A 55,608-nucleotide genomic window follows, 5' to 3' on the forward strand; every position below is an offset into this window, starting at 1 on the left:
CTTGTCGAGCATGCGTTCGAAGGTGAACAGCACGTCGTCGGCATTGAATTCGCGGGTCGGCTTGAAGTAGTCGGTGCTGTGGAACTTCACGCCCTTGCGCAGGTGGAAGGTATAGGTCTTGCCGTCGTCGCTGACGTCCCAGCTTTCCGCAAGGCCGGGAAGGACCTTGGTGCCGCCGCGCTCGAACTGGGTCAGGCGGTTGAAGACGGTTTCCGCCGCGGCGTCGAAATCGGTACCGGTGGTGTACTGGGCGGGATCGAAGCCGGCCGGGCTGCCTTCCGAGCAGAAGATCAGGTTGCTGGCGAAGGCCTGGGGAACGGCGGCGACCAGCGCTGCGCCGAGCAGCGAGGGCATGATCGCGGAGCGGATGACGGCGTTTCTACGCATGGAGTGACCTCTGGTTATTTTGATTGTCTGCGAGGGACAGCCTCGTGAGCTGTCTTGCGCGAAGCTATGCAGGGCGTGTGCCGGCCGCAAGCGTCGAGGTCGCTTCAGTGTAGATGTTGTTATCCGATTGAAAGGGAATGTCGCATTTTCGAATTTGCGCAAACGCGACGCAGGCCGCGTTTGCTGCGCGAGAGACAGTGGAAACGCAAGAGGCAGCCCGGAGGCTGCCTCTTGTGGTGCGCGCCGACCGGATCAGGGCATCTGCACCTCGATCACGCCGTCGGCGTTGACCGTGACCTGGCTGGTCCCGGCCTCGATCTCCGGCGCCTGGGCGCCGCCGAAGCTGGCGTCGGCCTTCATCGCCGCCATCCGCATCACCGGGTACGGGCGCGGCGCGCCGGCGCTGTTCACGCTCAGGCTGACCAGCTTGTAGCCCTTGCCGCCGAGCGCCTCGGTGAGCAACTGGGCGCGCTCCTTGAACGCGTCCACGGCGCCTTTCATCAATTGGTCCTCGTTCTTCTTGCGGGTCGCATCGGCGATGCTGAAGTCCATGCCGCCCATTTTCAGCTTGCCCAGCAGGTCGGCGGAAAGCTGGCCGAGGGCGGCGAAGTCGGAGCTTTCCAGGCGCAGCTCGGCGCGCTCGCGCCAGCCGGTGATCTTCTGGCCCTTGTCGTCGTAGACCGGATAGCTGTTGCGACTGCCCAGGCTGATGGTCACGCCCTTGACCTTGCGCGCGTCGGCGACGGCGGCGTTGAGGACGCTGGTGGTCTCGGCGGCGAGCTTGGCCGGATCGCTGCCCTGGTTTTCGCTGTAGAGGGTGACCTGCATCAGGTCGTGGGCCACCTGCTGGCTGACTTCGGCGTGCAGCGAGACCTGGTTGTAGCGCGGCGCTTCCTCGGCGACGGCCGAGAGGCTGGCGGCGCAGAGGGTGACGGCGGCGGCCAGGCGGGAAATCGCAGACATTGGGCAACTCCTTGTACTAAGGCTGAATTCACACTGTAGAGCATCGTTCCGGCAGGCGCGGCAAACACGCCTATACGCCAGTCTTGGACCATGAGACGAAGGCTTTTCCCGGAACGGGTTAGGCGATTTCGGAAAAAACGTGAAATTTACTGATCTGAGCCCTGACAGCGCTCGGCGAAACAGGGCAGGATGGCGACCTGCGAGGTTTCTGAGTCACTTTGCCGCAGAGTTGCCGACAGCGTCTTGGCTATACTCGCGCTTATTCCGGAAGAAAACATGCGCGCACCGGTTTTCCTGCTCTCCGCCAGTCGCCAGAACCTTGGCCGTCTGCTCCTCATCCGTATTCTCGTGCTGGCCGCGCAGGCCGGCTCGGTGGGTTTTGCCTGGCTCTCCGACCTGTTGCCGCTGCCGTGGCTGGCGCTCGGCCTGACCCTTGGCCTGTCCGCCTGCCTGATCCTGTTCACCGCGCTGCGCCTGCGCGCGCCGTGGCCGGTGACCGACCAGGAGTACGCGGTACAACTGGCCTGCGACCTGATCATCCACAGCACCTTGCTGTATTACTCGGGCGGCTCGACCAACCCCTTCGTTTCCTATTACCTGGTACCGCTGACCATCGCCGCTGCGACCCTGCCCTGGATCTACTCCATGGTGCTCTCCGGCCTGGCCCTGACCGGCTACACCCTGCTGCTGATCTGGTACCACCCGCTGCACCTGCAGGCGGTTCAGCACGAGGCGATGCTGATCAACCTGCACCTGTTCGGCATGTGGCTGAACTTCGCCCTGTCGGCGGCCTTCATCACCTTCTTCGTGGTGAAGATGTCCGAGGCGCTGCGCTGGCAGGCGCACATGCAGGCCGAGCGGCGCGAGGAAAGCATGCGCGACCAGCAGTTGCTCGCGGTGGCCACCCAGGCGGCCGGTGCCGCGCACGAACTGGGTACGCCGCTGGCGACCATGAGCGTGCTGCTCAACGAGCTGCGCCAGGAGCGCCCGCAGGACCCGACCCTGCAGGAAGACCTGGCATTGCTCCAGGAACAAGTCAAGCAGTGCAAGCACACCCTCCAGCAACTGGTACGGGCGGCCGAGGCCGACCGTCGCCAGGCGATCGAAGAGCAAAGCGCCGCGGAATGGCTGGAATCGGTGCTGCGCCGCTGGCACCTGATGCGTCCGGAGGCTTCCTACCGCTACCAGTGCCTGGGCCTCGGCTCCGCGCCGCGCCTGACCCCGCCGACCGACCTCAGCCAGGCTCTGCTGAACCTGCTGAACAATGCGGCGGACGCCTGTCCCGACGATCTCGACATCCGCCTGGACTGGGACAGCAGCAGTATCTGCCTGAGTATCCGCGACCACGGCGTCGGGGTGCCCCTGGCGATCGCCGAACAGATCGGCAAACCGTTCTTCACCACCAAGGGCAAGGGCTTCGGCCTCGGCCTGTTTCTCAGTCAGGCCAGCGTGACCCGCGCTGGTGGAACGGTGAAGTTGTATAACCACGAAGATGGCGGCACTCTGACCGAACTGCGCTTGCCGCGCAGCTACGGAATGGCTTGAGTGATCCGTCTGAGAGGCCCTGCCTATGTCTGAAGAGCTGCTCTTCGAAGGGGAAGAACATCCCCACCTCCTGCTGGTGGACGACGATCCCACCTTTACCCGGGTCCTGGCCCGGGCCATGAGCCGTCGCGGCCTGCGGGTCAGCACCGCCGGCTCCGCCGAGGAAGGCCTGGCGCTGGCCCAGCAGGATACGCCGGACTATGCCGTGCTCGACCTGAAGATGGAAGGCGACTCCGGCCTGGTGCTGCTGCCGAAGCTGCTGGAGCTGCACGCGGACATGCGGGTGGTGATCCTCACCGGCTATTCCAGCATCGCCACCGCGGTGGAGGCGATCAAGCGCGGCGCCTGCAACTACCTGTGCAAGCCGGCGGATGCCGATGACGTGCTGGCCGCGCTGCTCTCCGAGCACGCCGACCTGGACACCCTGGTGCCGGAAAACCCGATGTCGGTGGATCGCCTGCAATGGGAGCACATCCAGCGCGTGCTCGCCGAGCACGAGGGCAACATCTCCGCCACCGCCCGTGCCCTGGGCATGCATCGACGGACCTTGCAGCGCAAGCTGCAGAAGCGGCCGGTACGGCGCTGAAGCGTAAATGACAACGGGGCGCCGCATGGCGCCCCCTGTGCTTTCCGTTTTCCGTCGAATCGCGGTGGATTTCGCAGATTCCGCCGGTCGCCGGGGATATCCAGCGGACAGCGCAATCGTTAAGATGCAGCTTTCATGAATCGCACGACCAGGGATTGATCATGCGTATCTTCGGTTCGAGTGCCGGCTGCCTGTCGGTGCTGTTCGGACTGGCCTTCGGGCTGCCTGCACTAGCCGAGCCTTCGGTGGACCTGGATGGTCCGACGGCAGGCTGGCGCTATTCCGGCCTGCTCGAACAGCCCGATGCCCCGCGTGTCGCCTATCCGACTCCGCCCATCGATCGCGGCGGCCAGCGCGGCCGCAGCCTGATCGAAGGACACCTGCGCGAACTGGTCGGCACCGAGCGCGCCCAGCGCCTGGTGGTCAACGGCAATCCTCTCCCTCTCTATACCGACGGCGCCGGGCGCTTCGTCCGCCCCTATGCGTTCGGCCACGGCTCCAACGGCGTCCAGGTCGGCAGCGCCGACGGCAAGATCCTCAAGCGCGTACAGTTCTACGAGGCCAATCGCTCCCAACTGCCGCCGCGCGTGCGCGTGGTGCTGGGTTGGGACGATCCGAAGGCCGAGCTCGACCTGCATATCGTCACCCCCGATGGCCAGCACGCCTACTGGGCGCATCCGCGCCTGAGCAACAGCGGCGGCCTCGATCCGGACGGCGTCGACGGGCCCGGCCCGGAGATGTTCACCATGGGCGCGCCGCTGCACGGCACCTACCTGATCTACGTGAACTACTGGGGCAACCTCAACAACCAGGGCTACAACTTCCAGGCCGGCAGCAACGTACAGGACGTGATCACCGCGCAGGTCAACCTGGTGTTCAACGAAAACAGCGTCGACGAGAAGCACGAGACCTTCGTCGTGCCCCTGCGCACCATCGGCGACCTGGTGCTGGTCAAGACCTTTACCTACTGAAGCATCCCCTCGTACGGATGACACGGGATTAGCGAACCATGAGCGAGAACAACACCCCCAGCCCTGCCAACGGAACCCCTGCGCCCGCCGCTGCGCGCCCCCGAAGCGCCCTGTGGCCGGTGCTGGGGATCGTCGCCGCGCTGGCCGCCGGCGGTGTGCTGGCCTGGCAGATGGGCTGGCTGGAGCGGCTCGGCGGAGGGCGCCCGGCCGAAGAGGACCTCGGCCAGCCGATCGGCGCCCAGGCACCCGCGGACGCCGACGCGCCGCGTGCCTACCGTGACCTGCGCAAGCCCGACGCGCTGATCGAGAGCGTGTCGCTGAGCCGCCTGCCGAAGGAAATCCTCGAGGTGCCGTTGCTGCGCGATACCCTGACCGAGGACTTCGTTTTCTATTACGAGAACAATGGCGACCGCCTTGGCCTGACCGGTACGTTGCGGCGGATCATCTACGAGCACGACCTGACCCTGAAGGACAGCCTGGTCGAGGAACTGCTCGACCAACCGGCCCAGGTCGCCCTCTGGCGCGGCGCCGACGGCCGCCTGCGCGACTTCGTGGTGGTGCTCAAGCGCGGCGGCCTGGCGCGGGTGCTCGAGCCGCTGGCCCATATCGCCGCCGACGACCAGCAGTTGCGCAAGGTCGGCGAGCTGGCGGGAACCTCGGTATATCGCCTGCGCTACGGCAACGACAAGGCGATGCTGTTCCTGTCCAAGGGCGACCGGCTGTTGTTGCTGTCGAACCCACGGATGCTCTTCGACGATGGTGGCGAAAGCGACGACAGCCCGCTGAACGCTCCGGCCAGCGAAGACCTGGAGGCACTGCTCGACGGCGACGAACTGTTCCCCGAGCGCTTCGGCCTGCCGGGCCGCGGCGAGCTGCGCCAGCGCATCACCCTCAATGCCAGCGTCCTGGCCATGGGCTACCAGCGCTTCATCCCGAGCTTCGCCGGGGTGCGCTTCGAGAAGGGCGAGCAGGGCTGGAGCAGCTACCTGGCGCTGAACGAGGTGGAACGTCAGCCGCCGCTGGACTTCGCCCCGGTCTGGCAGGCCATGCCGATGGGCGCCAGCGCCTGCGTGGCGCTGCCGGTCACCCCCGGCCTGTACGGGGTGATGCTGGAGCGCCTGGGGGCCGAGCAGAAGATGGCCCAGGCCTTCTCCGAGCATCTCAGCGGCGCCGCCGGTCTCTGCTGGTACGCCAGTTCGCGGCTGCATTCGCCGCTGCTGGTGGGCCAGTTGAGCGCGCCGGCCAGTGCCGAACTCGACGACGAGCTGGGCAAGCTGTTCGGCCGTGTGATCGGCGCGAAGGAAGCCAAGGTTGAGGGTGGCAGCTTCCCGGTGGAAGACCGGGTGGATGGCCAGACCCGCCGCTGGACCCGCCAGGTCAGCTCGAACTTCGGCGCCTATCCGGCCAGCCAGGCGGACAACCCGGACAGCATCAGCGGCCGCGCGTTCTTCCGCATCGGCATGGCGCGCCATGGCCAGACCCTGCTGTTCTCCCTCGACGACCAGTTGCTCGGCAAGGCCCTGGACACCCTCGACAAGCGCTATCCGCCGCTCGCCGAGGTGTTGCCGAAGGATGCGCTGGTACCGGCCTACCTGGCGCCGCAGCCGCTCTCCGAACTGCTGCAACGGGAAACCCTCGACAGCCTGCCGCAGGACATGGAGCCGGTATTCCGCAATGCCGCCGACACCTACTTGATGCCGCGCCTGAAAACCCTCGCCGGCAAGGGCAGCTACGCCCTTGGCCTGCCTGCCGGAAGCCAGGCCAACGCACCGTGGCAATGGCTGCCGCTGGAATGGCGGTCGCTGTGAGACGCCTGACTGCCTTCGGCCTGGCGCTGCTCCTGCTGGCCAGCGGCGTTGCCCGCGGCGAGCCCCCGGTAGCGCTCGACCCGCAGCAATCGCAGGTATTCCGCGCCTGGTTCGTGCGCATCGCCCAGGAACAGTTGCGCCAAGGGCCGAGTCCGCGCTGGCACCAGCAGGACTGCGCCGGCCTGGTGCGCTTCGCCGCCAACGAGGCGCTGAAAGTCCACGATGGCAAGTGGCTGCGCGCCAACGGCCTGTCCAACCGCTACCTGCCCCCGGAGCTGGCGCTCAGTCCCGAGCAACGGCGCCTGGCGCAGAACTGGCAGCAGGGTGGCGGCCAGGTCGGGCCCTACGTGAATGCGATCAAGCTGGTGCAGTTCAACAGTCGGCTGGTCGGCCGCGACCTCAACCAGGCGCGCCCCGGCGACCTGATGTTCTACGACCAGGGCGACGACCAGCACCTGATGATCTGGATGGGCCGCTCCATCGCCTATCACACCGGCAGCAGCACCCCGACCGATAACGGCATGCGCTCGGTCAGCCTGCAACAACTCATGACATGGAAGGACACCCGATGGATCCCCGACGAATCCAATCCCAACTTTATCGGCATCTATCGGCTGGCTTTCCTCTCTCAATGAATCGCGTCCCAGTGAAGACCACAGCAATGAGCAACCTGCGCCGTTTCAGCCGTAGCCTGGCGGTCGCCGCCCTGGTCCTGCTGCCGTTCGCCGCCGTCCAGGCGGAAGACACGGTGGAACCGAGCGGCTACACGCCGATGGCCGGCGAATCCTTCTTCCTGCTCGCCGACAGCAGCTTCGCCACCGACGAGGAAGCGCGGGTCCGTCTCGAAGCGCCCGGCCGCGACTACCGGCGCTACCGCATGGAGCCCTATGGCGGGGTCGACGTGCGCCTGTACCGGATCGAACAGCCGCTGGAGTTCCTCAAGCGGCAGAAGAACCTGCACCGGGTCCTGGCCGAGGGACAGTTCAAGGGCGAAGGCCTGTCGAACACCCTGGCCTATCTCTGGGACAACTGGTATCGCAAGTCGCGCCGGGTGATGCAGCGCGCCTTCTCCTACGAGTCGCGGCAACAGGTCACCGAGGCGGTGCCCGAGCTGAAGATGGGCAACGCCATGACCGCGCCGACGCCCTACGACGCGCAGCCGCAATACGCGCCGATTCCCGGCCTGCCGCTGGTCAGCCAGTTCCGCTATCCGCTGTGGGACGCCAAGCCCATCGAGCCGCCGCAGGACGTCAAGCTGGCCGGTTCCTCCAGCGAGTTCATCAACGTCGTGCCGGGCAATGTCTACATCCCGCTGGGCAAGCTGAAGCCGGGCCTCTACCTGGTCGAGGCGCTGGTCGGCAAGTACCGCGCCACCACCGTGGTGTTCGTCTCCAACAGCGTGGCGGTGAGCAAGGTCGCCGGCGACGAGCTGCTGGTCTGGACCGCACGCAAGCACGAAGGCACCCCGGTGCCCGACACCAAGGTGCTGTGGACCGACGGCCTGGGCGTGATGAGCAGCGGCAATACCGACGCCGACGGCCTGCTGCGGCTCAAGCACGCCAGTCCGGAGCGTTCCTACGTGATCGGCGAGGACCGCGAGGGTGGGGTCTTCGTCTCCGAGAACTTCTATTACGACAGCGAGATCTACGACACCAAGATCTACGCCTTCACCGACCGCCCGCTGTACCGGCCGGGCGACTGGGTCTCGTTGAAGATGGTCGGCCGCGAGTTCAAGGACGCCCGGCAATCCCAGGCCGCCGCCAGCGCGCCGGTACGCCTGAGCGTGATCGACGCCAGCGGCACGGTATTGCAAAGCCTGGACCTCCGCTTCGACGCGAAGAGCGGCGCCAATGGCCGCTTCCAACTGCCGGAGAACGCCGTCGCCGGCGGCTACGAGTTGCGCTTCGACTACCGCGGGCAGACCTACAGCAGCGCCTTCCGCGTCGCCGAATACATCAAGCCGCACTTCGAAGTCTCCCTCGACCTGGCCAAGCCGGACTTCAAGACCGCCGAGCCGGTGAAGGGCGAGATCGTCCTGCTCTATCCGGACGGCAAGCCGGTGGCCAACGCGCGCCTGCAACTGAGCCTGCGCGCCCAGCAGTTGTCGATGGTGGACAACGAACTGCAGTATCTCGGCCAGTTCCCGGTGGAACTGAGCAGCACCGAACTGACCACCGACGGCAAGGGCCGCGCCGCCATCGAATTGCCGCCGGCCGAGAAACCCAGTCGCTACATGCTGACCATCTTCGCCAGCGACGGCGCCGCCTACCGGGTCAAGACCAGCAAGGAGATCCTCATCGAGCGCGGTGCCGCGCGCTACCGCCTGAGCGCGCCGCAGCGCTTCAGCGCCGCCGGCGAGAAGGTCGAGTTCAGCTATGCCAGCGAACAGCCGACCCCGCTCAAGCCGAGCAGCTACCAGTGGATCCGCCTGGAGGACCGCGCCACCGACAGCGGTCCGGTCGCCGACGGCCGCTTCGCGCTGGCCTTCGAGCGCCCCGGTACCTATTCCGTGGAGCTGCGCGACGACAAGGGCCAGCTCCTTGGCGCCACCGGCCACTCGGTGAGCGGCGAGGGCGTGAAGTCGGTGCCGGGCACCGTCGAGGTGGTGTTCGACAAGCCCGAGTACCGCACCGGCGAGGAAGCCTCCGCACTGATCACCTTCCCCGAGCCGGTGGAGGATGCACTGTTGTCCCTGGAGCGCGACAAGGTCGAGGCCACCGCCCTGCTGTCCAAGGGCGCCGACTGGCTGCGCCTGGAAAAGCTCAATCCGACCCAGTACCGCGTGCGGATCCCGGTGCGCGAGGAGTTCTCGCCGAACCTGACCTTCTCGGTGCTCTACACCAAGGGCGGCGACTACAGCTTCCAGAACGCCGGGATCAAGGTCGGCATGCCCCAGGTGGAGATCGACATCGCCACCGACAAGGAGCGCTACGAACCCGGCGAGACGGTGACCGTGACCCTGGCCACGCGCTTCGCCGGCAAACCGGCTTCCAGTCACCTGACCGTCAGCGTGGTGGATGAGATGGTCTATGCCCTGCAGGCGGAGATCGCCCCCGGCATCGACCAGTTCTTCTACCATCCGCGGCGCAACAACGTGCGCACCAGCGCCAGCCTGGCCTTCATCAGCTACGACGTGGCGTTGCCCGGCAGCACCAGTGCACCCGGACGGGCGAACCGCAGCGAGCGCGGCGTCAAGGTACTGGAGCGGCCGCGCCGCGAGGACGTCGACACCGCCGCCTGGCAGCCGGAGCTGGTCACCGACGCCCAGGGCAAGGCCAGCTTCAGCTTCCGCATGCCCGACTCGCTGACCCGCTGGCGGATCACCGCACGGGCCATCGACGACAACGGCCAGGTCGGCCAGAAGAAGCAGTTCCTTCGCTCGGAGAAGCCGCTGTACCTGAAATGGAGCGGGCCGACCCGCTTCCGCCAGGGTGACCAGCCCGACCTCGGCCTGTTCGTCTTCAACCAGGGCGAACAGCCGGTCAAGGCCGAGCTGCTCAGCGGGCCGCCTGGCAGCCAGCGCAGCCAGCCCCTGGAGCTGGCCAAGGGAGTCAACTACATTCCGCTGGCGCAACAGCCGCTCAGCGATGGCGACTGGAGCGCCGAGCTGCGCCAGGACGGGCAGGTCCGCGACCGCCTGGCGGTGCGCTTCAACCTGCTGGCCGACGGCTGGCAGGTGGAGCAGGCGCAGAACCTCAGCCTGGCGGCGGCGAGCAACCCGTTGCAACTGCCGGCGGACGCCCGCGACGTACGCCTGCGCCTGGCCGATGGCCCGGCCGCGGCCTACCTGGGCAATCTCGATGATCTGCTGGAGTATCCCTACGGCGGCGTCGAGCAGACCGCCAGCCAACTGCTGCCGCTGAGCATCGCCTATCCGGCGCTGGCCGGCGGCGAGCCGCGGATTCGCGACCGCCTGCGCCTGATCATGCAGAACAGTCGCCTGCGCCTGGTGCAGATGGCTGGCCCGGACGCCTGGTTCGCCTGGTGGGGTGGCGACGTCGATGGCGACGCTTTCCTCACCGCCTACGCCTACTACGCCGACTGGTACGCCAGCCGCGCACTGGAGATCCAACTGCCGGCCGAACACTGGCAGCGCATCCTCGAGCCCTACGCCAAGCAGGCGACGCAGACCCCGCTGCTGCAGCGCGCGCTGATCCTGGCTTTCGCCCGCGATATGCAGTTGCCGGTGAACACCCTGCTCGGCGGCCTGCTCAACGATCTGGCCAACGCCGGCGAAGGGCAGGCGCGCGCGGAGCCGCTGGAGGCCGACGACGGCCTGGTGCTGGGCGACCCGGACTCGGCCGTCGGCCTGGCCGCGGCGCGAGTGCTGGCGGTGGACCTGGCACGGCAACTGCGGGTTGCGGTGCCCGCGCCGCTGGCCGCCCAGGCCGAGACGGCGACGCAGCGCCTGCGTGAGGCCGGCTTGCCGTTCACCGATGCCTTGCTGGCCTCTCGCTCGGCCGTGGATGGCCAGCAGGCCAGCGCTCTGCTGCAACGCCTGGCGCCGGCGCAATCGACCCTGGAACGCGCCCTGGCCCTGACCTGGCTGCAGGGCGCCCTGGCCCAGGCGCCGCAGGGCAAGCTGCCGCAGCCGCCGAAGGACTGGCAGGCGCAGCGCGGCGCCACCGGCGAAACCTACTGGCAATGGCGCGGCCGCGGCATTCCGAGCTGGGTCGACCTGGACGAGGCGCCGGCCCGGCCGTTGCCGGTTGCGCTCAGCTACCGCAGCGCCCAGGCGCCGAGCGGGCAACTGCCGGTGCAGATCAGCCGTCGCCTGCTGCGCCTGGTGCCCGGCGAGGGGGCGTTCGAGTTCAAGGTCGAGGAGGTCGGCGACAAGCCGCTTTCCAGCGACGAACTGTATCTCGACGAAGTGACCCTGACCGTTCCGGAAGACACCGCTCTACGCTACGGCATGCTGGAACTGCCGCTGCCGCCCGGTGCGGATGTCGAGCGCACCACCTGGGGCATCAAGATCAGCGGTCTGGCCGGCGACGAGGCGACCACCCTGGAGCGCGCGCGCAACGAACCGGGCGAGCTGTTCTACGGAGTGCCGGTGGACAGCCTGAGTGGCGAGCAGCGTTTCCGTCACCTGGTGCGTTTCTCCCAGAAAGGCAGCTTCAACCTGCCACCGGCCCGCTACCTGCGTCTCTACGCGCCGGAACAGCAGGCCCTGGAAGCCAAGCCGGCGCTGGCCAAGGTCAAGGTCGAGTGATTGCGTTGCGCGCCTGGCTGGTCCTGCTGTGCGCCGTGCCGTTGCTGCTTCGCGCAGCGGAGGCGCCGGTCCAGCTGGCCTGGCGCACGACCCAGGGCTACGAACTGGTGAGCCTGGATCGCCAGCGGGTGCTCGAGCGCCGGCCGTTGCCGGCCGATTTGCAGGCTCCGCTGGGCAGCCTGTGGAAACTGTTCGTCTTCGCCTGGCTGAGCGACACCGGCCAGGCCGAGCCGCCCTATGCCTGCCAGGGGCGCAGCCGCGAGGAGGTCTACTGCTGCGAGAATGGCCAGACGATCGGTCGTGACCGCGCCCTGGTGCGCTCCTGCGGGCTGTATTTCGAGCCGCAGCGCCTCGCCTTGCGGCCGGAGGCCTGGCGCGACTACTGGCAGGCGCGCCAGGCACCGGCCTGGTTGCTCGATCTGGAACGGCTGCAACCGCAGACGCGGGTGCCGGTTAAGGAGCTTCTGGAACAGTTGCAGCAACTGCCGGCCCAGGGCGAGGCGCGGCGGGTACTGCTCGACGTGGCGTTGCAGGCCGGCGACGGCCATGCCGTGGCCAGCCTTGGCGGCCGCCTGCGGGTGAAGACCTGGAGCTGGCTCGACGACCATGACCCGCAGGCGCGCCAGGGCGGTTTCGCCGGCTGGCTGGTCGATGGAACGCCGCTCTGGCTCGGCGGCCCGGGAACCAGCAAGGTGATCCTGGACCGCTACGCCGAGGTGCTCGGGCGCTTCCTGCCGAGTCCGTGGCCGGCCGATCCGGGCCGTTGCGTGGAAGTGAACCTGTTCAGCCGCTATCCGCTGCGTTCGGTCAGCGATCCTGCCGGCCACCCGGCCTCCGAAGGCCTGCTGCATGGTCCGCAGCAAGTGCTGTTCGCCAACGGCAATCGTCTGGACATCGCCAGCGCCGGCGACCTGTTCCTGCAGCGGGTGGATGGCGTGCCGCGGCTGGTCGCGCGGGTTTCGCGCGAAGAGTACGTGGCGCGGGTGCTGGAGCGCGAAGCCGCGGCGCAGCCGAAGGAAGCCGCTCGCGCGCTGGCGGTGACCATTCGCACCTATCTGTTGCAAAACGCCGCGCCGCGCGGCGAATGCCTGGCCATCGATGACAGCAGCCAGCGCCAGCGCGTGGCGCCGCGCCCGGCCAGCGCGCCGACGCGGCGGATCGCTGCCTGGAGCGCCGACCTGGTGCTGGCCGGGGCGACCGTCAACTATCACTCCGACCAGCCTGGCCCGGCGCGTCTGTCCTGGAAGCACGCGGTGGAGCAAGCCGGGCAGGGACTGGGCTACGACAGCATCCTCGCCCAGGCTTTCCCGCGCAGCAGCCTGAGCCGCTGGGACAACCCGGTGGCCGCCTGCCAGCCGTTGCCGGCCGCCGAAGACTGGCTGCGCAAGCAGCGCCGGCAGTGGCGCGAGCGCCTCGACCGAGAGCCCGGCTACGAGGAGATTCCGAGTTTTTCCGTGTGCCGCCTGGCTTCCGGGCGACCCTATGTCGATCGCGAGCGCGAACGCATCTTCGTCCGCGGCCTGTATTCCCTACAGGAACGCCTGGACCTCACCCATGAATACCTGCACCTGGCCTTCCGCGCCCATCCCAGCGGCCAGGACGAAAACTATGTCGAAAGCCTGGCCCGGCGCCTGCTACTGGAATGACTCCATGAACCGAATCTCCCTTGCCGCCCTGCTCAGTTGCCTTCCCCTCGTCGCCTGGGCGGACAACCCCGTGAAACTGGATACGCCGGTCTCCGGCTGGCGTGCCGGCGACGGTTCCGCCGCCAATTACCGGCAGGTGGTGAACTACCCGGCGTCCTCGGTCAACGTCGCCGCCGACCAGGCGACCACCGCGCGCATTCGCGGCGCGATCGAGAGCCAGCCCAAGGAGCGTCCGGCGACGCTGGTGGTGAACGGTGTGAGCATGCCGCTGAAGGTGGACGCCGATGGCAGCTTCGACCGCCCGTTCGCCTTCCCGTCCGGCAGCAACAGCGTCGAGGTGCGCAACGCCGCCGGGCAGTCGCGACGGGTCCAGTTCTATCACGGTGGCGGCGGCGGGGAAGTGCCGGCCAAGCTGCGCGTGCTGCTGTCCTGGGACAGCGACAACACCGACCTCGACCTGCACCTGGTGACCCCGGACGGCGACCATGTCTGGTATGGCAATCGTTCGCTGGCCAACGGCGCGACCCTGGATGTCGACGTCACCACCGGCTACGGCCCGGAAATCATCGCCACGCCGACGCCACAGAAGGGGCCCTACCTGGTCTACGTCAACTACTTTGGCGGTGGCTACGGCAGCAGCGAGGATGGCGCCGAACAGGCCGCCCAGGACCTGACCACGGCGCGCATCACCCTGGTCACCGAAGAGGGCACGCCGAACGAGAAACAGGAAACCTTCCTGGTGCCGATGCGCAAGCCTGGCGAGCTGACGCTGGTGAAGCGCTTCAGTTATCCGTAGGCGCCTGCGCTGGCGGATAACGCCTCTGGCGTTATTCGCCGTCGTTCAGGCATCGGCGTTACCAACCGCGTGGCCTGACGGCGGCGCTCATGCCGCTGCGAATGGCTCCTGGGCTCAGGCGGGCTGTTCGCCCTGCCAGGTATCAATCGCTTCCTGGGCCGCACGGAACGCATCGATCGCCGCCGGCACCCCGGCATAGACCGCGCAGTGCAGCAGTGCCTCGCGGATTTCCTCCACCGTGCAGCCGTTGTTCAGCGCGCCGCGCACGTGCCCCTTGAGTTCCTGCGGGCATTTCAGGGCGGTCAGGGCGGCCAGGGTGATCAGGCTGCGGGTCTTGCGCGGCAGCGCCTCGCGGGCCCAGACCGAGCCCCAGGCATGCTCGTTGACGAAGTCCTGCAATGGCTGGGTGAAGGCGGTGGCGTTGCCCATGGCGCGCTCGACGAAGGCGTCGCCCATGACTTCACGTCGGATCTCCAGGCCGGTCTTGCCTTGTTCGCTCATCGGAAGGTTCCTGTCGTGGGTAGAAGGTGGCTCAATCCAGCGACTCTATCCGAACCGGCGCCACGCCGCTGCGGATCATACCCAGGCCTTCGGCGGCCTTGCGCGATACATCGATGATCCGCCCGCGGCGGAACGGCCCGCGATCGTTGATCCGCACCACCACGCTGCGGCGGTTGTCGAGGTTGGTTACCCGCACGCGGGTACCGAACGGCAACGTGCGGTGGGCAGCGGTCATTGCGTTGGGGTTGTAGCGCTCGCCGCTGGCGGTACGCAGGCCTGCGTGGCGGCTGCCATAGTAGGAGGCTTCGCCGGTATCCGCGGAACCGCTGCCGGCGAGGCTGGAGCAGCCGGCGAGGAACAGGGGCAGGACGGCGAGGGCGAGGCGTGCGGCGGCGGATGGGTTGGGCATGGACAACAGGCTCCTGGCGGACAAGAAGACGCCGGGCGAACCCGGCGTCTGGCTTTGACTCACGCTTCGAGCTTTTTCTTCAGCAACTCGTTCACCTGCTGCGGGTTGGCCTTGCCTTTCGAGGCCTTCATCGCCTGGCCGACGAAGAAGCCGAACATCTTGCCGCGCTTGGCCTCGTCGGCGGCGCGGTACTGCTCGACCTGCTCGGCGTTGGCCGCCAGCACCTCGTCGAGCATCTTCTCGATGGCGCCACTGTCGGTGACCTGCTTCAGGCCCTTGGCCTCGATGATCTGGTCGGCGGAACCCTCGCCGTTGGCCATGGCTTCGAAGACCATCTTGGCGATCTTGCCGGAGATGGTGTTGTCCTTGATGCGCAGGATCATGCCGCCCAGTTGCTCGGCGGACACCGGAGACTGCTCGATCTCCAGGCCGTCCTTGTTGAGCAGGCTGCCCAGCTCGACCATCACCCAGTTGGCCGCCAGCTTGGCGTCGCCGCAGATACCCTGGACCTTCTCGAAGTAGTCGGCCATCTCGCGGCTGGCGGACAGCACGCTGGCATCGTAGGCGGACAGGCCGTACTGGCTCTCGAAGCGTTCGCGCTTCTGCACCGGCAGTTCCGGCAGTTGCTCGCGCAGCTTCGCCAGGTACTCGGGCTCGATGACCACCGGCAGCAGGTCGGGACAGGGGAAGTAACGGTAGTCGTTGGCTTCTTCCTTGCCGCGCATGGAGCGGGTCTCGTCCTTGTTCGGGTCGTACAGGCGGGTTTCCTGGACCACCTTGCCGCCGTCCTCGATCAGCTCGATCTGGCGCTGGATCTCGTGGTTGATCGCCTTCTCGATGAAGCGGAAGGAGTTGACGTTCTTGATCTCGGCGCGGGTGCCGAATTCGGCCTGGCCCTTCGGTCGCACCGAGACGTTGCAGTCGCAGCGCAGCGAGCCCTCGGCCATGTTGCCGTCGCAGATGCCCAGGTAGCGCACCAGGGCGTGGATCGCCTTGACGTAGGCCACGGCTTCCTTGGCGCTGCGGATGTCCGGCTCGGAAACGATCTCCAGCAACGGCGTGCCGGCGCGGTTCAGGTCGATGCCGCTCATGCCCTGGAAGTCTTCGTGCAGGCTCTTGCCGGCGTCCTCCTCCAGGTGCGCGCGGGTGATGCCGATGCGCTTGGTGGTGCCGTCTTCCAGGGTGATGTCGAGGTGGCCCTTGCCGACGATGGGATGGTCCATCTGGCTGGTCTGGTAGCCCTTCGGCAGGTCAGGGTAGAAGTAGTTCTTGCGGGCGAACACGTTCTGCCGGTCGATCCGTGCGTCGATCGCCAGGCCGAACAGGCAGGCCATGCGTACGGCCTCCTCGTTGAGCACCGGCAGGGTGCCCGGCATGGCCAGGTCGACCAGGCTGGCTTGGGTATTCGGCGCGGCGCCGAAGGCGGTCGAGCTGCCGGAGAAGATCTTCGATTGGGTGGCGAGCTGTGCGTGGATTTCCAGCCCGATCACGGTTTCCCATTGCATGTGGTGTTCCTCAATCCTTCTGTGCCTGCGCAGTCCCGCTGCCGACCCTGCGGGTCGCCCTCTCCGCGCCGGGAGAGGGGAGGGGACTGCGTGGCGTTGCCATGGCTTAGAAGCCGGCCGGGGTGCGGGTGTGCCAGTCGCTGACCTGCTGGTACTGGTGCGCGACGTTGAGCAGGCGACCCTCCTGGAAGTAGGGCGCGAGCAACTGGACACCCACCGGCAGGCCGTCGACGAAGCCGGCGGGCATGGACAGCCCCGGCAGGCCGGCGAGGTTGGCGGTGATGGTGTAGATGTCTTCCAGGTACTGGGAAACCGGGTCGTCGTTCTTCTCGCCGATCTTCCAGGCCGGGTTCGGCGTGGTCGGGCCGAGGATCACGTCCACTTCGGCAAAGGCGCTGACGAAGTCGTTCTTGATCAGCCGGCGAATCTTCTGAGCCTGCAGGTAATAGGCATCGTAGTAGCCGGCCGACAGTGCGTAGGTGCCGACCATGATGCGGTTCTTCACTTCGCTGCCGAAGCCTTCCGCGCGCGAGCGCTTGTACAGGTCTTCCAGGTTCTGCGGGGCGTCGCAACGATAGCCATAGCGCACGCCGTCGAAGCGCGACAGGTTGGAGGACGCCTCGGCCGGCGCGATCACGTAGTAGGCCGGGATGGCGTGCTGCATGTTCGGCAGGGAAATGTCCTTCACCGTGGCGCCGAGCGTCTTCAGCTCCTCGACCACGGCCAGCACCGCGTCGGCGATGCGGCTGTCGAGGCCGGCGCCGAAGTATTCCCGCGGCAGGCCGATGCGCAGGCCGCTCAGCGGCTTCTGCAGGGCGGCCAGGTAGTCGTCCACCGGCTGTTCGACGCTGGTCGAGTCCTTCGGATCGAATCCGGCCATCACCCCCAGCATCAGCGCGCAGTCCTCGGCGGTGCGCGCCAGCGGGCCGCCCTGGTCGAGGCTGGAGGCGTAGGCGATCATGCCCCAGCGGGAAACCCGGCCGTAGGTCGGCTTGATCCCGGTGAGGTTGGTCAGCGCCGCCGGCTGGCGGATCGAGCCGCCGGTATCGGTGCCGGTGGCGGCCGGCAGCAGGCGCGCGGCGACTGCCGCGGCGGAGCCGCCGGAGGAGCCGCCAGGCACGCGGTCGAGGCTCCAGGGGTTGTTCACCGCGCCGTAGTGGCTGGACTGGTTCGACGAGCCCATGGCGAATTCGTCCATGTTCAGCTTGCCGAGGGTAACGGCGCCGGCGGCGGCGAGCTTCTCGACCACGGTGGCGTCGTAGGGCGAGACGAAGTTGTCGAGCATCTTCGAACCGCAGCTGGTGCGTACGCCCTGGGTGCAGAACAGGTCCTTGTGGGCGATCGGCGCGCCGAGCAGGGCGCCGTTCTCGCCGTTGGCGCGCCGTTCGTCGGCTGCCTTGGCCTGGGCGATGGCCAGGTCGTCGGTGATGCTGATGAAGCTGTTGAGCTGGGGATCCAGCTGCCGGATGCGACCGAGCAGGGTGCGGGTCAGCTCTTCGGCGGAAAATTGCTTGTCGGCGAGGGCGCGGGCGATCTCGGCGAGGGTCAATTGATGCAGCATGTGTCCGCGTCCTTATTACTCGATGACTTTCGGAACCAGGTACAGACCTTCTTCCACGGCGGGGGCGATGGTCTGGTAGGCGTCGCGGTGATCGGTCTCGGTGACCGCGTCCGGACGCAGGCGCTGGGTGGCTTCCAGCGGGTGGGCAAGCGGTTCGACGCCGCTGGTGTCGACCGCCTGCATCTGGTCGATCAGGCCGAGGATGTTGTTCAGGGTCTCGGTGGTGCGCGGAAGATCGGCCTCGCTCAGGCCCAGGCGGGCGAGATGGGCGATTTTTTCCACGTCGGAGCGTTCAAGCGCCATCGGGAGTCTCCAGCAAAAGCGGCCTTGGAAGGGCGGCGGGGCGCCATGCGTTATATAAGGCAGGGAACGGATGCCGCGGTCGGCGGTCTAATTCCGCCTGGACGGGCCTTGTGGGGCCGGGAAAAGCCTGCAATTTAGCATATTGCCCGCCTTGCCCAAAATCCCCGTCGTTGTTAGAGTTTGCCGCACTTTTTTACCCGCGTATTTTTCACCCACGCTTCGCCTAGGGTTTCTTTCCCATGTTCAAAAAATTGCGTGGCATGTTTTCCAGCGATCTGTCGATCGACCTGGGTACTGCCAATACCCTTATTTATGTGCGCGAGCGCGGCATCGTCCTGAACGAACCGTCCGTGGTCGCCATTCGCAGCCATGGCAGCCAGAAGAGCGTCGTCGCCGTGGGCACCGAGGCCAAGCGCATGCTCGGCCGTACCCCGGGCAACATCGCCGCCATCCGTCCGATGAAAGACGGCGTGATCGCGGATTTCAGCGTCTGCGAGAAGATGCTGCAGTACTTCATCAACAAGGTCCACGAGAACAGCTTCCTGCAGCCCAGCCCACGCGTGCTGATCTGCGTGCCGTGCAAGTCCACCCAGGTCGAGCGCCGGGCCATCCGCGAATCCGCCCTGGGCGCCGGCGCCCGCGAGGTGTTCCTGATCGAAGAGCCGATGGCTGCTGCCATCGGCGCCGGCCTACCGGTCGAGGAGGCCCGCGGCTCGATGGTCGTAGACATCGGCGGCGGCACTACCGAGATCGCCCTGATTTCCCTCAACGGCGTGGTCTACGCCGAATCCGTCCGCGTCGGCGGCGACCGCTTCGACGAAGCCATCGTCACCTACGTGCGCCGCAACTACGGCAGCCTGATCGGCGAATCCACCGCCGAGCGCATCAAGCAGGAGATCGGCACCGCCTTCCCGGGCGGCGACGTTCGCGAAGTCGACGTCCGCGGCCGTAACCTGGCCGAAGGCGTACCGCGCAGCTTCACCCTGAACTCCAACGAGGTCCTCGAGGCCCTGCAGGAGTCCCTGGCGACCATCGTCCAGGCGGTCAAGAGCGCCCTCGAGCAATCGCCGCCGGAGCTGGCCTCGGATATCGCCGAGCGCGGCCTGGTGCTGACCGGCGGTGGTGCGCTGCTGCGCGACCTGGACAAGCTGCTGGCACAGGAAACCGGCCTGCCGGTGATCGTCGCCGAGGAGCCGCTGACCTGCGTGGCTCGCGGCGGTGGCCGCGCGCTGGAGATGATGGACCGCCACTCCATGGACCTGCTCTCCACCGAGTAAGGTGGCGAGCATCGTCGCCTAGGAGCGGATCATCAAACCGCTATTCTCCAAAGGCCCGTCGCTGGGCGTTCGCCTGTTGGTGCTGGCCGTGCTGTCGGTCAGCCTGATGGTGGTGGACGCCCGGTTCGACTATCTGGAGCCCGTCCGCAGCAAGCTGGGGATGGTGCTCACGCCTTTCTACGGCCTGGCGGAAATGCCGGTGCGCGCCTGGGAAGGCGTGCGCGACCAGTTCAGCAGCCGTAGCGAGCTGATCGCCGAGAACGAACGCCTCAAGGCCGAGTCCCTGCTGATGCAGCGCCGGGTGCAGAAACTCGCCGCGCTCACCGAGCAGAACGTGCGCCTGCGCGAGCTGCTCAATTCCGCCGCGCTGGTCGACGACAAGGTACTGGTCAGCGAGCTGATCGGCGTCGATCCGAACCCCTTCACCCAACGCATCATGATCGACAAGGGCGAGAACGACGGCGTCTTCGTCGGCCAGCCGGTGCTCGATGCCAGCGGCCTGATGGGCCAGGTGGTCGAGGTGATGCCCTATACCGCGCGGGTCCTGCTGCTCACCGACACCACCCACAGTATCCCGGTGCAGGTCAATCGCAACGGCCTGCGCGCCATCGCCGTCGGCACCGGCAATCCCGAGCGCCTGGAATTGCGCTACGTCGCCGACACCGCCGACATCAAGGAAGGCGACCTACTGGTCAGCTCCGGCCTGGGGCAACGCTTCCCCGCCGGCTATCCGGTGGCCACGGTCAAGGAAGTGATCCACGATTCCGGCCAGCCGTTCGCCGTGGTGCGCGCGGTGCCGACCGCGAAGATGAACCGTAGCCGCTACGTGCTGCTGGTGTTCAGCGACAGCCGCACCCCGGAACAGCGCGCCAACGACGCCGCCGAGGCCCAGGAAGAGGCGGACAAGAAAGCCGCCGCCGGCGCCCAGGCGCCCCAGCCTGCCGCGCAACCGGCCGCCGCGCCGTCGCCGGCCACCCCGGCAGCCCAGGGCGCTGCGCAGCAGCCCGCCGCCGCGCCCGCGCCAGCTCCCACGCAGCCTGCCGCTCCGGCGGCCAACGGGGGGCGCCGCTGATGGCTCGCGCGACTCAAGGTTCGAACAATGTCTGGGTGATCTGGCTGAGCCTGCTGGTCGGGCTGGTGCTGGCCGTAGCGCCGATGCCTACCTTCACCGAGATCGGCCGCCCGCTGTGGCTGGCGATGCTGCTGACCTACTGGGTGTTGCTGCTGCCCGAGCGCGTCGGGATGGTCACCGCCTGGCTGCTCGGCCTGGCCCAGGACGTGCTCTACGGCAACCTGCTCGGGCAGAACGCGCTGATCCTCGGCCTGATCACCTTCCTCGTGCTGTCCCTGCACCAGCGCCTGCGCATGTTCCCGGCCTGGCAGCAGTGCCTGGTGCTGGTGGTGGTCTACGGCCTGGCGCAGCTGCTCCAGCTCTGGCTCAACGCCCTGACCGGCAATCGTCCGCCGACCCTGACCTTCCTGCTCCCGGCCCTGGTCAGCGCGCTGCTCTGGCCCTGGGTGTACGCCCTGCTGCAGTTCGTCCGCCTGCGTCTCAACGTGAGGTAGGTCCGCTTCGCAGCTATGCTGCGGCGGATATCGTCATTCTTCGAAACGGGTGATCGGCGCATCGCCCGACGCGTTTCCCGGGAGCCTCCATGCCGTCGCTGTATCTCGCCTCCGCCTCGCCCCGTCGCCGTGAATTGCTGACCCAGATCGGCGTGCCGCTGTCCGTGCTCGCCACCGCTATCGACGAGTCCCCCTTGCCGAACGAAGCGCCCGCCGCCTACGTCGAGCGCCTGGCGCGCTGCAAGGCGGCCGCCGGGCTGGCTATGCTGGAAGGGCGCGGCGAGGACGGTTGTGTCCTGGGCGCGGATACCTCGGTGGTGATCGACGGGCGAATTCTCGGCAAGCCCGTGGACCAGGCCGACGGGCTGGCCATGCTGGCTGCGCTGTCCGGGCGCGAACACCAGGTTCTCACCGCCGTGGCCCTGGCCGCCGCTGGCGGCGTCGAGGCGCGGGTGGTGGAGTGCCGGGTGCGCTTCCGCCAGGTCGCTCCGGAAGAAGCGCTGCGCTACTGGCAGAGCGGCGAGCCGGCGGACAAGGCAGGCGGATATGCGATCCAGGGCCTCGGGGCGATATTCGTCAGTCGCATCGAAGGCAGTTACAGTGCGGTGGTCGGGCTGCCTTTGTGTGAAACTGCGGAACTGTTGAGGGAATTCGGCATCCCTTGCTGGCAGCCCGTGGGTGGCAACCCGCCGTAACGCCTAACGCGCCGAAATAAGGACAGTGGACGCATGAGCGAAGAGATCCTGATCAATATCACGCCGATGGAGTCGCGCGTGGCGGTGGTGGAAAACGGCGTCCTGCAGGAAGTGCATGTCGAACGCACCCAGCGGCGCGGCATCGTCGGCAATATCTACAAGGGGCGGGTGGTACGGGTACTGCCGGGGATGCAGGCGGCGTTCGTCGACATCGGCCTGGAACGTGCGGCGTTCATCCATGCCGCCGAGATATCCAATCGCGAAGGCAGCGCCGTGGAAAGCATCAGTGCCCTGGTCCATGAGGGGCAGGCGCTGGTGGTGCAGGTGACCAAGGATCCGATCGGCACCAAGGGCGCACGGCTGACCACCCACCTGTCGATTCCTTCGCGCTATCTGGTGTACATGCCGCGCACCAGCCATGTCGGGATATCCCTGCGGATCGAGGACGAAGTCGAGCGCGAGCGCCTGAAGAAGGTGGTGGCCGACTGCGTGGCGGCGGAAGGCATCGAGGGGCAGGGCGGCTTCATTCTGCGCACCGCTGCGGAAGGTGCGGGCGAGGACGAGATTCTCGCCGACATCCGCTACCTTCGCCGGCTATGGGACCAGATTGCCGCGCAGATCCAGACCGTCGGCGCGCCTTCGGTGATCTACGAAGACCTGTCCCTGGCGATCCGTACCCTGCGCGACCTGGTGAACCCGCGGATCGAGAAGATCCGCATCGACTCGCGAGAGAACTTCCAGAAGATCACTTCCTTCGTCGAAGAATTGATGCCGGAGATTTCCGATCGCCTCGAACATTACCCGGGCGAGCGACCGATCTTCGATCTCTACGGCGTCGAGGACGAAATCCAGAAAGCCCTGGAGCGCAAGGTACTGCTGAAGTCCGGCGGCTACCTGATCGTCGATCCGACCGAGGCGATGACCACCATCGACGTGAACACCGGCGCCTTCGTCGGCCATCGCAACCTCGAGGAAACCATCTTCAAGACCAACCTCGAGGCGGCCACCGCGATCGCCCGCCAACTGCGCCTGCGCAACCTGGGCGGGATCATCATCATCGACTTCATCGACATGGAGGACGAGGAGCATCGCCGGCAGGTCCTGCGCACCCTGGAGAAGCAACTGGAGCGCGACCACGCGAAGACCAACATCATCGGCATCACCGAGTTGGGCCTGGTGCAGATGACCCGCAAGCGCACCCGCGAAAGCCTGGTGCAGATCCTCTGCGAGCCGTGCCCCTGCTGCCAGGGACGCGGCATGCTGAAGACTGCGGAAACCACCTGCTACGAGATTTTCCGCGAGATTCTCCGCGAGGCGCGTGCCTACCAGGCCGACTCCTACCTGGTGCTGGCCAACCAGAAGGTGGTGGACCGGCTGCTCGACGAGGAGTCGGGTAACGTCGCCGATCTCGAGGCGTTCATCGGCCGCACCATCAAGTTCCAGGTCGAGGCGATGTACTCGCAGGAGCAATATGACGTGGTCCTGCTCTGAGGCGTATGGCTGAAATGGCGGATGTGGGAAGCCTCGGAACGCGACTGCTACGGATCGTCCTGGGTCTGTGCGCCCTGGTACTGGTGCTGCTGGCGCTGTACGTCAGCCTTGGCCGGCAACTGGTGCCGCTGGTGGCCGAATACCGCCAGCAGCTGGAGGGCGAAGCTGGCAAGCAACTCGGCATGCCGGTGCGGATTGCCGAGCTGACGGGCTCCTGGCGCGGCTTCGAGCCTCTGGTGGTAGCGCGCGACATCCAGGTCGGCGACGGCGAACAGAGTCTGCGCCTGGCGCGGGTGCGGCTGGCGCCGGACCTGCTCGGCAGCCTGCTGGCGCGCCAGGTGCGGATCGGCAGCCTGGAGCTGGAGGGACTCAAGCTGACCCTGCGCGAAGGCGAGGATGGCCAGTGGAGCCTGGATGGCCTGCCGCACAGTGACAAGCCCAGCGATCCCCGGAAGCTCCTGCAATTCCTGCTGCAGACCCAACGCATCTCGCTGCTGGACAGTCAACTGGAGGTGGCGCCGCGGGGAAGCGCAGCGTTGTCGCTCAGCGCGGTCGGCGCGACCCTGCGCAGTTCATCGGTCGGTGGGCAGAGTCTCGATGCCCGCCTGCAACTGCCGGATGGCCAACCTCTGGCGCTGCACGCCGAAGGGCGGATCGACAGCGGGGACTGGCCGCGCAGCAGCGCCAGGTTCTATCTCAGCCTGCCGCAGAGCGACTGGGCGCAATGGTTGCCGGCCGGTCTGACCCAGGAATGGAAGATCGTCCGGGCCAAGGCCGGCGGAGACTTCTGGTTCGACTGGCGCGACGGCAAGGCGCAACGGCTGGTGGCACGGCTGCTGGCGCCGCAGTTGAAGGCCTCGTATGCCGCGCGCAAGCCGGTGGAAATCAACGACCTGGGCATGAACCTGTTTTTCGATCGCGAAGCGCAGGGCTGGAAGGTTCGGGTCGGCGACCTGGCGGCGAATTTCGGCGAGCAGCGCTGGGGCGAGGTGGAGTTGCTGTTGCGTCGCGACCAGCAGAACAACGAGCCACACTGGAAGCTGCAGGCCGACCGCGTCGACCTGACGCCCCTGGTGCCGGCGATAGAAGCGCTGGCGCCGCTGCCGGACGCGGCGGCGGAGTGGGTGGCGGGCCTGAAGCCGAAGGGCATCCTGCACAACCTGAACGCCGATTTCTGGCCGCAGCGGGAGGTGCCCGAGCGGGTCAGCTACGCGACCAACCTGGAAAAGGTCGGTATCTCGGCGTTCCATGAGGTCCCGGCGGTGGAAAACGTCAGCGGCACCTTGACCGGCACCCTGGCCGGAGGCCAGCTCGACGCGTCGGCGCAGGATTTCATGCTGCACCTGGCCAAGGTGTTTCCCGAGCCGTGGCGCTACCGCGAGGCCCGCACGCGGATGTTCTGGAGCCTGGACGACCGTGCCTTCACCCTCGGCAGCCATCTGATGCGGGTCGAGGGCGAGGAGGGCCGCCTGGCCGGCGACATGCTGATCCGCCTGATGCGCGATCCCGGCGCTGAAGACTACATGGACCTCCAGGTCGGCCTCAGCGACGGCGACGCGCGCTTCACCGCCAAGTACCTGCCGACCCAGTTGCCGGGAATGAACAAAAGCCTGGCGAACTGGTTGAAGACGGCGATCCGCAGTGGCCATGTCGAGCAGGGCTACTTCCAGTGGCAGGGCTCGCTGAACCGTGGCGCGGCGGCCGAAGCCCACGTCATGAACCTGTACTTCAAGGTTCGCGACGGCGAGCTGGCCTACCAGCCCGGCTGGCCCGCCCTGAGCAAAACGGTCGGCGAGGTGTTCGTCGAGGATTCCGGAGTCCGCGTGCTGGCCACCAGCGGGAATCTGCTGAATTCCCGGGTCAGCGACGTCAAGGTCGACATACCTCTCGGCCGGCCGGGACAGACGCCGCACCTGTATGTGGATGGCGCCGTCGACAGTAACCTGAAGGACGGCATCAAGCTGCTCCAGGAAGCGCCGATCCCGACCCGCAAGATTTTCGCCGGCTGGGAGGGCGACGGGCCCTTGCAGGGCCACCTGAAGCTGGATATTCCACTGGACCACGACGAGGCCGGCAAGACCGGGGTGGTCGTGGATTTCTCCACCGTGGGCGCGACCCTGAAGATGCCCAGTCCGAAGCTGGATATGAGCGAAGTGAAGGGCGACTTCCGTTTCGACCTGGCCAAGGGCCTGAGCGCCCCGGCGGTGCAGGCCCGGGTGCTGGGCAGCGAGGTACGCGGGCGGATCGTCGCCGAGGGGCGCGGCGATGCGCGCACGCGCTTGCTGCTCAACGGCCAGGTGGCGGTCAAGTCGCTGAGCGACTGGCTCGGCGCTGGCCAGCGTCCGTTGCCGGTCTCGGGACGCCTGCCGTTCCAGCTCAACCTGCTGCTGGATGGCAAGGACAGCCAGTTGCAGATCGATTCGGATCTCAAGGGCGCCGTCGTCGACCTGCCGGCGCCGTTCGGCAAGACGGCCGCCCAGGCGCGGCCGACCCAGTGGCGGATGACCCTGGATGGCGCCGAACGGCGTTACTGGGCGCGTTACGACGGCCTCGCCAGCCTGGCCTATGCGGCCCCGGCGGACAAGCCGCTGAACGGACGCGGCGCCCTGCGCCTGGGTGGTGACCCGGCGCTGCTGCCCTCGGCACAGGGGCTGCGGGTGCGCGGGCGTCTGGCGGAACTGGACTGGGACGCCTGGCAGGCCACCCTGAAGCGCTACGGCAATGGCGACCAGGCTGCCAGTAGCGCTGCGGGCCTGCTGCGCGGCGCCGACCTGCGCATCGACAGCTTCAAGGGCTTCGGCCAGGAGCTGAAGAACCTGACCGTCGACCTGGCCCGCCAGGAGCGGGCCTGGCAACTGGTGCTGGTCAGCGACCTCGCATCGGGGCGTCTGGTCCTGCCGGATGCCAGGGGCGCGCCGATCGTGGTCGATCTGGACCGCCTGAACCTGCCGAAGTCGACCCTTCCCGACGAGAACAAGGTGGAGGACTCGGACCCGCTGGCCGCCGTCGATCCGCGCAGCCTGCCGGCGGTAGACGTGAAGATCGGCCAGGTCGCCCTTGGCGGCCAGCCGCTGGGCGCCTGGAGCCTGAAGGTACGGCCGGGCAGCAACGGCGTGGCGTTCAACGACCTGGACCTCGACCTGCGTGGCCTGCACGTCAATGGCAGCCTGCGCTGGGACGGCAGTCCGGGCAATACCCGCAGCACCTACCAGGGACGGATCGAGGGCAAGAACCTGGCGGATGTGCTCAAGGCCTGGAATTTCGCGCCGAGCGCCACCAGCGAACGTTTCCGCATGGATATCAACGGCCAGTGGCCGGGATCGCCGGCCTACATGGCCCTGAAGCGCTTCAGCGGCAGCATGGATGCATCGCTGCGCAAGGGGCAGTTCGTCGAGGTCGAAGGCAGCGCCCAGGCGCTGCGAGTGTTCGGCCTGCTCAATTTCAACGCGATCAACCGCCGGCTGCGCCTGGACTTCTCGGACATCCTCGGCAAGGGACTGAGCTATGACCGGGTGAAGGGGGGTCTCTCCGCCACCGACGGCGTCTACATCACCCGCGAGCCGCTGAAGCTGGAAGGGCCGTCGAGCAACCTGGAGTTGAACGGTACCCTGGACCTGGCTCACGATCGGATCGACGCCAAGCTGCTGGTGACCTTGCCATTGACCAACAACCTGACCCTGGCGGCACTGATAGTCGGCGGTCCGGCGGTCGGCGGCGCGGTCTTCGTCGTCGACAAGCTGCTCGGCGACCGGGTCTCGCGCTTCGCCAGCGTGCAATACAGCGTCAAGGGCCCCTGGCAGGATCCGAAGATCAGCTTCGACAAGCCATTCGAGAAGCCCCGCTGAGCGGCGCCCGGGCCGCGACGCGGCGCTTTCGTCCGCGAGGAGGAAACCATGTCCATTGCCGTGATCCAGATGGTCAGCCAGGACGACGTGACGGCCAACCTGGCCGCCGCCCGTCGCCTGCTGGAACAGGCCGCCGAGGGCGGGGCGCGGCTCGCCGTGCTGCCGGAAAACTTCGCCGCCATGGGCCGGCGCGACCTGGCCGAGCTGGGGCGCGCCGAGGCGCGGGGGAACGGGCCTATCCTGCCGTGGTTGAATTCCGCCGCTCGCGACCTCAGGTTGTGGATAGTCGCCGGAACGCTGCCGCTGCCGCCGGAGGGGCAACCCGAGGCGAAGGCGAATGCCTGTTCGCTGCTGATCGACGAGCACGGAGAGCGGGTCGCCCGCTACGACAAGCTGCACCTGTTCGATGTGGACGTAGCCGATGCGCGGGGCCGCTATCGTGAATCCGACGACTATGCTTTCGGTCAGAAGATCGTGGTGGCGGATACGCCGGTCGGTCGCCTTGGCCTGACGGTCTGCTACGACCTGCGTTTTCCGGAACTCTATACCGCGCTGCGCGAGGCCGGCGCAGAGCTGATCACAGCGCCGTCGGCGTTCACCGCGGTGACCGGAGCGGCGCACTGGCAGGTGCTGGTCCGCGCCCGCGCCATCGAGACCCAGTGCTACCTGCTGGCGGCCGGACAGGGTGGCGTCCACCCACGGGGCCGGGAGACGTTCGGCCATTCGGCCATCGTCGATCCCTGGGGCCGGGTCCTGGCCGAGCGGCCGCAGGGCGAAGCGGTGCTGCTGGCGGCGCGCGACGCCGCAGAACAGGCGGATATCCGCCGGCGCATGCCGGTGGTGGCGCACAGACGATTTTTCCCGCCTGCCGAACCGCGGCCGGCGCGTACGGAGTGAATATGAGCGAGTTGTTGTCATCCGTCAGCCAGCAATTGCTGGCCCCCGGTGGTCTGGAACTGGACAGCCTGCCCGGCATTCTTCATGAACTGAACGGCCCGGGCATCGATGCCGCCGACCTGTATTTCCAGAGCCAGGTCTCCGAGTCGTGGATGCTCGAGGACGGCATCGTCAAGGAAGGCAGCTTCAATCTCGACCAGGGTGTCGGGGTACGCGCGCAGTCGGGCGAGAAGACCGGCTTCGCCTATAGCAATGCGATCACCGCCGAGGCGTTGAAACAGGCTGCGGTGGCGGCCCGTTCGATTTCCCGTGCGGGACAGAACGGCAGCGTGCAGGCGTTCAAGGCCGTGGCGCCGGCTCGCCTGTACGCCGGCGAGAACCCGCTGGACGTGCTCAGCCGCGCCGAGAAGGTCGAGTTGCTGAAGCAGATCGACGCCGCTACCCGTGCGCTCGATCCCCGCATCCAGCAGGTCACGGTGAGCATGGCCGGCGTCTGGGAGCAGATCCTGGTAGCGGCCAGCGACGGTTCGCTGGCCGCCGACATTCGTCCGCTGGTGCGTTTCAACGTCAGCGTGATCGTCGAACAGAATGGCCGACGCGAACGCGGCGGCCACGGCGGCGGCGGTCGCACCGACTATCGCTATTTCCTCCAGGAGGATCGCGCCATGGGCTACGCCCGCGAGGCCCTGCGCCAGGCACTGGTCAACCTCGAGGCGATTCCCGCGCCGGCCGGCACCCTGCCGGTGGTGATGGGCGCGGGTTGGTCCGGGGTCCTGCTCCACGAAGCGGTCGGCCACGGCCTGGAGGGCGACTTCAACCGCAAGGGCAGCTCCGCCTACAGCGGCCGGATCGGCGAAAAGGTCGCCTCGAGCCTGTGCACCATCGTCGACGACGGCACCCTGGCCGGGCGTCGCGGCTCGCTGAGCGTGGATGACGAAGGCACGCCGAGCAACTGCAACGTGCTGATCGAGAACGGCGTGCTCAAGGGCTACATGCAGGACAAGCTCAACGCCCGCCTGATGGGCGTGGCGCGCACCGGTAACGGCCGCCGCGAGTCCTACGCGCACCTGCCGATGCCACGCATGACCAACACCTACATGCTGGCCGGCGAGAGCGATCCGCAGGAAATCATCGCCTCGGTGGAGAAGGGTATCTACTGTGCCAACCTCGGCGGTGGCCAGGTCGATATCACCAGCGGCAAGTTCGTGTTCTCCACCAGCGAGGCCTACCTGATCGAGAACGGCAGGATCACCACCCCGGTGAAAGGCGCCACCCTGATCGGCAACGGTCCGGAAGCGATGAGCCGGGTATCCATGGTCGGCAACGACCTGGCCCTGGACAGTGGCGTGGGAACCTGCGGGAAGGACGGTCAGTCGGTGCCGGTCGGCGTCGGCCAGCCGACCCTGAAGATCGATGCGATCACCGTCGGCGGCACCGGCGCCTGAGGCATGGCCCGGGCGCCGGCGCGACGAAACCTAGCGCAGGCCGCGCTTGGTTTCGTCCAGTTCGCGGATGTACTTGAACACTTTGCGTGCGGCGGCCGGCGGTTTGTTGTGCGCGGCCTCGTGCTGGGCGTGGCGGACCAGGCCGCGCAGGTGCTGGCGATCGCACTCGGGGAACTCCCCGACGAAGGCGTCGAGCGCTGCGTCGCCGCCGGCGATCAACTGGTCGCGCCAACGTTCGAGGGCATGGAAACGTTCGTTGTACTGGCGGGTGGAGGAGTCCACCTGGTCGATGAGGGCGACGATGGCGTCCACGTCCTGGTCGCGCATCAGTTTGCCGATGTACTGGATATGCCGTTTGCGGGCGATGTGCGCCTTGTGCTTCGGCGCCTCGAGCAGCGCCTTGCGTAGCGGGTCGGTGAGCGGCAGGCGCTCCAGCAACTGCGGTTGCAGGGTGGTCAGGCGCTCGCCGAGGTCCTGCAGGGCATGCAGCTCGCGTTTGATCTGCGACTTGCTCTTCTCTTCGAATTGCGAGTCGTCGTCGTGAAATTCAGCCATGGTGGTGGTCCAGTGGAAAACGCCGTCATGATAACGAGTCAGGGGCCGCTTGTCCGGCCCGGCCGCGTGGGCGGCCACGTCAACAGGAGAGTCAACAGATGAGTCTACATGCCGCGGCAGTCGGTCCCTCCGTGCTTCCGGACCTTCGCGAGCAGGTCGAGCAGATCATCGCCGAGGCCCGCCGCCAGGGCGCCAGTGCCTGCGAAGTGGCGGTGTCGCTGGAGCAGGGCCTGTCCACCAGCGTGCGCCAGGGCGAGGTGGAAACCGTCGAGTTCAACCGTGACCAAGGTTTCGGCATCACCCTCTACGCAGGCCAGCGCAAGGGCTCGGCGAGCACCTCGGCGACCGGCGAGGCGGCCATCCGCGAGACGGTGGCGGCGGCGCTGGCGATCGCCCGCCATACCTCCGAGGACGAATGCGCCGGTCTCGCCGATGCCGCGTTGATGGCCCGCGAGTTGCCCGAGCTGGACCTCTATCATCCATGGAGCCTGAGTCCCGAGCAGGCCGTGGAACGAGCCCTGGCTTGCGAGGCAGCGGCGTTCGCCGCCGACAAGCGGGTGACCAAGGCCGACGGCACCACCCTGAATACCCACCAGGGCTGCCGGGTATACGGTAACAGCCACGGTTTCATCGGTGGTTACGCCAGCACCCGGCACAGCCTCAGCTGCGTGATGATCGCCGAGGGCGAAGGACAGATGCAGCGTGACTATTGGTATGACGTCAACCGCCGTGGCGAGGCCTTGGCCAGCGCCGAGTCGATCGGTCGGCGCGCCGCCGAGCGCGCCGCCAGCCGACTGGGCGCGCGGCCGGTGCAGACCGCCGAAGTGCCGGTGCTGTTCGCTCCGGAAATCGCTGTTGGCCTGTTCGGCCATTTCCTCGGGGCGATCTCAGGCGGCAGCCTGTATCGCAAGTCATCCTTCCTCGAAGGCGCGCTGGGCCAGCGCCTGTTTCCCGAATGGTTGAGCATCGACGAGCGGCCGCACCTGGTCGGCGCGCTCGGCAGCGCCAGCTTCGATAGCGACGGCCTGGCGACCTATGCCAAGCCATTCGTCGAGAACGGCGAGCTGGTGTCCTATGTCCTGGGCACCTATTCCGGGCGCAAGCTCGGCTTGCCGAGCACGGCCAACGCCGGCGGAGTGCATAACCTGTTCGTCAGCCATGGCGACGAGGACCAGGCCGCTCTGATACGCCGGATGGGGCGTGGCCTGCTGGTCACCGAGTTGATGGGGCAGGGCGTCAACCTGGTGACCGGCGATTATTCCCGCGGCGCCGCCGGCTACTGGGTCGAGAACGGCGAGATCCAGTTCCCGGTCCAGGAAGTCACCATCGCCGCCAACCTGCGCGACCTGTTCCGCCGTATCGTCGCGGTCGGCAAGGACATCGAACGGCGCGGCAACCTGCATACCGGTTCTGTACTGGTCGAGTCGATGATGGTAGCCGGGCGCTGAGGCCGGGTTTCCCTCTGTAGAACGCCAGCGCTCGTCGCTGGCGTTTTCGTTTCCGCCTGTTCGATTGTCCGCCTCTATGGGGACCATGCTTGTCTTTTGCCAAGAAGAAAACAATAATCAATCTCATTATCGTCTGGTGAGGTTGCCATGTCCTTCGAGGCGCACGACCCGCAAGCATTGGATCACTGGTACTGGCTGGGCACGCAGATCCGCTGCGCGCTCGATCCCGACGAACCGCGCCTGCTCGACCAGTACCTCGGCGAGGCGCGCTATCTCGCCGGTTGGGAAGGTGTGGCCGCCTGGCCGCTGTTCGAGAAAGCCTACAACCTCCTGCTCGATACCGGTCGCGATCCGATATTGCCCTGGCACTGGCGCAGCCTCTGCCTCGACTACGCCTACCGGCCCCTCTGCGAACTTCAGCGATTGACCACCAACGGCAGCCAGCGGCGACGGCTGCGCCAGCTCTCCGTACGAATGGCCAGGCAGGACCTGGTGCCGTCGATGAGCTTCGATCACCCGCAACAAGGAAACCAAGATGACTGACACCCGCATCGAACGCGACAGCATGGGCGAACTGGCGGTCCCGGCGACCGCCCTCTATGGCGCCCAGACCCAGCGCGCGGTGAACAACTTCCCGGTCAGCGGCCAGCGCATGCCCCAGGCCTTCGTCCGCGCCCTGCTGCTGGCCAAGGCCGCGGCGGCGCGGGCGAACGTCTCCCTGCAGCAACTGGATGCACCGATGGGCGAGGTGATCGCCGAGACCTGCCTGCAGTTGCTGCAAGAGGATTTCATGCAGCATTTCCCGGTGGATGTGTTCCAGACCGGCTCCGGCACCAGTTCCAACATGAACGCCAACGAAGTGGTGGCGACCCTGGCCAGTCGCCGCCTGGGCGGCAAGGTCAATCCGAACGACCATGTGAACTGCGGGCAGAGCAGCAACGACATCATCCCCTCGACCATCCACATCAGTGCCGCCCTCGAGATCAGCGAACGCCTGCTGCCGGCGCTGCGCCACCTGGAGCAGACTATCCAGAGCAAGGCCGGAGAAGTGCATGCCTATGTGAAGACCGGCCGCACCCACCTGATGGATGCGATGCCGGTACGCATGAGCCAGGTGCTCGGTGGCTGGGCACAGCAGGTGCGACAGGCCGGCGTGCACATCGAGAGCGTACTTCCTGCCTTGCAGCAGTTGGCACAGGGCGGCACCGCGGTGGGCACCGGGATCAACGCCCATCCGCGGTTCGCCGAACGTTTCAGCCAGGAGCTGAACGACCTGACCGGGCTGGCGTTCCGCCCCGGCGACGACTTCTTCGCCCTGATCGGTTCGCAGGACACGGCGGTCGCTGCGTCCGGCCAGTTGAAGACCCTGGCCGTGACCCTGATGAAGCTGGCCAACGACCTGCGCTGGATGAACTCCGGGCCGCTTGCCGGGCTCGGCGAGATCGAGCTGGAAGCGCTGCAACCAGGCTCCTCGATCATGCCCGGCAAGGTCAACCCGGTGATCCCGGAGGCCACCGCGATGGTCGCCGCCCAGGTGATCGGCAATGACGCCGCCATTGCCGTCGCCGGCCAATCGGGCAACTTCGAACTGAACGTGATGCTGCCGCTGGTGGCCGACAACCTGTTGCACAGCATCCAGTTGCTGGCCAACGTCAGCCGGCTGCTGGCGGACAAGGCCATCGCCAGCTTCAAGGTCAACCAGGGCAAGCTCAGCGAGGCGTTGGCGCGCAACCCGATCCTGGTCACTGCGCTGAACCCGATCATCGGCTACCAGAAGGCTGCGGAAATCGCCAAGCAGGCCTATCGCGAGGGACGGCCGATCATCGATGTGGCGCTGGAAAACACCGATCTGGACCGTGCGCGCCTGGAGGTGTTGCTGGATCCGGAAAAACTCACGGCTGGCGGCCTCTGAGGCCGCCCCACCACTGGAGGTACCGCCATGCGTCATTGGCAACGAACGATCGAACAGGGCAACCGCTGTTTCGTCACCGGCGCATTGATCGATGCGCGTGAGCACTACCTCCATGCCCTGGCCCTGGCCCAGGTGCTGCTGGAACGCTGGGGCGACGCCGACGAGGCGGTGATGGCGTTCGTCATTTCCCATCACAACCTGGCCGACTTGCACCTGCAACTGGAGCAACCGGAGGAAACCGCCGAATACCTCTGCGCCTGCCACGAGCGGCTGTTGCGGGTCAGCGCCGACCAGAAGCTGCCGTTGGCCCTGCGCCAGGCGGCCCAGCATCACAGCCGGCGCACCTATGTCGAACTGCTGTCGTTCATCGGCGAACACGGTGCCTATCCGCGCACCGAGCGCCTGCTCAAGGGACCGCCGAACGCGGAGGTCCGACCCGAGTTCCTCGCTCCGCCCCCCTCACTTCGCTATCACTGACGGAGAGTTTCCATGCCCCACGCCTTGCCGCCCTTGCCCTACGCCTACGATGCCCTGGAACCGCACATCGATGCGCTGACCATGGAGATCCACCACAGCAAGCACCACCAGACCTATGTGAACAACCTGAACGCCGCGCTGGAAGGCACGCCCTATGCCGAGCAGCCGGTGGAAAGCCTGCTGCGGCAACTGGCTGGTCTGCCGGAGAAGCTGCGCACCCCGGTTGTCAACAATGGCGGTGGGCATGCCAACCACTCGCTGTTCTGGACCGTGATGTCGCCCCAGGGCGGTGGCCGTCCCGATGGCGACCTGGGGCGGGCCATCGATGAGCAGCTCGGGGGCTTCGAGGCGTTCAAGGATGCGTTCACCAAGGCTGCGCTGACCCGCTTCGGCAGCGGCTGGGCCTGGCTCAGCGTGACTCCCCAGGGCAGCTTGCTGGTGGAGAGCAGCGGCAACCAGGACAGCCCGCTGATGAACGGCAATACGCCGATCCTCGGCCTGGACGTATGGGAGCACGCCTATTACCTGAAGTACCAGAACCGCCGCCCGGAATACATCGGCGCTTTCTACAACGTGATCGACTGGCGGGAGGTCGCGCGTCGCTATGCGCAAGCCCTGGCCTAATACTACCCGTGATGCGAGATGGCTGGCCGGCAGCCTGGCGGTGCAGCGATGAAGGCGTTGCTCCATGGCATCGCCGAAGGTAACGGGCGGACGCTGCGCAACCTGCTGGGCCTGCTGATCTTCATCGGCGGCGGCTACCTGCTCGGCCGCCACGCCCTGTTGCTGGCCGAGCTCAACCTGCCGGCGCCCATCGTGCTGGCGTTGAAAGGCGGCCTGCTCTGCGCCTTCGGTACCGCTCTCGGGGCGATGCCGGTGCTGGTGGTGAAGAGCATGCCGGCGCGCCTGTCGGATGGGCTGCTGGGCTTCGGTGCCGGCGTGATGCTCTCGGCGACGGCCTTCTCGCTGATCATGCCGGCGCTATCCGCGGCCGGCGACCTCGGCTACTCGAAGTTCGGCGCGGGGTTCCTGGTCAGTTTCGGCCTGGCGGTCGGCGTGATGGGGCTGTTCATCCTCGGCCGGCTGATGCCGGACGTCCATCCCGGTTGCGAGGGCGCGCCACTGTCCGGTGGCATTCCCCCGCGCATCCTGCTGTTCGTCACGGCCATCGTCCTGCACAACATCCCCGAAGGCATGGCGGTTGGCGTGTCGGCCGGTGCCGGCCTGGACGAGGCCAACGGCCTCGCCCTGGGCATCGCTCTGCAGGATGTGCCGGAAGGGCTGGTGGTGGCGCTGGTGCTGGCCGGAGTCGGTATGTCGCGTTTCAAGGCGATGCTGGTCGGTGCCGCGTCGGGCCTGGTCGAGCCGCTGTTCGCGGTGCTCTGCGCCTGGCTGGTCGGCCTCTCCGCGCTGCTCCTGCCCTGGGGGCTGGCCGCCGCGGCGGGAGCGATGCTCTTCGTGGTCACCCACGAGATCATTCCCGAGTCCCACCGCCAGGGACATGCCGCCGAGGCTACGCTGGGCCTGGTGTTCGGCTTCTGCCTGATGATGGTGCTGGATACCGCGCTGGGCTAGGGGACTCATCCGACCCGCGCTGAATTGACGCCGGCCGTAATCGCCGGAAAGGAAAAGCCGCCAGTTGGCGGCTTTTTCGTTGTCTCTGGGAAGAGGCTACTCGCCTTCGTCGAAACGGTTGTTGATCAGTTCGACCAGCGCGTTCAACGCCTCGTCTTCCTGTTCGCCTTCGGTATGCAGGTGCAGGTTGGTGCCCTTGCCGGCAGCCAGCATCATCACGGCCATGATGCTCTTGCCGTCGACGCAGCTTTCAGGATTGCGGCCGACCCGGACCTGGCAAGGGTAGCGCCCCGCGACGCCGACGAACTTGGCGGCCGCGCGGGCGTGCAGACCGAGCTTGTTGATGATGGTGATCTCGAGGGCGGGCATCTTGGGGAGTCTGTCCTTCTTGTTATGGGCTAGCTGCTGAGATCGCGGTGGCGAATCTGCACGTTCTTCAGGGAATCCCTGAGTGCAGCGCCAATCCGCTCGGCGAGGTAGACCGAACGATGGTGCCCGCCGGTACAGCCTATCGCAACTGTTACATATGAGCGGTTACTGGCGGCGAAGCGCGGCAACCATTTGTTCAGGTAGCCGACGATGTCCTGGTACATTTCCTCGACGTCCGGCTGGGCGGCCAGATACTCGCGGACTTCCGGCTCCAGCCCCGAATGATCGCGCAACTCGGGCTTCCAGTAGGGGTTCGGCAGGCAGCGCACATCGAACACCAGGTCGGCGTCGACTGGCATGCCGCGCTTGAAGCCAAAGGATTCGACGAGGAACGCGGTGCCGGGTTCCGGCTTGTTCAACAGGCGCAGTTTGATGGTGTCGCGCAACTGATAGAGGTTGAGGCTGGTGGTGTCCAGCTTCAGGTCGGCGAGGTCGGCGATCGGTCCGAGCAATTGGCTCTCGTCGCCAATCGCCTCCGCCAGCGAACGGGTGTCGGTGGTCAGCGGGTGGCGCCGGCGGGTTTCCGAGAATCGTTTGAGCAGCGTCTCGTCGTCGGCGTCGAGATACAGCACATCGCAGTTGATGTGGTTGTCCCGCACTTCCTGCAACAGTTCGGGGAAGCGCTGCAACTGGCTGGGCAGGTTGCGGGCGTCGATCGACACCGCCACCTGTGGCTGCAGTAGCTCCGTGTGCAACAGGGCGCGCTGCGCCAGGTCGGGAAGCAGGCTGGCGGGAAGGTTGTCGATGCAATAGAAGCCGTTGTCTTCGAGGACGTTCAGGGCGGTGCTCTTGCCCGAGCCCGAGCGGCCGCTGACGATGATCAGGCGCATGTCATTGCCCGTTCTGTACGTCTACCACGATCTGATAAAGCGCTTCGGCAGTGGGAGCGCTGCGCAGGCGGTCGCGTACGTCGGCACGGTCGAGCATGGCGGCGATCTGCCGGAGCAGTTCGAGATGTTCTTCGGTCGCGGCCTCCGGTACCAGCAAGACGAAGAGCAGGTCGACCGGCGCGCCGTCCAGCGCGTCGAAGTCCACGGGAGCATCCAGGTGCAGCACGGCGCTGATGGGGCTCTGGCAGCCAGACAGGCGGCAGTGCGGAATGGCGATGCCATTGCCGAAGCCGGTGGAGCCGAGTTTTTCCCGGGCCACCAGGTTTTCGAAGATGGTCTGGGCGTCGAACTCCGGCAGCTCCCTGGCTACCAGGTTGGCGATTTGTTCGAGTACGCGTTTCTTGCTGCCGCCCGGCACGTTCACGAGGGAACGGCCGGGGGTCAGGATTTGCTCAAGTCGGATCATAGGGGAGGGGAGATCAGCGGGCGCCTACGCCTTGCTGCCGTTCGAGATACTTCTCTTTGTGTTTGATCAGTTGACGGTCGAGTTTGTCGATCAGCAGGTCGATGGCCGCGTACATGTCCTCATGTTCCGCATTGGCTACGATCTCGCCACCGGCGATGCGCAGAGTGGCTTCGATCTTCTGCTTCAGTTTCTCGACCTCCATGATCACCTGAACATTGGTGATCTTGTCGAAATGGCGCTCCAGACGGCTCAGTTTCTCGCCGACATAGTCGCGCAGGGCGTCGGTCACATCCAGTTGATGGCCACTGATGTTGACTTGCATACCGCGTTCTCCTTGTTGCCCGTGTGTAAGTGGCAGGTTAGCAACCTGCCTCCGGAACACCTTGGCGTGGATCAACGTCACACCAGTCGCTTGCGCTCGCTCGAAGGGGCTATGCCCAGGGATTCGCGGTATTTGGCGACGGTGCGGCGAGCCACTTGAATGCCCTGTGCCTCCAGTAAACCAGCGATCTTGCTGTCGCTCAATGGCTTTTTCGCATTTTCCGCGGCCACCAGTTTCTTGATGATCGCGCGGATCGCGGTGGACGAGCATTCCCCGCCTTCAGCGGTACTGACGTGACTTGAAAAGAAATATTTCAGCTCGAAAATGCCGCGCGGCGTATGCATGTATTTCTGCGTGGTGACCCGCGAAATGGTCGATTCGTGCATGCCCACCGCTTCGGCGATGTCATGCAGGACCAGCGGCTTCATGGCTTCTTCGCCGTAGTCGAGGAAACCGCGCTGGTGCTCGACGATCTGGGTGGCGACCTTCATCAGCGTTTCGTTGCGGCTCTGCAGGCTCTTGATGAACCAGCGGGCTTCCTGCAACTGGTTGCGCATGAAGGTATTGTCGGCGCTGCTGTCGGCGCGGCGGACCATGCCGGCGTAGGTGGCGTTGACGCGCAGGCGCGGCATCGCCTCCTGGTTCAGCTCGACCAGCCAGCGCTCGTTGTCCTTGCGCACGATGACGTCGGGGACGATGTATTCGGCTTCGCTCGATTCGATCTGCGAACCGGGCCGGGGATGCAGGCACTGGATCAGCTCGATGACCTGGCGCAGTTCGTCTTCCTTGAGCTTCATGCGCCGCATCAATTGGCTGTAGTCGCGGCCGCCGAGCAGGTCGAGGTAGTCGGATACCAGGCGCAGCGCTTCGTTCAGCCAGGGCGTGGTGGACGGCAACTGGCGCAGTTGCAGCAGCAGGCACTCGCGCAGGTTGCGAGCGCCGATCCCGGCGGGTTCCAGTTGCTGGATGCGGCGCAGCACGACTTCCACTTCGTCGAGCTCGACGTCCAGTTCCGGATCGATGGCGGCGAGGATTTCTTCGAGGGACTCTTCGAGATAGCCATCGTTGTTGATGCTATCGATGATGGTCACCGCGATCATCCGATCGGTGTCCGACATCGGTGCCAGGTTGACCTGCCAGAGCAGGTGGCTGTGCAGGCTCTCGCCGCTGCTGGTGCGCGCGGTGAAGTCCCATTCGTCATCGTCGTTGCTGGGCAGGCTGCTGGCGCTGGTCTGGTAGATGTCTTCCCAGGCGGTATCCACCGGCAACTCGCTGGGTATGCGTTCGCTCCACTGGTCGTCGTCGAGGCTTTCGACGCTGGGCGTGGCGCTTTCCTGGAGGGGGCTCTCCTGGGGCGCGCTGGCCGCCTGTTCGGCGCCATCGGCGAGGGGGTCGCTGTTGTCGAAATCGTCGCCGTCTTCCTGGCGTTCGAGCATGGGATTGGATTCCAGCGCTTCCTGGATTTCCTGCTGGAGGTCCAGGGTGGATAGCTGGAGGAGGCGTATGGCCTGTTGCAGCTGCGGCGTCATCGTCAGCTGCTGGCCCATCTTGAGGACTAGCGATGGTTTCATGGCTGAGGGCTTAGTACCTTATTCGCTGGTACCGGATGGCACCATCCACTACTACGGGTGCCGAGGTGGCGGCACCGCCAGGAAGCAAATTATATGCCTGAATTTTCGTACTTTGCCTAGGGTTGCTCTGAATAAATCATCCGCTCCAGGCGGCACTCGTGGTTGCGAAACCGCGGGCGAGCGGAACCGCTCCGGCGAGGCCGGAGGGCGCGCTAGGAGATTTCTTCAGAGGCGGAACTCGTGCCCCAGGTAGACTTCCTTGACCAGGTCGTTGGCGAGGATGCTCTCGGCATCCCCCTCCGCGATCAACTGCCCATCATTGACGATATACGCCGTTTCACAGATGTCCAGGGTCTCGCGGACGTTGTGGTCGGTGATGAGGATGCCGATACCCTTCGCCTTGAGGTGATGGATGATCTGCTTGATGTCGCCGACCGAGATCGGGTCCACGCCGGCGAAGGGCTCGTCGAGGAGGATGAATTTCGGCGCGCTGGCCAGGGCGCGGGCGATTTCCACCCGGCGTCGTTCGCCGCCGGACAGGCTCATGCCGAGGTTGTCGCGGATGTGGTGGATGTGGAATTCCTGCAGCAGGCCTTCCAGGGCTTCCTTGCGACCGTTGCGATCGAGGTCGCTGCGGGTCTCGAGGATCGCCATGATGTTGTCGGATACCGACAGCTTGCGGAAGATCGAGGCTTCCTGCGGCAGGTAGCCGATGCCGGCCCGGGCGCGCCCGTGCATCGGCAGGTGGGTGACGTTCTGCTCGTCGATGCGGACCACGCCCTGGTCGGCCTGGACCAGGCCGACGATCATGTAGAAGCAGGTGGTCTTGCCGGCACCGTTCGGACCGAGCAGGCCGACGATCTGCCCGCTATCGATGGACATGCTGACGTCGCGGACGACTTGCCGGCCTTTATAGCTTTTGGCCAGGTGCTGGGCTTTGAGCGTTGCCATTACTGGGCCTTTTTCTTCGGCTGGATGACCATGTCGATGCGCGGGCGCGGGCTGGTCACCTGGGAGCCGGTGGCACGACCCGCGTTGACGATCTGGCGCTGGGTGTCGTAGACGATCTTCTCGCCTTCGAAGGTGTTGCCTTCCTGGATCACCTTGGCCTGGTCGATCAGCACGACCCGGTTCTGCGTGACGAAGTACTGGATGGTCAGGCCATAGGCCTTGGTCACGTCCTTGTCCGGAGCGGGTTTCTGCTCGTAGTAGGCAGGCTTGCCGACCGAGGTCACGACCTCGATGTCGCCGTTCTTGTCCTGCTTCAGGGTCACGGTGTTGCCGGTCAGCTTGGTGCTGCCCTGGGTCACCACGACGTCGCCGCGGTAGACCGCGACGCCCTGCTTGTCGTCCAGTTCGGCGCTGTCGGCCTGGACGCGGATCGGTTGTTCGCGGTCCGAAGGCAGGGCCAAGGCCATGGAGCTGCCGAGGGCGGCAGTCAGACCGAAAATAAGGGGGAGGGTATTAACGAACCTCATGCTGACCTCTTACGTTGGACAGCAGGTGCATCCGGCTGTCTTTCAGATACGCTTTCATTCCAACAGCCGTCGTCACTCCATTGGCCGCGTCGATTTTAACGGCTTGCTCGGTCTGTGCATAATTCTTGTCGGGGAATACGGTCAGCCGAGTGGTGGTCAGGATGCTTGGTTGGCCCTTGGCATCGGTACGTGCGACGCGCACGTCGTCGATGAGTTCGACCTCCTTGCCTTTCGGTCCGACTTCGGCGCGGGCGCTCTGGATGTGCCAGGGTTGCACGTTGCCACGGAAGAGCAGCAGGTCGGGGGTGGTGACGAAAGTGATGTCCGTGGCTTTCTGGTGCTCCAGCTTCACCGCGGTCATCTCGTAGTCGAGGCTGCCGTCCTCCTGGTACTGGAGGCTATGGGCATTCTCGGCATAGTAGTCGATGGTGTTGTCCTGGCCGGGGCGGGTCGGCTGTTCGTTGAACAGCTCGAGCCCGACGTTCCAGTAGTAGCCCGCGACGATCAGCAACAGGGCGATCAGGGCGAGCAGCAGTTTCTGGCGTAGTGTCTTCGGCATGGTCGGCTCTACAGATAGGCGCCCTGGGCGGCTTCGAGCGTACCCTGGGCGCGCATGATCAGTTCGCAGAACTCGCGGGCGGCGCCTTCGCCGCCGCGGGCCGCGGTGACGCCATGGGCATGCTGGCGCACGAACGGGTCGGCACTGGCTACCGCCATGCCCAGGCCGACGCGGCGGATCACCGGCAGATCGGGCAGGTCGTCGCCAAGGTAGGCGACTTGCTCATAGCCTAGTCCGAGTTCGCCGAGAAGTTCGTCGAGGACGGCGAGCTTGTCTTCCCGGCCCTGATAGAGGTGCTGGATGCCCAGGTTGCGCGCGCGCCGTTCGACCACCGGAGTGTCGCGGCCGGTGATGATGGCGGTGCGCACGCCGGAGGCGATGAGCATCTTGATGCCATGTCCGTCCAGGGTGTTGAAGGTCTTGAACTCGCTGCCGTCGACGAGGAAATACAGCTTGCCGTCGGTCAGCACGCCGTCGACGTCGAAGATCGCCAGGCGTATCCGGCGGGCCCGGACCGGGAGTTCCGCGGCCGAATGGGTATCGCTCATTACATCACTCCTGCGCGCAACAGGTCGTGCATGTTCAGGGCGCCGACCGGACGGTCGTCCGCGTCGACCACCACCAGTGCGCCGATCTTGTTGTCTTCCATGATCTTCAGGGCTTCCGCGGCGAGAATCTCGGCGCGGACGGTCTTGCCGTGGACGGTCATCACCTGGTCGATGGTGACCTGGCGGACGTCGATGCCCCGATCCAGGGCGCGACGCAGGTCGCCATCGGTGAAAATGCCGGCAAGCTTGCCATGTTCGTCGAGCACTACGGTCATGCCCAGGCCCTTGCGGGTCATTTCCATCAGCGCGCCGGTCAGCGAGGTGCCGAGCAGCACCTGCGGCAGCCCTTCGCCGACGTGCATGACGTCTTCCACCTTCAGCAGCAGTCGGCGGCCCAGCGCACCGCCCGGGTGCGAGAAGGCGAAGTCTTCCGCGGTAAAGCCGCGAGCTTCGAGCAGGGCGATCGCCAGGGCGTCGCCGAGGACCAGGGTTACGGTGGTGGAGGAGGTCGGGGCCAGGTTCAGTGGACAGGCTTCCTGGCCGACACTGGCGTCCAGGTTCACTTCCGCAGCCTTGGCCAGGGGCGACTCGGGGTTACCGGTCATGCTGATCAGGGTGATGCCCAGGCGCTTGATCAGAGGCAACAGGGTGACGATTTCGGCAGTCGAGCCGGAGTTGGACAGGGCGAGGACCACGTCGTCCTTGGTGATCATGCCCATGTCGCCGTGGCTGGCCTCGGCCGGATGCACGAAGAAGGAGGGGGTGCCGGTGCTGGCCAGGGTAGCGGCGATCTTCTTGCCGATGTGACCGGACTTGCCCATGCCGACGACGACGACCCGGCCCTTGCCGGCCAGCAGCAGCTCGCAGGCCTTGACGAAATCGTCGCCAATCCGCGCCAGCAGGCTGTCTACCGCGTCGCGCTCGAGGCCGATGGTGCGCTGGGCGGAATGGATGAAATCGAGGTTCTGGCTCATGTTCAACGAATGTGGCGCCTGGATTAAAGGCGGGATTATAACGGGAAAGCGTGTCCCGCTTACACCAGCCATGCTGTGAAGTCGGTCCGCATCCCCCGCGGCGCAATGTTGTATGGACTGCAATGCTCTGTTACGCCGCCGTTATCTGCACTCCGCGCTATGACTGCATAAATGTCGATATATTCGACGTCGACGCGATTTTTTTCTGTCCGTAGTGAACCTGAAGTGTGCGATATGTCCTAAAGGGCTGAGAGAACGCTCCGAACAAGCTGAATCCAAGCTGAACGGCACGGTGCCAGGCCTTGGGCCAGAACCCGCCGCAGTGCTATAGTCCGCGCCCATTCGACCCCTCCCGGATGCGTGCCTTTGCAACGGGCAAGGCGTCCAGCATGGACGGGTCGCATCGCAAGGAGTCCTGATGAGCACCGATAGTGCCTACGCGGTCGAGTTGAAGGGCCTGACCTTCAAGCGCGGATCGCGGGCGATTTTCGACAACATCGATGTGCGTATCCCGCGCGGAAAGGTGACCGGCATCATGGGCCCGTCCGGTTGCGGCAAGACCACGTTGCTGCGGCTGATCGCCTCCCAGTTGCGTCCTTCGAAGGGGGAGGTCTGGGTCAACGGGCAGAACCTGCCGCAGCTTTCGCGCGGCGACCTGTTCGACATGCGCAAGCAGTTCGGCGTGCTGTTCCAGAGCGGGGCGCTGTTCACCGATCTCGACGTATTCGAGAACGTCGCGTTTCCGCTGCGCGTGCATACCCAACTGCCGGAAGAGATGATCCGCGACATCGTCCTGATGAAGCTTCAGGCCGTCGGCCTGCGCGGCGCCGTGGAACTGATGCCGGACGAGCTTTCCGGCGGCATGAAGCGCCGCGTCGCCCTGGCCCGGGCGATCGCCCTGGACCCGCAGATCCTGCTCTACGACGAGCCGTTCGTGGGGCAGGATCCGATCGCCATGGGCGTCCTGGTGCGCCTGATCCGCCTGCTCAACGATGCCCTCGGCATCACCAGCATCGTGGTTTCCCATGACCTGGCCGAGACCGCCAGCATCGCCGACTACATCTATATCGTCGGCGACGGCCGGGTACTTGGCCACGGGACGCCGGACGTCCTCAAGGAAACCGACGATCCTCGTATCCGCCAGTTCGTCAAGGGAATCCCGGATGGTCCCGTTCCGTTCCATTATCCGGCCCGCGACTACCGGGCCGACCTGCTGGGAGAGCGCTGATGCGTAGAGTCTCTCCCCTCGAGCGTATCCGCCTGTTCGGCCGCGCCGGCCTGGACGTGGTCGCCGCGCTCGGCCGCTCGACCCTGTTCCTCGGCCACGCCCTGCTCGGCCGGCGCACGCCAGGCACCGGGTTGCACCTGCTGGTGAAGCAACTCTACTCGGTAGGCGTGCTGTCGCTGGCGATCATCGTCGTCTCGGGCCTGTTCATTGGCATGGTGCTGGCCCTGCAGGGCTACAACATCCTGATTTCCTATGGTTCCGAGCAGGCGGTCGGGCAGATGGTGGCCCTGACCCTGCTGCGCGAACTGGGGCCGGTGGTGACCGGCCTGCTGTTCGCCGGCCGTGCCGGCTCTGCGCTTACCGCGGAAATCGGCAACATGAAGGCCACCGAACAGCTTTCCAGCCTGGAAATGATCGGTGTCGACCCGCTCAAGTACATCGTCGCGCCGCGCCTGTGGGCCGGTTTCATCTCCATGCCGCTGCTCGCCGCGATCTTCAGCGTGGTCGGCATCTGGGGCGGGGCGATGGTCGCGGTCGACTGGCTGGGCGTATACGAGGGGTCGTTCTGGGCGAACATGCAGAACAGCGTGCAGTTCACCGAGGATGTGCTCAACGGCGTGATCAAAAGTATCGTATTCGCCTTCGTGGTGACCTGGATCGCGGTCTACCAAGGCTACGACTGCGAGCCGACCTCGGAAGGAATCAGCCGGGCGACGACTCGGACCGTGGTCTATGCCTCCCTGGCGGTGCTGGGGCTCGACTTCATTCTGACTGCTTTGATGTTTGGAGATTTCTGAATGCAAACCCGCACCCTGGAAATCGGTGTCGGCCTGTTCCTCCTGGCCGGCCTGCTGGCCCTGTTGCTGCTGGCCCTGCGGGTCAGCGGCCTGAGCGTGGGCAACGCCGGCGATACCTACAAGGTCTACGCCTACTTCGACAACATCGCCGGTGTTACCGTGCGCGGCAAGGTCACCCTGGCCGGCGTGACGATCGGCAAGGTGACGGCGGTCGACCTGGATCGCGACAGCTACACTGGTCGCGTGACCATGGAGATCAACCAGAACGTGAACAACCTGCCGGTCGATTCCACGGCGTCGATCCTGACCGCCGGCCTGCTGGGCGAGAAATACATCGGCATCAGCGTCGGCGGCGACGAGGATGTTCTGAAGGACGGCAGCACCATCCACGACACCCAGTCGGCGCTGGTGCTGGAAGACCTGATCGGCAAGTTCCTGCTGAACTCGGTTAACAAAGACGAAGCCAAAAAGTGAGGTTTTCTTCCATGCTGACTCTTCTGCGTCGCGGCCTGCTGGTGTTCCTGGCGGCTTTCCCGCTGCTTTCCATGGCGGCGCCGACCCCGCAACAGGTGGTGCAGGGCACGGTCGACGAACTGCTTTCCGACATCAAGGCCAACAAGGCCGCCTACAAGGCCGATCCGCAAAAGCTCTATGCCACTCTCGACCGTATCCTCGGGCCGGTGGTCGATGCCGAAGGCATCGCCAAGAGCGTGATGACCGTCAAGTACTCGCGCCAGGCCTCACCCGAGCAGATCAAGCGCTTCGAGGAAGTGTTCAAGAACAGCCTGATGCAGTTCTACGGCAACGCGCTGCTCGAATACGACAACCAGGACATCCGCGTGCTGCCTAGCTCGGCCAAGCCGAGCGACGATCGTGCCAGCGTCAACATGGAAATCCGTGACAGCAAGGGCACGGTCTACCCGGTCTCCTACACCATGACCAACCTGGCCGGTGGCTGGAAGGTCCGCAACGTGATCATCAACGGCATCAACATCGGCAAGCTGTTCCGCGACCAGTTCGCCGACACCATGCAGAAGAACCGCAACGACCTCGAGAAGACCATCGCCGGCTGGGGCGAGGTGGTCGCCAAGGCCAAGGAAACCGCGAAAGCGGAAGAGGCCGGGGCGAAATGAGCCAGGCCAGCCTGCGCGAAGGCGCGGCCGGCGAACTGCAGCTCGCCGGCGTGCTCGACTACAGCAGCGGGCCGGCGTTGCGCGAGCAGGGCGGTCGGCTGATCCGCGCCAGCCAGGCGGCGGAACTGGTCGTCGACTGCTCGGCGGTGGAGCGCTCCAGCAGCGTGGGCATTTCCCTGTTGCTGGCCTTCATGCGCGACGCACGCAAGGCCGGCAAGGTTCTGAGCGTCAGGGCCTTGCCGGACGACATGCGGGAGATTGCCAAGGTCAGCAGCCTTCTGGAGATCCTGCCTCTGCAGGAATGACCGGACGGCGGAACGAGCGGCCCTCCGTCTGCGCGTCCCTTCCTGGGGTTCGCAGGCGGAGGGCTTTTTTGTATGATGGCCGACCGTGCGCGTAGGGCGCCCGATTGAGGTTGAGCATGCAGGCCGAAGACGTTAAGAGCCTTCTCCAGGAAAAACTCCCCGGCACCCAGGTGGAAGTCGAGGGCGAAGGGTGCAATTTCCAACTGAATCTGATCAGCGACGAACTGGCCGGCCAGAGCCCGGTCAAGCGTCAGCAGCAGGTCTACGCCCATTTGAACGCCTGGATCGCCGATGGCAGCATCCATGCCGTCACCATGAAATTCTTCAGCCGCGCCGCCTGGGCCGAGCGTTCCTGAGCCCACGGGGGATCATTGCAATGGATAAACTGATTATTACCGGCGGTAACCGCCTCGATGGCGAAATCCGCATTTCCGGCGCGAAGAACTCGGCGCTGCCGATCCTGGCCGCGACCCTGCTGGCCGATACTCCGGTCACCGTCTGCAACCTGCCGCACCTGCACGACATTACCACCATGATCGAACTGTTCGGCCGCATGGGCGTGCAGCCGATCATCGACGAGAAGCTCAACGTCGAAGTCGACGCCAGCAGCATCAAGACCTTGGTCGCGCCGTACGAGCTGGTGAAGACCATGCGTGCCTCGATCCTGGTGCTGGGTCCGATGCTGGCGCGCTTCGGCGAGGCCGAAGTGGCCCTGCCGGGCGGTTGCGCGATCGGTTCGCGTCCGGTCGACCTGCATATCCGCGGTCTCGAGGCCATGGGCGCGCAGATCGAGGTCGAAGGCGGCTACATCAAGGCCAAGGCGCCGGCCGGCGGCCTGCGTGGCGGTCACTTCTTCTTCGATACCGTCAGCGTGACCGGCACCGAGAACCTGATGATGGCCGCCGCGCTGGCCAACGGCCGCACCGTGCTGCAGAACGCCGCTCGCGAGCCGGAGGTGGTCGACCTGGCCAACTGCCTGAACGCCATGGGCGCCAACGTCCAGGGCGCTGGCTCCGATACCATCGTCATCGAAGGCGTGAAGCGCCTCGGCGGTGCTCGCTACGACGTACTGCCCGACCGTATCGAGACCGGCACCTACCTGGTGGCCGCGGCCGCGACCGGCGGCCGGGTGAAGCTGAAGGATACCGACCCGACCATCCTCGAGGCGGTCCTGCAGAAGCTGGAAGAGGCCGGTGCCCACATCAGCACCGGCAGCAACTGGATCGAGCTGGACATGAAGGGCAACCGGCCGAAGGCGGTCAACGTGCGTACCGCGCCGTACCCGGCGTTCCCCACCGACATGCAGGCCCAGTTCATCTCCATGAACGCGGTAGCCGAAGGCACCGGCGCGGTCATCGAGACGGTCTTCGAGAACCGCTTCATGCATGTTTACGAAATGAACCGCATGGGTGCGCAGATCCTCGTCGAAGGCAACACCGCCATCGTCACCGGCGTACCCAAGCTCAAGGGCGCTCCGGTCATGGCGACCGACCTGCGCGCATCCGCGAGCCTGGTGATCGCCGGCCTGGTGGCCGAGGGCGACACCCTGATCGATCGCATCTACCACATCGACCGTGGCTACGAGTGCATCGAAGAGAAACTCCAGCTGCTCGGCGCCAAGATCCGCCGCGTACCGGGCTAGCGGAGGCTGTCGCGCAAATGCTGACCATCGCCTTGTCCAAGGGCCGGATTCTCGACGATACCCTGCCGCTGCTCGCAGCGGCGGGCATCGTGCCGTCGGAGAACCCGGACAAGAGCCGCAAGCTGATCATCCCGACGTCCCTGCCCGATGTGCGCCTGCTCATCGTGCGCGCCACCGACGTGCCGACCTATGTCGAGCATGGCGCCGCCGATCTCGGCGTGGCCGGCAAGGACGTGCTGATGGAGTACGGCGGCCAGGGACTCTACGAACCGCTGGACCTGCGTATCGCCAACTGCAAGCTGATGACCGCCGGCGCCATTGGCGCGCCTGAACCCAAGGGACGCCTGCGGGTGGCCACCAAGTTCGTCAATGTCGCCAAGCGCTACTACGCTGAGCAGGGCCGCCAGGTCGACGTGATCAAGCTGTACGGCTCGATGGAGCTGGCGCCGCTGGTCGGTCTCGCCGACAAGATCATCGACGTCGTGGATACCGGCAACACCCTGCGCGCCAACGGCCTGGAGCCCCAGGAACTGATCGCCACGATCAGCTCGCGCCTGGTGGTCAACAAGGCCTCGATGAAGATGCAGCACGGTCGCATCCAGTCGCTGATCGATACCCTGCGCGACGCCGTCGAGGCGCGACACCGTCACTGATACCCGTGCGGCTCCGCGCCGCACCTGCCTATCCGTGTCATAGCCAAATTTTCTCGGGTGCCCGCACGGTGGGCTTGGTAGTCTAGCGGCGCCCGAGACAACGCCATCCATAAAAGAGGCTCGCTATGACCGCTCCCTTCGCTATCCGTCGACTCAATGCCGCTGATCCGGACTTCGGGCGTCATCTGGATCATCTGCTGAGCTGGGAAAGTGTCTCCGACGATTCGGTCAACCAGCGCGTCCTCGACATCATCGCCGCCGTACGCAGCCGTGGCGACGCCGCCGTGGTCGAGTTCACCCAGCGCTTCGACGGTCTCCAGGCCGCCTCGATGGCTGACCTGATCCTGCCGCGCGAGCGCCTGGAGCTGGCTCTCACCCGCATCACCGTAGCCCAGCGCGAAGCCCTGGAAGTCGCCGCCGAGCGCGTGCGCAGCTACCACGAGAAGCAGAAGCAGGGTTCCTGGCGCTACACCGAGGCCGACGGCACGGTGCTCGGCCAGCAGGTCACCCCGCTGGACCGCGCCGGGCTCTATGTGCCGGGCGGCAAGGCGTCCTACCCGTCCTCGGTGCTGATGAACGCGATCCCGGCCAAGGTCGCCGGGGTGTCCGAAGTGGTCATGGTCGTACCGACCCCGCGCGGCGAGATCAACGAGATCGTCCTCGCCGCCGCCTGCATCGCCGGTGTCGACCGTGTCTTCACCATCGGCGGGGCACAGGCCGTGGCCGCGTTGGCCTACGGCACCGAAAGCGTGCCGCGGGTGGACAAGATCGTCGGCCCCGGCAACATCTACGTGGCCACCGCCAAGCGTCACGTGTTCGGCCAGGTCGGCATCGACATGATCGCCGGTCCCTCGGAAATCCTCGTGGTCTGCGATGGCCAGACCGATCCCGACTGGATCGCCATGGACCTGTTCTCCCAGGCCGAACACGACGAAGACGCCCAGTCGATCCTGGTCAGTCCGGACGCGGCGTTCCTGGACCGCGTCGCGGACAGCATCGCTCGCCTGCTGCCGACCATGGAGCGCGCCGAGATCATCCGCACCTCCCTGGAGGGGCGCGGCGCGCTGATCCAGGTCGCCGACCAGGCCCAGGCCTGTGCGGTCGCCAACCGCATCGCCCCGGAACACCTGGAACTGTCGGTGGCCGATCCGGAAAGCTGGCTGTCGGAGATCCGCCATGCCGGTGCGATCTTCATGGGCCGCTACACTGCCGAGGCCCTGGGTGACTACTGCGCCGGCCCGAACCACGTGCTGCCGACCTCCGGTACCGCGCGTTTCTCTTCGCCGCTGGGGGTATATGACTTCCAGAAGCGTTCGTCGATCATCAACTGCTCGGCCGAGGGCGCTTCGGTCCTCGGTCGCACCGCTTCGGTGCTGGCTCGCGGCGAGTCGTTGACCGCCCACGCGCGCAGCGCCGAATACCGCATCCTCGACGAGAAGGAGGCCTGAGCATGAGCAAATTCTGGAGTCCCTTCGTCAAGGACCTGGTGCCTTATGTGCCGGGCGAGCAGCCGAAGCTGTCGCGGCTGGTCAAGCTGAACACCAACGAGAATCCCTACGGTCCGTCGCCACAGGCGCTCGCCGCGATGCAGGCGGAACTCAACGACGACCTGCGCCTGTATCCCGATCCCAACGGCGAGCGGTTGAAGCAGGCGGTCGCCGCGCACTACGGCGTACAGGCCAACCAGGTGTTCGTCGGCAACGGCTCCGACGAGGTGCTCGCGCACATTTTCCATGGCCTGTTCCAACACGACCTGCCGCTGCTGTTCCCGGACGTGACCTACAGCTTCTACCCGGTCTATTGCGGCCTGTACGGGATCGCGCACGAGAAGATCGCGCTGGATGAAAGGTTCCGCATCCGCGTCGAAGACTACGCGCGGCCCAACGGCGGGATCATCTTCCCCAATCCGAACGCGCCGACCGGCTGCCTGCTGCCGCTGGACGCCATCGAAGCGATGCTGAAGGCGTCGCCGGATTCGGTGGTGGTGGTCGACGAGGCCTATGTCGACTTCGGTGGCGAGAGCGCCATCGCCCTGGTCGATCGCTACCCGAACCTGCTGGTCACCCAGACGCTGTCCAAGTCGCGCTCCCTGGCCGGCCTGCGGGTCGGCCTGGCGGTCGGCCATGCCGATCTGGTCGAGGCGCTGGAGCGGATCAAGAACAGCTTCAATTCCTATCCGCTGGATCGCCTGGCGATCGCCGGCGCGGCGGCGGCTTTCGAGGACGACGCCTATTTCCGTCGGACCTGCCAGGCAGTGATCGATAGCCGCGAGGCGTTGAGCGCCTCTTTGCAGGCGCTGGGCTTCGAGGTGCTACCGTCGGCCGCCAACTTCGTCTTCGCCCGTCATCCGCGGCACGATGCCGGGCAGATTGCCTCGACCCTGCGCGAGCAGGGAGTGATCGTCCGCCATTTCAAGCAGGCGCGGATCGACCAGTTCCTGCGTATCACCATCGGCAGTCCGGAGCAGAACCAGGCGCTACTGGACGCCCTGCACTTCCTCAAGTGATACGAAAACGGCGCCCGAGGGCGCCGTTTTCAATGGCGGGGATCACTCGCCGCCGTCCTGTTTCTGCTGTGGAGCCGGTGCCGGCGGCGGACGCAGGCCGACCTCGGCGGTCAGGTTGACCTTCTGTCCGTTGCGCAGCACCACGATGCTGATCTTCTGTCCCGGACGGGTGCGCGCCACCTGGTTCATCGAGCGGCGGCCGTCGCTGGCTTCCTGCTTGTCGATGGTCAGGATCACGTCGCCCGGCAGCAGGCCGCCGCGCGCCGCCGGACCGTCGCGATAGACGCCGGCGACGACGATCCCGGCGGTTTCGCCGAGGCCCAGCGACTCCGCCAGTTCCGGGGTCAGCGCCTTGACCTCGACGCCGAGCCAGCCGCGGATCACCTGGCCGTGCTCGATGATCGACTGCATGACCTCCAGGGCCAGCTTGGTCGGGATGGCGAAGCCGATACCCTGGGAGCCGCCGGACTTGGAGAAGATCGCCGTGTTGATGCCGATCAGGTTGCCGGCAGCGTCCACCAGCGCGCCGCCGGAGTTACCGGGGTTGATCGCCGCGTCGGTCTGGATGAAGTCTTCGTAGGTGTTCAGGCCGAGCTGGTTGCGTCCGGTGGCGCTGATGATGCCCATGGTCACGGTCTGGCCGACGCCGAACGGGTTGCCGATGGCGAGGCAGACGTCGCCGGTGCGAATGCCGTCGGAGCGGCCGAGGGTCATCGCCGGCAGGTTCTTAAGGTCGATCTTCAGCACGGCCAGGTCGGTTTCCGGGTCGCTGCCGACCAACTGGGCGATGGTTTCGCGGCCGTCGCGCAAGGCCACGATGATCTGGTCGGCGCCAGCGGTCACGTGGTTGTTGGTCAGCAGGTAGCCTTCCGCGCTCATGATCACTGCCGAGCCGAGGCTCGATTCCATGCGCTTCTGTTGTGGCAGGTTGTCGCCGAAGAAGCGGCGGAACATCGGGTCGTCGAACAATGGGTGGGAGGGCTTGCTGACCATCTTGGTGGTGTACAGGTTGGCCACTGCCGGAGCCGCCCGGCTCACCGCATTGGCATAGGACACCGGGCCTTCCTGCAGACGGCTGAGCAGAGGCGCCTGCTCGACGTGCACCTCCTGGCGTGGCAGGCCGACCAGCTCGGGGTTGCGCTGGATGATCAGCAGGGCCAGCAGCACGCCGACCAGCACGGGCCAGCCGAGGAAACGCAGGGCCTTGGGCATCGGGACAATCCTTGGGGTTGCGAGGCCGAAAAGCGGCCGATAAGGTGGCGCCCATTATAGGGGGAAGCCGTCCATTAGAGGAGCGGCGCGCCCTGCCTGAATGAAGAGGAATTTGCATGGCTATCGCCCTGAGCACCCTGGTCGAAGAGGCCGACCGTTATCTGGATGCCGCGCGCATCCAGGACTACTGCCCGAACGGCCTGCAGGTCGAGGGCCGGCCGCAGGTGCGGCGGATCGTCAGCGGGGTCACTGCCAGCCAGGCGCTGCTGGATGCCGCCGTGGAGGCCGACGCCGACGTGGTGCTGGTGCATCACGGCTACTTCTGGAAGGGTGAGAATCCCTGCGTGGTCGGCATGAAGCAACGGCGCCTGAAGACCTTGCTGAACAACGATATCAGTCTGCTCGCTTACCACCTCCCGCTGGATCTGCATCCGGAGGTGGGCAACAACGTGCAGCTCGCCCGGCAGCTCGGCTTCGAAGTGGAAGGGCCGTTGGAGCCGGGCAACCCGCGTTCCATCGTCCTCCTCGGTTCGCTTGCCGAGCCGATGCAGCCTGCCGATTTCGCTCGGCATGTGCGCGATGCGCTGGGGCGCGAGCCGCTGCTGGTCGACGCCGGCCAGCCGATCCGACGCATCGCCTGGTGCACCGGCGGCGCCCAGGGTTATATCGACCAGGCGATCGCCGCCGGCGTCGATGCCTACCTGACCGGCGAGGTTTCCGAGCAGACCGTGCACAGCGCGCGGGAGAACGGCATCAGCTTCATCGCCGCCGGACACCACGCCACCGAGCGCTATGGGGTGCAGGCGCTGGGCGACTACCTGGGCAAGCGCTTCGCCATCGAGCACCTGTTCATCGACTGTCCTAATCCTGCCTGACGACGGAGCGATGACGCACCCGGTCGACCTCCTTGCCCAGTTCCCAGACAGCCATCGCGTAGTGGGTGCTGTGGTTGTAGCGGGTGATCACGTAGAAGTTCGGCAAGCCGTACCAGTACTGGTAGTTCCTGCCCATGTCCAGGCGCAGCAGGCTGGCTTGCCGGTGGCCGCCGAGCGGACCCTGCGGGCGTAGTCCGGCGGAAGCGAGCACGTCCAGCGGGTACAGCGTCTTGAAGCCATCCTCCAGCGAGGGCGCCCGGCCGCTGGCGGGAACCGCCACGCGATCGCCGCTGACCCAGCCGTGCTGCTTGAAATAGTTGGCGACGCTGCCGATCGCGTCACGCGGATTCCACAGGTCGATATGCCCATCGCCATCGAAGTCCACCGCGTACTTGGTGAATGAAGACGGCATGAACTGGCCGTAGCCCATGGCGCCGGCATAGGAACCGCGCAGGGCCAGCGGGTCGGTGCCTTCCTTGCGCGCCTGGAGGAGGAATTGTTCCAGCTCGCCGCTGAAGAACTCCGCGCGGCGAGGGTAGGAGAAGGACAGGGTGGACAGCGCATCGATGATCCGCGTCTTGCCCATCACCCGCCCCCAGCGGGTTTCCACGCCGATGATGCCGACGATGATCTCCGGCGGCACGCCGTAGACGCGCGATGCCCGTTGCAGGTCGGTTTCGTATTGGTCCCAGAACAGCACGCCGTTCTGTACGTTGCCTGGCGTGACGAACTTCTTCCGGTAGCGCAGCCAGGCGCCGTTCGGTCCGCTGGGTGGGGTATAGGTCGGAGCTTGCCGGTCCATCAGGCGGATCACCCAGTCCAGGCGCTGGGTCTGGGCGAACAGGTCGTGCAGTTGCTGGCGGTTGAAGCCGTGCTGGCTGACCATCCTGTCGATGAAGCGCTGTGCCGCCGGATTGTTCGCGTAATCGCCGCGCAGCGGCAGTATCGGTTGCACCGACTGGCGTACGGGGCGGGGGGAAATGACGGTGCGGGCCTGGGGTTTGGCGGCGGGTTTCGGTGGTGGCGTCGGTTCGCTGCTGCATGCTGAGACCAGAAGGAACAGGGGCAGGGCGAGGGCGGTACGGCGCATCTGGGGTCTTCTTGGCGGAATGACGATGCCCGCTATGCTAGCGCAGTGCCGCTGGCGTACAAGTCGAGCCGCCGAAAGGGGGGCGGACTGTCTGCTCGCTGTCGCGGCGACGGCTTTGTCCGGTCCGGGACGATGCCGTCTCAGCTTTGTCCGCCCGGTCTGCGAAACGCCCCTGGAAAACCTCTCGACGCCAGTGTTTTCGCCGGCTGCGAGGCTGAGCGCTGATGGCTATATGGGTATATTTTTTCGGTATAAATGGCGAATCTTTTAGAGCCTTGCGCTGTGATAGAGTGCGCGTTCGTCTACGGCCCGACGGCCGTCCATAAGCAATTCCGTGAGTAGCCATGGTCGACAAACTGACGCACCTGAAACAGCTGGAGGCGGAAAGCATCCACATCATCCGCGAGGTGGCCGCCGAGTTCGATAACCCGGTGATGCTGTACTCGATCGGCAAGGATTCCGCGGTCATGCTGCACCTGGCCCGCAAGGCCTTCTTCCCCGGCAAGCTGCCCTTCCCGGTGATGCACGTGGACACCCGCTGGAAATTCCAGGAGATGTACAGGTTCCGCGATCGGATGGTCGAGGAAATGGGCCTGGACCTGATCACCCACGTCAACCCGGACGGCGTCGCCCAGGGCATCAACCCGTTCACCCACGGCAGCGCCAAGCACACCGATGTGATGAAGACCGAGGGACTCAAGCAGGCCCTGGACAAGTACGGTTTCGACGCTGCCTTCGGCGGTGCGCGCCGCGACGAGGAAAAGTCGCGGGCCAAGGAACGGGTCTATTCGTTCCGCGACAGCAAGCACCGCTGGGACCCGAAGAACCAGCGTCCCGAGCTGTGGAACATCTACAACGGCAAGGTGAAGAAGGGCGAGTCGATCCGCGTCTTCCCGCTGTCCAACTGGACTGAGCTGGACATCTGGCAATACATCTACCTGGAAGGCATCCCGATCGTCCCGCTGTACTTCGCCGCCGAGCGCGAGGTTATCGAGAAGAACGGCACGCTGATCATGATCGACGACGAGCGCATCCTCGAGCATCTCTCTGACGAAGAGAAAGCCCGCATCGAGAAGCGCATGGTGCGCTTTCGTACCCTCGGCTGCTACCCGCTCACCGGCGCGGTCGAGTCCAGCGCCACCACGCTGCCGGAAATCATCCAGGAAATGCTCCTGACGCGTACTTCCGAACGCCAGGGCCGGGTCATCGACCATGACCAGGCCGGTTCGATGGAAGAAAAGAAACGTCAGGGCTATTTCTGAGGGTACGCAGCATGTCTCATCAATCCGATCTGATCAGCGAGGACATCCTCGCCTACCTGGGGCAGCACGAACGCAAGGAACTGCTGCGCTTCCTTACCTGCGGCAACGTCGATGACGGCAAGAGCACCCTGATCGGGCGCCTGCTGCATGACTCCAAGATGATCTACGAGGATCACCTCGAGGCCATCACCCGCGACTCGAAGAAAGTCGGCACCACGGGCGACGACGTCGACCTGGCGCTGCTGGTCGACGGCCTGCAGGCCGAGCGCGAGCAGGGCATCACCATCGACGTGGCGTACCGCTACTTCAGCACCGCCAAGCGCAAGTTCATCATCGCCGACACGCCCGGCCA

General features: G+C 65.9%; 55 protein-coding genes (1 of these 55 only partly in view). 35 read left to right on the plus strand and 20 right to left on the minus strand.

Annotated elements, in window-relative coordinates:
- On the minus strand, positions 1–387 hold a 387-nt coding region (locus HMPREF2914_RS20165; protein ID WP_256562236.1), incomplete at its 3' end, for an ABC transporter substrate-binding protein.
- Between the two features lie 252 nt (positions 388–639).
- Positions 640–1,350 carry an SIMPL domain-containing protein gene (locus HMPREF2914_RS20170; protein ID WP_003094423.1) on the minus strand — a complete coding sequence of 237 codons (711 nt, stop codon included), beginning with the start codon at positions 1,348–1,350 and terminating at the stop codon, positions 640–642.
- Between the two features lie 276 nt (positions 1,351–1,626).
- On the opposite strand from HMPREF2914_RS20170, the gene HMPREF2914_RS20175 reads away from it, so the two are divergent.
- The 8 genes from HMPREF2914_RS20175 (at position 1,627) to HMPREF2914_RS20210 (ending at position 13,914) form a co-directional block, all read left to right on the plus strand.
- Complete coding sequence (locus tag HMPREF2914_RS20175) at positions 1,627–2,895, plus strand: ATP-binding protein (RefSeq protein WP_003094421.1); 1,269 nt, start codon at positions 1,627–1,629, stop codon at positions 2,893–2,895.
- Between the two features lie 25 nt (positions 2,896–2,920).
- Complete coding sequence (locus HMPREF2914_RS20180; protein ID WP_003094419.1) at positions 2,921–3,481, plus strand: response regulator transcription factor; 561 nt, start codon at positions 2,921–2,923, stop codon at positions 3,479–3,481.
- Positions 3,482–3,642: 161 nt separating this feature from the next.
- Positions 3,643–4,452 (plus strand): YfaP family protein, encoded by an 810-nt coding sequence (locus tag HMPREF2914_RS20185; protein WP_003094417.1) that lies wholly within the window; start codon positions 3,643–3,645, stop codon positions 4,450–4,452.
- Positions 4,453–4,490: 38 nt separating this feature from the next.
- Positions 4,491–6,260 (plus strand): DUF2138 domain-containing protein, encoded by a 1,770-nt coding sequence (locus HMPREF2914_RS20190; protein ID WP_023092858.1) that lies wholly within the window; start codon positions 4,491–4,493, stop codon positions 6,258–6,260.
- The gene (locus HMPREF2914_RS20195; protein WP_003141328.1) at positions 6,257–6,895 is read left to right on the plus strand and encodes a DUF1175 domain-containing protein; all 639 of its coding nucleotides are present in this window, start codon (positions 6,257–6,259) and stop codon (positions 6,893–6,895) included. Before HMPREF2914_RS20190 ends, HMPREF2914_RS20195 begins: the two co-directional genes overlap by 4 nt.
- Before the next feature lie 26 nt (positions 6,896–6,921).
- Positions 6,922–11,472 carry an alpha-2-macroglobulin MagD gene (gene magD, locus HMPREF2914_RS20200; RefSeq protein WP_023980544.1) on the plus strand — a complete coding sequence of 1,517 codons (4,551 nt, stop codon included), beginning with the start codon at positions 6,922–6,924 and terminating at the stop codon, positions 11,470–11,472.
- Complete coding sequence (locus tag HMPREF2914_RS20205) at positions 11,469–13,118, plus strand: YfaQ family protein (RefSeq protein ID WP_023092856.1); 1,650 nt, start codon at positions 11,469–11,471, stop codon at positions 13,116–13,118. The genes magD and HMPREF2914_RS20205 overlap by 4 nt, the downstream gene beginning before the upstream one ends.
- A 4-nt stretch (positions 13,119–13,122) precedes the next feature.
- Positions 13,123–13,914, plus strand: a complete 792-nt coding sequence (locus HMPREF2914_RS20210) for a YfaP family protein (RefSeq protein ID WP_023980545.1) — start codon at positions 13,123–13,125, stop codon at positions 13,912–13,914.
- A gap of 114 nt (positions 13,915–14,028) precedes the next feature.
- On the opposite strand, the gene HMPREF2914_RS20215 is transcribed toward HMPREF2914_RS20210, so the two are convergent.
- The 5 genes from HMPREF2914_RS20215 to gatC form a co-directional block, all read right to left on the minus strand.
- Entirely contained in the window at positions 14,029–14,415 is a 387-nt protein-coding gene (locus HMPREF2914_RS20215) for a carboxymuconolactone decarboxylase family protein (RefSeq protein WP_003094405.1), read from the minus strand.
- Between the two features lie 31 nt (positions 14,416–14,446).
- Entirely contained in the window at positions 14,447–14,824 is a 378-nt protein-coding gene (locus HMPREF2914_RS20220; protein WP_003094403.1) for a septal ring lytic transglycosylase RlpA family protein, read from the minus strand.
- Positions 14,825–14,883: 59 nt separating this feature from the next.
- Positions 14,884–16,344 carry an Asp-tRNA(Asn)/Glu-tRNA(Gln) amidotransferase subunit GatB gene (gatB, locus tag HMPREF2914_RS20225; RefSeq protein WP_071536084.1) on the minus strand — a complete coding sequence of 487 codons (1,461 nt, stop codon included), beginning with the start codon at positions 16,342–16,344 and terminating at the stop codon, positions 14,884–14,886.
- Between the two features lie 91 nt (positions 16,345–16,435).
- Positions 16,436–17,890 carry an Asp-tRNA(Asn)/Glu-tRNA(Gln) amidotransferase subunit GatA gene (gene gatA / locus HMPREF2914_RS20230; RefSeq protein WP_003094399.1) on the minus strand — a complete coding sequence of 485 codons (1,455 nt, stop codon included), beginning with the start codon at positions 17,888–17,890 and terminating at the stop codon, positions 16,436–16,438.
- A gap of 15 nt (positions 17,891–17,905) precedes the next feature.
- The gene (gatC, locus tag HMPREF2914_RS20235) at positions 17,906–18,193 is read right to left on the minus strand and encodes an Asp-tRNA(Asn)/Glu-tRNA(Gln) amidotransferase subunit GatC (protein WP_003094397.1); all 288 of its coding nucleotides are present in this window, start codon (positions 18,191–18,193) and stop codon (positions 17,906–17,908) included.
- Positions 18,194–18,432: 239 nt separating this feature from the next.
- Between gatC and mreB the strand changes: the two genes are divergently transcribed.
- The 8 genes from mreB to tldD all read left to right on the plus strand — a co-directional run bounded on the left by mreB (position 18,433) and on the right by tldD (position 29,409).
- Entirely contained in the window at positions 18,433–19,470 is a 1,038-nt protein-coding gene (gene mreB, locus HMPREF2914_RS20240) for a rod shape-determining protein MreB (RefSeq protein WP_003094393.1), read from the plus strand.
- A gap of 31 nt (positions 19,471–19,501) precedes the next feature.
- A complete protein-coding gene (mreC, locus tag HMPREF2914_RS20245) occupies positions 19,502–20,542 on the plus strand; it encodes a rod shape-determining protein MreC (protein ID WP_071533941.1) in 1,041 nt (346 codons plus the stop codon).
- A complete protein-coding gene (gene mreD / locus HMPREF2914_RS20250) occupies positions 20,542–21,036 on the plus strand; it encodes a rod shape-determining protein MreD (protein WP_003094389.1) in 495 nt (164 codons plus the stop codon). Before mreC ends, mreD begins: the two co-directional genes overlap by 1 nt.
- Positions 21,037–21,125: 89 nt before the next feature.
- Positions 21,126–21,731, plus strand: coding sequence for a Maf family protein (locus HMPREF2914_RS20255; protein ID WP_003110021.1), 606 nt, complete (start codon positions 21,126–21,128; stop codon positions 21,729–21,731).
- 33 nt (positions 21,732–21,764) lie between these two features.
- Positions 21,765–23,222, plus strand: a complete 1,458-nt coding sequence (gene rng / locus HMPREF2914_RS20260; protein ID WP_003094386.1) for a ribonuclease G — start codon at positions 21,765–21,767, stop codon at positions 23,220–23,222.
- Positions 23,223–23,236: 14 nt separating this feature from the next.
- On the plus strand, positions 23,237–27,067 hold the full coding sequence (locus tag HMPREF2914_RS20265; RefSeq protein WP_023980549.1) for a YhdP family protein: 3,831 nt from the start codon (positions 23,237–23,239) through the stop codon (positions 27,065–27,067).
- Between the two features lie 48 nt (positions 27,068–27,115).
- The gene (locus HMPREF2914_RS20270; protein ID WP_009315924.1) at positions 27,116–27,964 is read left to right on the plus strand and encodes a carbon-nitrogen hydrolase family protein; all 849 of its coding nucleotides are present in this window, start codon (positions 27,116–27,118) and stop codon (positions 27,962–27,964) included.
- Between the two features lie 2 nt (positions 27,965–27,966).
- Positions 27,967–29,409, plus strand: a complete 1,443-nt coding sequence (gene tldD / locus HMPREF2914_RS20275) for a metalloprotease TldD (RefSeq protein WP_021264162.1) — start codon at positions 27,967–27,969, stop codon at positions 29,407–29,409.
- 30 nt (positions 29,410–29,439) lie between these two features.
- Here the strand turns inward: tldD and yjgA are convergent, their stop codons facing one another.
- Positions 29,440–29,964 carry a ribosome biogenesis factor YjgA gene (gene yjgA, locus HMPREF2914_RS20280; protein ID WP_003094378.1) on the minus strand — a complete coding sequence of 175 codons (525 nt, stop codon included), beginning with the start codon at positions 29,962–29,964 and terminating at the stop codon, positions 29,440–29,442.
- A 98-nt stretch (positions 29,965–30,062) separates the two neighbouring features.
- On the opposite strand from yjgA, the gene pmbA reads away from it, so the two are divergent.
- From pmbA to HMPREF2914_RS20310, 6 genes are all read left to right on the plus strand, one after another.
- Positions 30,063–31,412, plus strand: coding sequence for a metalloprotease PmbA (gene pmbA / locus HMPREF2914_RS20285; RefSeq protein ID WP_003110024.1), 1,350 nt, complete (start codon positions 30,063–30,065; stop codon positions 31,410–31,412).
- Positions 31,413–31,559: 147 nt separating this feature from the next.
- Complete coding sequence (locus HMPREF2914_RS20290; protein ID WP_023092853.1) at positions 31,560–31,955, plus strand: hypothetical protein; 396 nt, start codon at positions 31,560–31,562, stop codon at positions 31,953–31,955.
- Positions 31,948–33,324, plus strand: a complete 1,377-nt coding sequence (gene fumC / locus HMPREF2914_RS20295; protein WP_023092852.1) for a class II fumarate hydratase FumC — start codon at positions 31,948–31,950, stop codon at positions 33,322–33,324. The genes HMPREF2914_RS20290 and fumC overlap by 8 nt, the downstream gene beginning before the upstream one ends.
- Before the next feature lie 27 nt (positions 33,325–33,351).
- Complete coding sequence (locus tag HMPREF2914_RS20300) at positions 33,352–33,801, plus strand: hypothetical protein (protein ID WP_003094369.1); 450 nt, start codon at positions 33,352–33,354, stop codon at positions 33,799–33,801.
- A gap of 12 nt (positions 33,802–33,813) precedes the next feature.
- Complete coding sequence (locus HMPREF2914_RS20305) at positions 33,814–34,425, plus strand: superoxide dismutase (protein WP_003098862.1); 612 nt, start codon at positions 33,814–33,816, stop codon at positions 34,423–34,425.
- Positions 34,426–34,443: 18 nt separating this feature from the next.
- A complete protein-coding gene (locus tag HMPREF2914_RS20310; RefSeq protein ID WP_083323307.1) occupies positions 34,444–35,376 on the plus strand; it encodes a ZIP family metal transporter in 933 nt (310 codons plus the stop codon).
- Between the two features lie 96 nt (positions 35,377–35,472).
- Here HMPREF2914_RS20310 and HMPREF2914_RS20315 read toward each other — a convergent pair whose 3' ends face one another.
- The 10 genes from HMPREF2914_RS20315 to kdsD all read right to left on the minus strand — a co-directional run bounded on the left by HMPREF2914_RS20315 (position 35,473) and on the right by kdsD (position 42,559).
- Positions 35,473–35,745 carry an HPr family phosphocarrier protein gene (locus tag HMPREF2914_RS20315; protein ID WP_003094362.1) on the minus strand — a complete coding sequence of 91 codons (273 nt, stop codon included), beginning with the start codon at positions 35,743–35,745 and terminating at the stop codon, positions 35,473–35,475.
- A 29-nt stretch (positions 35,746–35,774) separates the two neighbouring features.
- On the minus strand, positions 35,775–36,635 hold the full coding sequence (gene rapZ, locus HMPREF2914_RS20320; RefSeq protein WP_003094361.1) for an RNase adapter RapZ: 861 nt from the start codon (positions 36,633–36,635) through the stop codon (positions 35,775–35,777).
- Between the two features lies 1 nt (position 36,636).
- Entirely contained in the window at positions 36,637–37,101 is a 465-nt protein-coding gene (gene ptsN, locus HMPREF2914_RS20325) for a PTS IIA-like nitrogen regulatory protein PtsN (RefSeq protein ID WP_003098853.1), read from the minus strand.
- A gap of 13 nt (positions 37,102–37,114) precedes the next feature.
- Positions 37,115–37,423, minus strand: coding sequence for a ribosome hibernation-promoting factor, HPF/YfiA family (gene hpf / locus HMPREF2914_RS20330; RefSeq protein WP_003094359.1), 309 nt, complete (start codon positions 37,421–37,423; stop codon positions 37,115–37,117).
- A 77-nt stretch (positions 37,424–37,500) separates the two neighbouring features.
- Positions 37,501–38,994 carry an RNA polymerase factor sigma-54 gene (locus HMPREF2914_RS20335; RefSeq protein WP_003094357.1) on the minus strand — a complete coding sequence of 498 codons (1,494 nt, stop codon included), beginning with the start codon at positions 38,992–38,994 and terminating at the stop codon, positions 37,501–37,503.
- A 225-nt stretch (positions 38,995–39,219) separates the two neighbouring features.
- Positions 39,220–39,945 carry an LPS export ABC transporter ATP-binding protein gene (gene lptB / locus HMPREF2914_RS20340; RefSeq protein ID WP_003094355.1) on the minus strand — a complete coding sequence of 242 codons (726 nt, stop codon included), beginning with the start codon at positions 39,943–39,945 and terminating at the stop codon, positions 39,220–39,222.
- The gene (gene lptA / locus HMPREF2914_RS20345; RefSeq protein ID WP_003120916.1) at positions 39,945–40,472 is read right to left on the minus strand and encodes a lipopolysaccharide transport periplasmic protein LptA; all 528 of its coding nucleotides are present in this window, start codon (positions 40,470–40,472) and stop codon (positions 39,945–39,947) included. Before lptA ends, lptB begins: the two co-directional genes overlap by 1 nt.
- Positions 40,459–41,031, minus strand: a complete 573-nt coding sequence (gene lptC, locus HMPREF2914_RS20350; protein ID WP_003094353.1) for an LPS export ABC transporter periplasmic protein LptC — start codon at positions 41,029–41,031, stop codon at positions 40,459–40,461. The genes lptA and lptC overlap by 14 nt, the downstream gene beginning before the upstream one ends.
- 8 nt (positions 41,032–41,039) lie before the next feature.
- Complete coding sequence (locus tag HMPREF2914_RS20355; RefSeq protein ID WP_003094350.1) at positions 41,040–41,579, minus strand: KdsC family phosphatase; 540 nt, start codon at positions 41,577–41,579, stop codon at positions 41,040–41,042.
- Positions 41,579–42,559, minus strand: coding sequence for an arabinose-5-phosphate isomerase KdsD (gene kdsD, locus HMPREF2914_RS20360; protein WP_003094347.1), 981 nt, complete (start codon positions 42,557–42,559; stop codon positions 41,579–41,581). Before kdsD ends, HMPREF2914_RS20355 begins: the two co-directional genes overlap by 1 nt.
- 412 nt (positions 42,560–42,971) lie before the next feature.
- Here kdsD and HMPREF2914_RS20365 point away from each other — a divergent pair, with 412 nt between their 5' ends.
- The 10 genes from HMPREF2914_RS20365 to hisC all read left to right on the plus strand — a co-directional run bounded on the left by HMPREF2914_RS20365 (position 42,972) and on the right by hisC (position 50,817).
- Complete coding sequence (locus HMPREF2914_RS20365) at positions 42,972–43,781, plus strand: ATP-binding cassette domain-containing protein (RefSeq protein WP_003094343.1); 810 nt, start codon at positions 42,972–42,974, stop codon at positions 43,779–43,781.
- On the plus strand, positions 43,781–44,578 hold the full coding sequence (mlaE, locus tag HMPREF2914_RS20370; RefSeq protein WP_003094341.1) for a lipid asymmetry maintenance ABC transporter permease subunit MlaE: 798 nt from the start codon (positions 43,781–43,783) through the stop codon (positions 44,576–44,578). The genes HMPREF2914_RS20365 and mlaE overlap by 1 nt, the downstream gene beginning before the upstream one ends.
- Positions 44,579–45,052, plus strand: coding sequence for an outer membrane lipid asymmetry maintenance protein MlaD (gene mlaD / locus HMPREF2914_RS20375; RefSeq protein ID WP_003094339.1), 474 nt, complete (start codon positions 44,579–44,581; stop codon positions 45,050–45,052).
- 11 nt (positions 45,053–45,063) lie between these two features.
- Positions 45,064–45,711: an MlaC/ttg2D family ABC transporter substrate-binding protein gene (locus HMPREF2914_RS20380; protein ID WP_003094337.1), complete on the plus strand. Its 648-nt coding sequence runs from the start codon at positions 45,064–45,066 to the stop codon at positions 45,709–45,711.
- Positions 45,708–46,016, plus strand: coding sequence for an STAS domain-containing protein (locus HMPREF2914_RS20385; RefSeq protein WP_003094335.1), 309 nt, complete (start codon positions 45,708–45,710; stop codon positions 46,014–46,016). Before HMPREF2914_RS20380 ends, HMPREF2914_RS20385 begins: the two co-directional genes overlap by 4 nt.
- Before the next feature lie 116 nt (positions 46,017–46,132).
- Entirely contained in the window at positions 46,133–46,372 is a 240-nt protein-coding gene (locus tag HMPREF2914_RS20390) for a BolA family protein (protein ID WP_003094334.1), read from the plus strand.
- A 20-nt stretch (positions 46,373–46,392) separates the two neighbouring features.
- Positions 46,393–47,658 (plus strand): UDP-N-acetylglucosamine 1-carboxyvinyltransferase, encoded by a 1,266-nt coding sequence (murA, locus tag HMPREF2914_RS20395; RefSeq protein ID WP_003094332.1) that lies wholly within the window; start codon positions 46,393–46,395, stop codon positions 47,656–47,658.
- Between the two features lie 17 nt (positions 47,659–47,675).
- The gene (gene hisG / locus HMPREF2914_RS20400) at positions 47,676–48,311 is read left to right on the plus strand and encodes an ATP phosphoribosyltransferase (protein WP_003094331.1); all 636 of its coding nucleotides are present in this window, start codon (positions 47,676–47,678) and stop codon (positions 48,309–48,311) included.
- A 125-nt stretch (positions 48,312–48,436) separates the two neighbouring features.
- On the plus strand, positions 48,437–49,759 hold the full coding sequence (gene hisD, locus HMPREF2914_RS20405; protein ID WP_023084733.1) for a histidinol dehydrogenase: 1,323 nt from the start codon (positions 48,437–48,439) through the stop codon (positions 49,757–49,759).
- A 2-nt stretch (positions 49,760–49,761) separates the two neighbouring features.
- Positions 49,762–50,817, plus strand: coding sequence for a histidinol-phosphate transaminase (gene hisC, locus HMPREF2914_RS20410; protein WP_003098833.1), 1,056 nt, complete (start codon positions 49,762–49,764; stop codon positions 50,815–50,817).
- 42 nt (positions 50,818–50,859) lie between these two features.
- Here hisC and algW read toward each other — a convergent pair whose 3' ends face one another.
- A complete protein-coding gene (gene algW, locus HMPREF2914_RS20415; protein ID WP_003134756.1) occupies positions 50,860–52,029 on the minus strand; it encodes a Do family serine endopeptidase AlgW in 1,170 nt (389 codons plus the stop codon).
- Between the two features lie 116 nt (positions 52,030–52,145).
- Here algW and HMPREF2914_RS20420 point away from each other — a divergent pair, with 116 nt between their 5' ends.
- Positions 52,146–52,904: a Nif3-like dinuclear metal center hexameric protein gene (locus HMPREF2914_RS20420; protein WP_003094318.1), complete on the plus strand. Its 759-nt coding sequence runs from the start codon at positions 52,146–52,148 to the stop codon at positions 52,902–52,904.
- On the opposite strand, the gene mltB is transcribed toward HMPREF2914_RS20420, so the two are convergent.
- The gene (gene mltB / locus HMPREF2914_RS20425; RefSeq protein WP_003116214.1) at positions 52,891–53,994 is read right to left on the minus strand and encodes a lytic murein transglycosylase B; all 1,104 of its coding nucleotides are present in this window, start codon (positions 53,992–53,994) and stop codon (positions 52,891–52,893) included. The two genes, HMPREF2914_RS20420 and mltB, sit on opposite strands and share 14 nt — an antisense overlap.
- A 344-nt stretch (positions 53,995–54,338) precedes the next feature.
- On the opposite strand from mltB, the gene cysD reads away from it, so the two are divergent.
- Positions 54,339–55,256, plus strand: a complete 918-nt coding sequence (gene cysD, locus HMPREF2914_RS20430) for a sulfate adenylyltransferase subunit CysD (protein WP_003094311.1) — start codon at positions 54,339–54,341, stop codon at positions 55,254–55,256.
- An 11-nt stretch (positions 55,257–55,267) separates the two neighbouring features.
- Positions 55,268–55,608 carry the start of a sulfate adenylyltransferase subunit CysN gene (cysN, locus tag HMPREF2914_RS20435; RefSeq protein WP_023092851.1) on the plus strand. Its footprint extends 1,561 nt past the window's final position, so only the first 341 of its 1,902 coding nucleotides appear in the window; its start codon is at positions 55,268–55,270; the stop codon falls past the right edge of the window.

It is taken from the genome of Pseudomonas sp. HMSC067G02 (genome assembly GCF_001813485.1).
GTDB classification, from domain to species: domain Bacteria; phylum Pseudomonadota; class Gammaproteobacteria; order Pseudomonadales; family Pseudomonadaceae; genus Pseudomonas; species Pseudomonas aeruginosa.

What these genes read in the sequence shown, in the direction of transcription:
- hisD (WP_023084733.1), top strand. Translation starts at nt 48,437, where the DNA reads ATGACCGCTCCCTTCGCTATCCGTCGACTCAATGCCGCTGATCCGGAC.
- mltB (WP_003116214.1), bottom strand. Translation starts at nt 53,994, where the DNA reads ATGCGCCGTACCGCCCTCGCCCTGCCCCTGTTCCTTCTGGTCTCAGCA.
- hpf (WP_003094359.1), bottom strand. Translation starts at nt 37,423, where the DNA reads ATGCAAGTCAACATCAGTGGCCATCAACTGGATGTGACCGACGCCCTG.
- mreD (WP_003094389.1), top strand. Translation starts at nt 20,542, where the DNA reads ATGGCTCGCGCGACTCAAGGTTCGAACAATGTCTGGGTGATCTGGCTG.
- tldD (WP_021264162.1), top strand. Translation starts at nt 27,967, where the DNA reads ATGAGCGAGTTGTTGTCATCCGTCAGCCAGCAATTGCTGGCCCCCGGT.
- HMPREF2914_RS20420 (WP_003094318.1), top strand. Translation starts at nt 52,146, where the DNA reads ATGGCTATCGCCCTGAGCACCCTGGTCGAAGAGGCCGACCGTTATCTG.
- lptA (WP_003120916.1), bottom strand. Translation starts at nt 40,472, where the DNA reads ATGAGGTTCGTTAATACCCTCCCCCTTATTTTCGGTCTGACTGCCGCC.
- HMPREF2914_RS20220 (WP_003094403.1), bottom strand. Translation starts at nt 14,824, where the DNA reads ATGCCCAACCCATCCGCCGCCGCACGCCTCGCCCTCGCCGTCCTGCCC.
- HMPREF2914_RS20190 (WP_023092858.1), top strand. Translation starts at nt 4,491, where the DNA reads ATGAGCGAGAACAACACCCCCAGCCCTGCCAACGGAACCCCTGCGCCC.
- lptB (WP_003094355.1), bottom strand. Translation starts at nt 39,945, where the DNA reads ATGGCAACGCTCAAAGCCCAGCACCTGGCCAAAAGCTATAAAGGCCGG.
- HMPREF2914_RS20170 (WP_003094423.1), bottom strand. Translation starts at nt 1,350, where the DNA reads ATGTCTGCGATTTCCCGCCTGGCCGCCGCCGTCACCCTCTGCGCCGCC.
- cysD (WP_003094311.1), top strand. Translation starts at nt 54,339, where the DNA reads ATGGTCGACAAACTGACGCACCTGAAACAGCTGGAGGCGGAAAGCATC.
- mreB (WP_003094393.1), top strand. Translation starts at nt 18,433, where the DNA reads ATGTTCAAAAAATTGCGTGGCATGTTTTCCAGCGATCTGTCGATCGAC.
- HMPREF2914_RS20215 (WP_003094405.1), bottom strand. Translation starts at nt 14,415, where the DNA reads ATGAGCGAACAAGGCAAGACCGGCCTGGAGATCCGACGTGAAGTCATG.
- HMPREF2914_RS20380 (WP_003094337.1), top strand. Translation starts at nt 45,064, where the DNA reads ATGCTGACTCTTCTGCGTCGCGGCCTGCTGGTGTTCCTGGCGGCTTTC.
- mlaE (WP_003094341.1), top strand. Translation starts at nt 43,781, where the DNA reads ATGCGTAGAGTCTCTCCCCTCGAGCGTATCCGCCTGTTCGGCCGCGCC.
- rapZ (WP_003094361.1), bottom strand. Translation starts at nt 36,635, where the DNA reads ATGCGCCTGATCATCGTCAGCGGCCGCTCGGGCTCGGGCAAGAGCACC.
- HMPREF2914_RS20255 (WP_003110021.1), top strand. Translation starts at nt 21,126, where the DNA reads ATGCCGTCGCTGTATCTCGCCTCCGCCTCGCCCCGTCGCCGTGAATTG.
- HMPREF2914_RS20355 (WP_003094350.1), bottom strand. Translation starts at nt 41,579, where the DNA reads ATGAGCGATACCCATTCGGCCGCGGAACTCCCGGTCCGGGCCCGCCGG.
- HMPREF2914_RS20305 (WP_003098862.1), top strand. Translation starts at nt 33,814, where the DNA reads ATGCCCCACGCCTTGCCGCCCTTGCCCTACGCCTACGATGCCCTGGAA.
- rng (WP_003094386.1), top strand. Translation starts at nt 21,765, where the DNA reads ATGAGCGAAGAGATCCTGATCAATATCACGCCGATGGAGTCGCGCGTG.
- HMPREF2914_RS20300 (WP_003094369.1), top strand. Translation starts at nt 33,352, where the DNA reads ATGCGTCATTGGCAACGAACGATCGAACAGGGCAACCGCTGTTTCGTC.
- HMPREF2914_RS20390 (WP_003094334.1), top strand. Translation starts at nt 46,133, where the DNA reads ATGCAGGCCGAAGACGTTAAGAGCCTTCTCCAGGAAAAACTCCCCGGC.
- mlaD (WP_003094339.1), top strand. Translation starts at nt 44,579, where the DNA reads ATGCAAACCCGCACCCTGGAAATCGGTGTCGGCCTGTTCCTCCTGGCC.
- HMPREF2914_RS20335 (WP_003094357.1), bottom strand. Translation starts at nt 38,994, where the DNA reads ATGAAACCATCGCTAGTCCTCAAGATGGGCCAGCAGCTGACGATGACG.
- magD (WP_023980544.1), top strand. Translation starts at nt 6,922, where the DNA reads ATGAGCAACCTGCGCCGTTTCAGCCGTAGCCTGGCGGTCGCCGCCCTG.
- HMPREF2914_RS20310 (WP_083323307.1), top strand. Translation starts at nt 34,444, where the DNA reads ATGGCTGGCCGGCAGCCTGGCGGTGCAGCGATGAAGGCGTTGCTCCAT.
- ptsN (WP_003098853.1), bottom strand. Translation starts at nt 37,101, where the DNA reads ATGATCCGACTTGAGCAAATCCTGACCCCCGGCCGTTCCCTCGTGAAC.
- HMPREF2914_RS20270 (WP_009315924.1), top strand. Translation starts at nt 27,116, where the DNA reads ATGTCCATTGCCGTGATCCAGATGGTCAGCCAGGACGACGTGACGGCC.
- HMPREF2914_RS20185 (WP_003094417.1), top strand. Translation starts at nt 3,643, where the DNA reads ATGCGTATCTTCGGTTCGAGTGCCGGCTGCCTGTCGGTGCTGTTCGGA.
- hisG (WP_003094331.1), top strand. Translation starts at nt 47,676, where the DNA reads ATGCTGACCATCGCCTTGTCCAAGGGCCGGATTCTCGACGATACCCTG.
- lptC (WP_003094353.1), bottom strand. Translation starts at nt 41,031, where the DNA reads ATGCCGAAGACACTACGCCAGAAACTGCTGCTCGCCCTGATCGCCCTG.
- HMPREF2914_RS20290 (WP_023092853.1), top strand. Translation starts at nt 31,560, where the DNA reads ATGTCCTTCGAGGCGCACGACCCGCAAGCATTGGATCACTGGTACTGG.
- HMPREF2914_RS20210 (WP_023980545.1), top strand. Translation starts at nt 13,123, where the DNA reads ATGAACCGAATCTCCCTTGCCGCCCTGCTCAGTTGCCTTCCCCTCGTC.
- HMPREF2914_RS20180 (WP_003094419.1), top strand. Translation starts at nt 2,921, where the DNA reads ATGTCTGAAGAGCTGCTCTTCGAAGGGGAAGAACATCCCCACCTCCTG.
- HMPREF2914_RS20315 (WP_003094362.1), bottom strand. Translation starts at nt 35,745, where the DNA reads ATGCCCGCCCTCGAGATCACCATCATCAACAAGCTCGGTCTGCACGCC.
- HMPREF2914_RS20265 (WP_023980549.1), top strand. Translation starts at nt 23,237, where the DNA reads ATGGCGGATGTGGGAAGCCTCGGAACGCGACTGCTACGGATCGTCCTG.
- fumC (WP_023092852.1), top strand. Translation starts at nt 31,948, where the DNA reads ATGACTGACACCCGCATCGAACGCGACAGCATGGGCGAACTGGCGGTC.
- gatC (WP_003094397.1), bottom strand. Translation starts at nt 18,193, where the DNA reads ATGGCGCTTGAACGCTCCGACGTGGAAAAAATCGCCCATCTCGCCCGC.
- HMPREF2914_RS20385 (WP_003094335.1), top strand. Translation starts at nt 45,708, where the DNA reads ATGAGCCAGGCCAGCCTGCGCGAAGGCGCGGCCGGCGAACTGCAGCTC.
- HMPREF2914_RS20175 (WP_003094421.1), top strand. Translation starts at nt 1,627, where the DNA reads ATGCGCGCACCGGTTTTCCTGCTCTCCGCCAGTCGCCAGAACCTTGGC.
- HMPREF2914_RS20365 (WP_003094343.1), top strand. Translation starts at nt 42,972, where the DNA reads ATGAGCACCGATAGTGCCTACGCGGTCGAGTTGAAGGGCCTGACCTTC.
- hisC (WP_003098833.1), top strand. Translation starts at nt 49,762, where the DNA reads ATGAGCAAATTCTGGAGTCCCTTCGTCAAGGACCTGGTGCCTTATGTG.
- yjgA (WP_003094378.1), bottom strand. Translation starts at nt 29,964, where the DNA reads ATGGCTGAATTTCACGACGACGACTCGCAATTCGAAGAGAAGAGCAAG.
- algW (WP_003134756.1), bottom strand. Translation starts at nt 52,029, where the DNA reads ATGCCCAAGGCCCTGCGTTTCCTCGGCTGGCCCGTGCTGGTCGGCGTG.
- pmbA (WP_003110024.1), top strand. Translation starts at nt 30,063, where the DNA reads ATGAGTCTACATGCCGCGGCAGTCGGTCCCTCCGTGCTTCCGGACCTT.
- gatA (WP_003094399.1), bottom strand. Translation starts at nt 17,890, where the DNA reads ATGCTGCATCAATTGACCCTCGCCGAGATCGCCCGCGCCCTCGCCGAC.
- murA (WP_003094332.1), top strand. Translation starts at nt 46,393, where the DNA reads ATGGATAAACTGATTATTACCGGCGGTAACCGCCTCGATGGCGAAATC.